General features: G+C 47.9%; 46 protein-coding genes, 2 tRNA genes and 1 pseudogene. 36 read left to right on the top strand and 13 right to left on the bottom strand.

What is annotated here, in order from left to right; genetic code table 11:
- The first annotated feature begins 141 nt into the window (after positions 1-141).
- From NUV48_11530 to NUV48_11505, 6 genes are all read left to right on the top strand, one after another.
- Positions 142-819, top strand: a complete 678-nt coding sequence (locus NUV48_11530; GenBank protein MCR4442767.1) for a copper amine oxidase N-terminal domain-containing protein — start codon at positions 142-144, stop codon at positions 817-819.
- A gap of 3 nt (positions 820-822) precedes the next feature.
- Positions 823-1,050: a hypothetical protein gene (locus NUV48_11525; protein MCR4442766.1), complete on the top strand. Its 228-nt coding sequence runs from the start codon at positions 823-825 to the stop codon at positions 1,048-1,050.
- 2 nt (positions 1,051-1,052) lie between these two features.
- Complete coding sequence (locus tag NUV48_11520) at positions 1,053-1,298, top strand: hypothetical protein (protein ID MCR4442765.1); 246 nt, start codon at positions 1,053-1,055, stop codon at positions 1,296-1,298.
- Positions 1,299-1,304: 6 nt separating this feature from the next.
- Entirely contained in the window at positions 1,305-1,871 is a 567-nt protein-coding gene (locus NUV48_11515) for a M23 family metallopeptidase (protein ID MCR4442764.1), read from the top strand.
- Positions 1,872-2,055: 184 nt separating this feature from the next.
- On the top strand, positions 2,056-2,415 hold the full coding sequence (locus NUV48_11510) for a helix-turn-helix domain-containing protein (protein MCR4442763.1): 360 nt from the start codon (positions 2,056-2,058) through the stop codon (positions 2,413-2,415).
- A 458-nt stretch (positions 2,416-2,873) separates the two neighbouring features.
- On the top strand, positions 2,874-3,086 hold the full coding sequence (locus NUV48_11505) for a hypothetical protein (protein ID MCR4442762.1): 213 nt from the start codon (positions 2,874-2,876) through the stop codon (positions 3,084-3,086).
- Between the two features lie 64 nt (positions 3,087-3,150).
- On the opposite strand, the gene NUV48_11500 is transcribed toward NUV48_11505, so the two are convergent.
- The 3 genes from NUV48_11500 to NUV48_11490 form a co-directional block, all read right to left on the bottom strand.
- Entirely contained in the window at positions 3,151-3,432 is a 282-nt protein-coding gene (locus NUV48_11500) for a hypothetical protein (GenBank protein MCR4442761.1), read from the bottom strand.
- The gene (locus NUV48_11495; protein MCR4442760.1) at positions 3,432-3,686 is read right to left on the bottom strand and encodes a hypothetical protein; all 255 of its coding nucleotides are present in this window, start codon (positions 3,684-3,686) and stop codon (positions 3,432-3,434) included. Before NUV48_11495 ends, NUV48_11500 begins: the two co-directional genes overlap by 1 nt.
- A 180-nt stretch (positions 3,687-3,866) precedes the next feature.
- Positions 3,867-4,712, bottom strand: coding sequence for a methyl-accepting chemotaxis protein (locus tag NUV48_11490; protein MCR4442759.1), 846 nt, complete (start codon positions 4,710-4,712; stop codon positions 3,867-3,869).
- Positions 4,713-4,921: 209 nt separating this feature from the next.
- Here NUV48_11490 and NUV48_11485 point away from each other — a divergent pair, with 209 nt between their 5' ends.
- The 11 genes from NUV48_11485 to NUV48_11435 all read left to right on the top strand — a co-directional run bounded on the left by NUV48_11485 (position 4,922) and on the right by NUV48_11435 (position 17,043).
- Complete coding sequence (locus NUV48_11485; GenBank protein ID MCR4442758.1) at positions 4,922-5,803, top strand: DUF6282 family protein; 882 nt, start codon at positions 4,922-4,924, stop codon at positions 5,801-5,803.
- A gap of 98 nt (positions 5,804-5,901) precedes the next feature.
- Positions 5,902-7,122, top strand: coding sequence for a hypothetical protein (locus tag NUV48_11480; protein MCR4442757.1), 1,221 nt, complete (start codon positions 5,902-5,904; stop codon positions 7,120-7,122).
- Positions 7,123-7,144: 22 nt separating this feature from the next.
- Entirely contained in the window at positions 7,145-7,831 is a 687-nt protein-coding gene (locus tag NUV48_11475) for a GntR family transcriptional regulator (protein ID MCR4442756.1), read from the top strand.
- Positions 7,832-7,986: 155 nt separating this feature from the next.
- Complete coding sequence (locus NUV48_11470) at positions 7,987-8,613, top strand: RimK-like ATPgrasp N-terminal domain-containing protein (protein ID MCR4442755.1); 627 nt, start codon at positions 7,987-7,989, stop codon at positions 8,611-8,613.
- Positions 8,601-9,479, top strand: coding sequence for an ATP-grasp domain-containing protein (locus NUV48_11465; protein ID MCR4442754.1), 879 nt, complete (start codon positions 8,601-8,603; stop codon positions 9,477-9,479). Before NUV48_11470 ends, NUV48_11465 begins: the two co-directional genes overlap by 13 nt.
- Positions 9,476-9,931, top strand: a complete 456-nt coding sequence (locus NUV48_11460; GenBank protein MCR4442753.1) for a GNAT family N-acetyltransferase — start codon at positions 9,476-9,478, stop codon at positions 9,929-9,931. The genes NUV48_11465 and NUV48_11460 overlap by 4 nt, the downstream gene beginning before the upstream one ends.
- 47 nt (positions 9,932-9,978) lie before the next feature.
- Positions 9,979-10,230 (top strand): hypothetical protein, encoded by a 252-nt coding sequence (locus NUV48_11455; protein MCR4442752.1) that lies wholly within the window; start codon positions 9,979-9,981, stop codon positions 10,228-10,230.
- Between the two features lie 139 nt (positions 10,231-10,369).
- A complete protein-coding gene (locus tag NUV48_11450; GenBank protein MCR4442751.1) occupies positions 10,370-11,743 on the top strand; it encodes a citrate/2-methylcitrate synthase in 1,374 nt (457 codons plus the stop codon).
- Positions 11,744-12,594: 851 nt separating this feature from the next.
- Positions 12,595-13,956, top strand: coding sequence for a TrpB-like pyridoxal phosphate-dependent enzyme (locus NUV48_11445; GenBank protein MCR4442750.1), 1,362 nt, complete (start codon positions 12,595-12,597; stop codon positions 13,954-13,956).
- Positions 13,957-14,150: 194 nt separating this feature from the next.
- Positions 14,151-15,746, top strand: a complete 1,596-nt coding sequence (locus NUV48_11440) for an MBL fold metallo-hydrolase (protein MCR4442749.1) — start codon at positions 14,151-14,153, stop codon at positions 15,744-15,746.
- A gap of 94 nt (positions 15,747-15,840) precedes the next feature.
- A complete protein-coding gene (locus tag NUV48_11435; GenBank protein ID MCR4442748.1) occupies positions 15,841-17,043 on the top strand; it encodes a putative glycoside hydrolase in 1,203 nt (400 codons plus the stop codon).
- A 2-nt stretch (positions 17,044-17,045) separates the two neighbouring features.
- On the opposite strand, the gene NUV48_11430 is transcribed toward NUV48_11435, so the two are convergent.
- Entirely contained in the window at positions 17,046-17,708 is a 663-nt protein-coding gene (locus NUV48_11430; protein ID MCR4442747.1) for a hypothetical protein, read from the bottom strand.
- Positions 17,709-17,917: 209 nt separating this feature from the next.
- Between NUV48_11430 and NUV48_11425 the strand changes: the two genes are divergently transcribed.
- The 4 genes from NUV48_11425 to NUV48_11410 are packed head-to-tail and all read left to right on the top strand — an operon-like array spanning position 17,918 to position 21,466.
- Positions 17,918-19,534: a DAK2 domain-containing protein gene (locus NUV48_11425; GenBank protein MCR4442746.1), complete on the top strand. Its 1,617-nt coding sequence runs from the start codon at positions 17,918-17,920 to the stop codon at positions 19,532-19,534.
- 20 nt (positions 19,535-19,554) lie between these two features.
- Positions 19,555-20,394 carry a DegV family protein gene (locus tag NUV48_11420; protein ID MCR4442745.1) on the top strand — a complete coding sequence of 280 codons (840 nt, stop codon included), beginning with the start codon at positions 19,555-19,557 and terminating at the stop codon, positions 20,392-20,394.
- Between the two features lie 32 nt (positions 20,395-20,426).
- The gene (locus tag NUV48_11415) at positions 20,427-21,191 is read left to right on the top strand and encodes a flagellar hook-length control protein FliK (protein ID MCR4442744.1); all 765 of its coding nucleotides are present in this window, start codon (positions 20,427-20,429) and stop codon (positions 21,189-21,191) included.
- An 11-nt stretch (positions 21,192-21,202) separates the two neighbouring features.
- Positions 21,203-21,466, top strand: a complete 264-nt coding sequence (locus NUV48_11410; GenBank protein ID MCR4442743.1) for an EscU/YscU/HrcU family type III secretion system export apparatus switch protein — start codon at positions 21,203-21,205, stop codon at positions 21,464-21,466.
- Between the two features lie 66 nt (positions 21,467-21,532).
- Here NUV48_11410 and NUV48_11405 read toward each other — a convergent pair whose 3' ends face one another.
- Positions 21,533-21,694 carry a hypothetical protein gene (locus NUV48_11405; protein ID MCR4442742.1) on the bottom strand — a complete coding sequence of 54 codons (162 nt, stop codon included), beginning with the start codon at positions 21,692-21,694 and terminating at the stop codon, positions 21,533-21,535.
- A gap of 148 nt (positions 21,695-21,842) precedes the next feature.
- Between NUV48_11405 and NUV48_11400 the strand changes: the two genes are divergently transcribed.
- Together NUV48_11400 and NUV48_11395 are read left to right on the top strand one after the other, a co-directional pair.
- Positions 21,843-22,523 (top strand): YkgJ family cysteine cluster protein, encoded by a 681-nt coding sequence (locus tag NUV48_11400; protein ID MCR4442741.1) that lies wholly within the window; start codon positions 21,843-21,845, stop codon positions 22,521-22,523.
- Positions 22,516-22,977, top strand: a complete 462-nt coding sequence (locus NUV48_11395; GenBank protein MCR4442740.1) for a tRNA (cytidine(34)-2'-O)-methyltransferase — start codon at positions 22,516-22,518, stop codon at positions 22,975-22,977. Before NUV48_11400 ends, NUV48_11395 begins: the two co-directional genes overlap by 8 nt.
- Positions 22,978-23,053: 76 nt before the next feature.
- Here NUV48_11395 and NUV48_11390 read toward each other — a convergent pair.
- Both NUV48_11390 and NUV48_11385 read right to left on the bottom strand, forming a co-directional pair.
- Positions 23,054-23,128, bottom strand: a tRNA-Arg gene (locus NUV48_11390).
- Between the two features lie 79 nt (positions 23,129-23,207).
- Complete coding sequence (locus tag NUV48_11385; protein MCR4442739.1) at positions 23,208-23,528, bottom strand: nucleotide pyrophosphohydrolase; 321 nt, start codon at positions 23,526-23,528, stop codon at positions 23,208-23,210.
- A gap of 164 nt (positions 23,529-23,692) precedes the next feature.
- Between NUV48_11385 and NUV48_11380 the strand changes: the two genes are divergently transcribed.
- The 5 genes from NUV48_11380 (at position 23,693) to NUV48_11360 (ending at position 29,608) form a co-directional block, all read left to right on the top strand.
- Complete coding sequence (locus NUV48_11380; protein MCR4442738.1) at positions 23,693-24,952, top strand: adenosylhomocysteinase; 1,260 nt, start codon at positions 23,693-23,695, stop codon at positions 24,950-24,952.
- 11 nt (positions 24,953-24,963) lie between these two features.
- A complete protein-coding gene (locus NUV48_11375) occupies positions 24,964-27,756 on the top strand; it encodes an exonuclease domain-containing protein (protein MCR4442737.1) in 2,793 nt (930 codons plus the stop codon).
- A 64-nt stretch (positions 27,757-27,820) separates the two neighbouring features.
- Entirely contained in the window at positions 27,821-28,477 is a 657-nt protein-coding gene (locus NUV48_11370) for a phosphatidylserine decarboxylase family protein (protein ID MCR4442736.1), read from the top strand.
- Entirely contained in the window at positions 28,470-28,973 is a 504-nt protein-coding gene (pssA, locus tag NUV48_11365) for a CDP-diacylglycerol--serine O-phosphatidyltransferase (protein MCR4442735.1), read from the top strand. Before NUV48_11370 ends, pssA begins: the two co-directional genes overlap by 8 nt.
- Before the next feature lie 59 nt (positions 28,974-29,032).
- Positions 29,033-29,608 carry a hypothetical protein gene (locus tag NUV48_11360; GenBank protein ID MCR4442734.1) on the top strand — a complete coding sequence of 192 codons (576 nt, stop codon included), beginning with the start codon at positions 29,033-29,035 and terminating at the stop codon, positions 29,606-29,608.
- Between the two features lie 114 nt (positions 29,609-29,722).
- On the opposite strand, the gene NUV48_11355 is transcribed toward NUV48_11360, so the two are convergent.
- On the bottom strand, positions 29,723-30,127 hold the full coding sequence (locus tag NUV48_11355; GenBank protein ID MCR4442733.1) for a TIGR04086 family membrane protein: 405 nt from the start codon (positions 30,125-30,127) through the stop codon (positions 29,723-29,725).
- A 180-nt stretch (positions 30,128-30,307) separates the two neighbouring features.
- Here NUV48_11355 and NUV48_11350 point away from each other — a divergent pair, with 180 nt between their 5' ends.
- Genes NUV48_11350 through surE form a run of 4 tightly spaced genes read left to right on the top strand, consistent with a single transcriptional unit; the run spans position 30,308 to position 33,096 of the window.
- Positions 30,308-31,447: a tetratricopeptide repeat protein gene (locus NUV48_11350; GenBank protein MCR4442732.1), complete on the top strand. Its 1,140-nt coding sequence runs from the start codon at positions 30,308-30,310 to the stop codon at positions 31,445-31,447.
- A gap of 52 nt (positions 31,448-31,499) precedes the next feature.
- The gene (gene folE / locus NUV48_11345) at positions 31,500-32,066 is read left to right on the top strand and encodes a GTP cyclohydrolase I FolE (protein ID MCR4442731.1); all 567 of its coding nucleotides are present in this window, start codon (positions 31,500-31,502) and stop codon (positions 32,064-32,066) included.
- Positions 32,067-32,091: 25 nt separating this feature from the next.
- Positions 32,092-32,277 carry a YpmA family protein gene (locus tag NUV48_11340; GenBank protein MCR4442730.1) on the top strand — a complete coding sequence of 62 codons (186 nt, stop codon included), beginning with the start codon at positions 32,092-32,094 and terminating at the stop codon, positions 32,275-32,277.
- Between the two features lie 33 nt (positions 32,278-32,310).
- Positions 32,311-33,096, top strand: coding sequence for a 5'/3'-nucleotidase SurE (surE, locus tag NUV48_11335; protein ID MCR4442729.1), 786 nt, complete (start codon positions 32,311-32,313; stop codon positions 33,094-33,096).
- On the opposite strand, the gene NUV48_11330 is transcribed toward surE, so the two are convergent.
- Positions 33,093-34,619 carry a polysaccharide biosynthesis protein gene (locus NUV48_11330; GenBank protein ID MCR4442728.1) on the bottom strand — a complete coding sequence of 509 codons (1,527 nt, stop codon included), beginning with the start codon at positions 34,617-34,619 and terminating at the stop codon, positions 33,093-33,095. The genes surE and NUV48_11330 overlap by 4 nt on opposite strands.
- Positions 34,620-34,848: 229 nt before the next feature.
- Between NUV48_11330 and fusA the strand changes: the two genes are divergently transcribed.
- Complete coding sequence (gene fusA, locus NUV48_11325) at positions 34,849-36,894, top strand: elongation factor G (GenBank protein ID MCR4442727.1); 2,046 nt, start codon at positions 34,849-34,851, stop codon at positions 36,892-36,894.
- 98 nt (positions 36,895-36,992) lie between these two features.
- Here fusA and NUV48_11320 read toward each other — a convergent pair whose 3' ends face one another.
- The 3 genes from NUV48_11320 to NUV48_11310 form a co-directional block, all read right to left on the bottom strand.
- Positions 36,993-37,616 (bottom strand): lysoplasmalogenase family protein, encoded by a 624-nt coding sequence (locus NUV48_11320; GenBank protein MCR4442726.1) that lies wholly within the window; start codon positions 37,614-37,616, stop codon positions 36,993-36,995.
- Positions 37,617-37,720: 104 nt separating this feature from the next.
- Positions 37,721-37,894, bottom strand: a complete 174-nt coding sequence (locus NUV48_11315) for a hypothetical protein (GenBank protein MCR4442725.1) — start codon at positions 37,892-37,894, stop codon at positions 37,721-37,723.
- A gap of 257 nt (positions 37,895-38,151) precedes the next feature.
- On the bottom strand, positions 38,152-38,355 hold the full coding sequence (locus tag NUV48_11310; protein ID MCR4442724.1) for a helix-turn-helix transcriptional regulator: 204 nt from the start codon (positions 38,353-38,355) through the stop codon (positions 38,152-38,154).
- A gap of 281 nt (positions 38,356-38,636) precedes the next feature.
- Here NUV48_11310 and NUV48_11305 point away from each other — a divergent pair, with 281 nt between their 5' ends.
- The 3 genes and pseudogenes from NUV48_11305 to NUV48_11295 all read left to right on the top strand — a co-directional run bounded on the left by NUV48_11305 (position 38,637) and on the right by NUV48_11295 (position 40,086).
- On the top strand, positions 38,637-38,813 hold the full coding sequence (locus tag NUV48_11305; protein MCR4442723.1) for a type II toxin-antitoxin system HicA family toxin: 177 nt from the start codon (positions 38,637-38,639) through the stop codon (positions 38,811-38,813).
- Between the two features lie 64 nt (positions 38,814-38,877).
- A complete protein-coding gene (locus NUV48_11300; GenBank protein MCR4442722.1) occupies positions 38,878-39,255 on the top strand; it encodes a type II toxin-antitoxin system HicB family antitoxin in 378 nt (125 codons plus the stop codon).
- Positions 39,256-39,831: 576 nt separating this feature from the next.
- A pseudogene (locus NUV48_11295) lies at positions 39,832-40,086 on the top strand (hypothetical protein).
- Positions 40,087-40,546: 460 nt separating this feature from the next.
- Here NUV48_11295 and NUV48_11290 read toward each other — a convergent pair.
- Positions 40,547-40,622: transfer RNA gene (locus NUV48_11290), tRNA-Trp, on the bottom strand.
- Between the last annotated feature and the right edge of the window lie 115 nt (positions 40,623-40,737).

The following is a 40,737-nucleotide window of genomic DNA, read 5'->3' as shown; positions in this document are numbered from 1 at the left end:
GCTTACCGGAACGGTTGTCTTAGAAACGCGAGAAGATAAAGTGCAAAATGACAAATTGATTATTGAACTGTAGGACTAAAATGCGCAGTAAGCCGCCTCATAATAGGGCGGTATTTTTATGCCCATGAAAGGAGGATAGCCATGCAACTTATCGGATCGTCAAAATACCAGGACATTTTTCGCCAGTATGCCCTGGAGCCGATGGAGCGGATCATCCCAAATATCCAGGACATCTTACAGGCCTGGACGGTATATCTGGGGTACAATCCTAACCCGGGTGTTGTCAACGGCAGTAACCCACACACTGACCCAAACCGCAAATATGTCTATATCCCCATGGTCGATGTTCTGCCGGAAAGTGACCGCGACTTGATTGCCCAGGTAGATATATGGGCTCACGAGGCCGGGCATTGCCTGCATCTTGAGCTGCTGGGCGACGACTTATCCAAGTGGCAGGAGTGGGCCCGGGAAACAGGCCATGCCCTGGACCTGGCTGGCCGGTATGGCGGCGGGGCAGGACTGGCAGCAGATACAAACTATTGGTGGATACCAAGCTATGAGGATTTTGCCTGTGATATAGCTAAGATGGTCAAATCTGCTGAGCCTCATCCATACTACATGTGCCTATGCGGCCTACAATACCAGGTGCTGGTGCCCGGCAGCTTGGAGTACAACGTCAACGGCGTACTGGTGGACAAGGATGCGGCCCCCAGGATTATCGAGGGACGCACTTACACCCCTACCCGGCATACTCATGAGGGATTTGGGGATACCGTTAATTATATCAACGGTAAGATTATTATCGTGAGGAGGGGGTAAAGATTGAACACTGAGGTTATGGTTGCTCTTTTATCATTTTGCGGTACCGGGATAGGCACTCTCGGCGGCATACTAACCGCAAATAAGCTTACAAATTACCGGATACAAGAGCTTGAGAAAAAAGTGGACAAGCATAACTCCCTCATCGAGCGCATGGTTGTGGTGGAGCAGTCTACAAAATCTGCGCATCACAGGATTGATGAGATTGCGGAAAAATTAGGAGGAATGTAGAAATGGAAAGTATCTATGGAGTGGCTGTAGTGCCTTTAATTATTGCCATTGTGGCATTAGCAAAAACAATAATCCCTGAATCGGCGCATAAGTATATGGGCCTAGTAGCTTGGTTGTTGGGCGTATTGATTGCCAGCGCATATGGCGCCCAGGAAGGCTGGGAACCTTTGCAAAGCATCATAATAGGCTCGGCTGTGGGGCTATCTGCGGCAGGATTGTACTCTACTACCAAAAACGCAAAGGAGTAAGTGGCCATGCTGCCAGTAAAAAACGGACGCATCTCTCAGGAGTACGGGCGCAAAAATTCACAATACCGCAAAGGATATCATCCTGGTATAGATGTGGTTGCTGATGGCGCGGACAAAAGTATTTATGCTGTCAGCCCGGGGGTAGTTATCCGGGCAAGATTCTCTCCTGGATCCAAGGGAGCGGACCCTACCGGCTGGGGCAATTATGTCATTGTCCGGCAGGTTGACGGCCATGATGTGCTGTACGCCCATCTTGCCCAGGTGGCTGTCACCGCTGGGCAGCTGGTTGTCGCCGGGGACAAGCTTGGCATCCAGGGTGCTACCGGCAGCGCTACAGGACCGCACCTGCATTTTGAGGTGTGGGACGGAGACTGGACTAAGCGGAACGATATCAACCCCGCTGAGTACCTGGGAATCGCCAACCAGGTGGGTCCGGTATCATTGAAAGACCCCTTTGAGGAAGACCGGCAATGGGCGGTTGAAAATGGTATCAGTGATGGGAGTGACCCGAACCGGGCTGTGTTGCGTAAAGAAGTTTGGGCGATGCTTAGGAGAATGAAGGAAGGGAGGTAATATTATTCTGCTCAGTAGGATACCACTTTAACTATATATAGTGATATAGTGAATACCATGGAAGGGGCTCCGAAAAGGGCCTCTTTTTATTTGTTTCAATAATCAACAAAAATAGTTGACTGGCTGTACATTATTTGTTATAATTAGCCAAGGAGAAATATTTAAAAATGAGAGGAGGTTAATTATGTTAACGCAATTTGGGAAGCTGTGTCGTAAGCTTAGAATAGATAATAATGAACTTTTAAAAGACATGGCAGACAAATTGAGCGTTACTCCGGCGTATTTATCTGCGGTTGAGGTAGGGAAACGCAATGTTCCTGAAGAATGGCCGGAAAAAATTGCTGAGTTATATTCATTAAATTCAGAAACATATGAAGCCTTGAAACATGCAGCAGATAAATCTCAATTACAAATCAAGATAAACTTAAGGGATTACGAGGAAAAAGATAAAGACGCCGTGCTTGCATTTGCCAGGGTGTTTAAGGAGTTGGATGAGGATGAAAAAATTAAGATTAAATCTGTTTTGTTAAAAGGAAGGATGTAATAAATGCATTCTTATGTCGCAAAGAGCACCGAGGAGTGATCCAAGGTGTTTTTTATAGGCTAATTTTAGGCTAAAAACTATAAAAAACTATGATTTTTTACGATGCAAAACGATAAGTTTAATTGTCGCCAAAACCAGTAATACCAAGGTATAAATCCTAATATGGCAAGGTTGGAAAAAATCGTTTTAAAAGATTCAGGTTCTAGTGTTCGCAAGGACGTGGGGGTTCAAGTCCCTTCAGCCGCACCAAGCCCAACATTGTCAAGGGCTTCAGCATTCTTCAAATGCCGAAGCCCTTGTTTTATTCGCACTAGATTCGTCCAAAAATCTAGCGGAGCAGTCTAGCCCCCGTTAAAAAATGATATTTTTGGATATGAGTCTGCTTAAAAAGTTCTTGATTATTAGCGGGACAAAGCCCAATGGATGTCGAAATATACATGTGAAAAAGGTATTAGAAGGTGGTATTAGTAGAAGAAAAACCAGATGAATATTTGCCAAGACCAGTCATTGTATTAAACGTTGAACCGCTAGAGGTGCTATCAGTAAAAGTGACGAAAACTGAACCGCGTGATAATGATGAGTATGATATTCCTATAGTTTATCGGCAGGAAGCAAATCTTCGTTTTAAATCTACGGGAGGTTATTTTGATTATATGACGCGCCCCTGGTAAAATATAGAAAACAGGGGCGCTAGAATTATCTTATACGCATTCTATTTGAAAGGAGGTTCGCATTTTAGAGTTTTTTGGAGAAAAAGCTGCTGGTGTTGTCGATACCTAATTCGTTTAGCATAACGTTTTTCATTTCCAGTACGTTTTTGAATTTTAGGGTATGGGCTATGGCGTTGGCCGTGCCGGCTTTAAGTATTTCACTGTCTTTATGGTAGTCAAATTTGCATGTTCGCCAGATGCCGTCTTTGCCATAACCCCAGTAGAGAGTGCTGCCGGTTCGGGAAGGTCTCATATTGAAGTGAGCAAGTAATCTCTTGATTTCTCCGTGTGAAAATCTTATCGGCACTATTGAAGTCCTAACGCTTTCCTGATTTCTTCTCTGTCGTTATTACATCTTAAGAGTTTAAGGAGATACAAATTTTTCTCTCTGGTTTCCGCTTTAGATATAAGCTCAATTTGTTTTACGTAGATGGCCAGGTATTCCTGAATACTGTCGATAAGGTCATTGACCGCTTCTTCATAGGTATTACCTTCCCCGTACAGGTCAATTTCGTTAACGGCCACCGTATATCCCCCAAGCTCTTCGTCGGGTTCAACGATGGGTTTAAATGGGAGATAACCTAATAAAGCGTCGAGCTATTCTTTTTTAATGTGGCTGACTTCTTCACTGCTGTAGGAAGGTATCCATCATCTCAAAAGTAAACTGTACGAATTCTTCGATGCTGATTCCAAATCGTTGGGAGCAGATGTCACCTGCTAATAACATCTTCCGCTGCAGGGCTATTTAGTCCCTCTGGATAAATCCTCGGACGCTTTTGTCAGTTTTTCCACCAGGATTGCCAGGTTTTCGAGGATGGGATTGATAGCGGCAAGTTTTTCCGCTTGTTCCTGGGTAACGTTTTTTACCATGCCGGCGGCTGAATTTGTGGAGTTGATTCCCTCTTTTATTTTTTCAATTATTGTTGAAATCTGGCCGGTTGATTCATTGGTTGCCCTGGCGAGAGTGCGCACCTCGTTGGCTACCACGTTAAAACCCCTTCCCGCGTCTCCGACCCTGGCCGCTTCAATGGAGGCATTAAGCCCGAGAATGTTTATCCTGTTGGCTATGTTTTTGACAAAGGAAAGAATTGTTGCAGTTTCCCCAACCCTTGCAGCGGTTTCGTCAGATATTGCTTTTAGTTCCTGGCTGGTAGCGGACAGTTCTTCGGCTTCGGCGGCGATTTCCTGCATCGAGGATTGAATTCCCTGGAGGCTTTTTTCAAGTTCCTTGGCAGTATTAAGCAGGAACTCTTTGCGTTCCGTGTTTTCCGTAACCCCAATTCCGCCGATTACTTCTCCGTTTTCGTCAAGGATGGGGAGGCCAACGCCAATATACGGCAGGCCGTACTTGGTATTCTTTGAGTCTATTTCCTGGACGACTCTTTTTTTTGTTCTCATGGCCTCGTATGTTACGGTGCCTTCAGGCACGCGCGCGCCCACCTGTACTTTCAAATCGAGGGTTCGGGCCGGGTAATAACAAAGCCATTTTTCCAGGTCGCTTACGGCTATTCCGACATCTGCCTGGGTTAGCTGGTTGACCAGGGGGGCCACTTTCAGAACGTGATCAAGCATGGTAAAATTAGCCATATAAGTTCCTCCCGTATTTTCAGTATAGTTAAAGTGTTTTGTTGAGATTTTTACTATGTTAAATTCTTTCAAAATAGGACTATTCCTGCTAATATGTAAAAAAAATTAGACAAATAATGCGCAAAAAGCAGTAAAAGATCAATAAAAATATATTGCTATATCATATATAATATATTTAAGTTAAATTATTTAGTCAAAGGAGAGAGCATATGTTTGCGGATTACAGCTTTTTAGAGGGCGCCATCGATCTACATATCCATGTTGGACCGGACTATGTCCAGCGATATGGCGATAGTATCACCCTGGCCCAGGAAGCGGCCAGGGCAGGTATGAAGGCAATAGTTATTAAAACACATCTATCTTCGACAGTAGCCTCCGCTCATGCGGCCACCAGAGTGGTTGAAGGAGTCAGGGTTTTTGGAGGTATTGCTCTAAATGAGTGCAACGGCGAGCTCAATCCCAGGAGTGTTATGGCCACAGCCAGGGCGGGAGGGAAAATGGTCTGGCTTCCGACCGTCGATGCCGGGTATGCACTGGAAAAAGCCCAAAAAGGCCATTGGATTGGCCATTATGTGAATGGTTCCACTTTCGGTTATGCGCGAAAGGGCATGCGCATCCTGGATGAGAACAATGTTCTGAAGAAAGAAATAGGGGAGATTATCAATATTTGCAAGGAATATGACGTAATTTTGGGAACCGGTCATATATCGCCGCAGGAAGCGCTTGCGCTGGCCAGGGAGAGCAAGAAAGCCGGATTTAAAAAACTGGAGGTGACTCATCCCAATGCCTGGCTGGAAGACTTTACGATAGGGGTTCTTAAAGAACTGGCGGAACTGGGAGCAACGCTTTCCTTGTCTTTTGGGGTGTGTTCGCCGCACAATGGGAGGCAGGATCCCCAGGAAATAGCCAGTGTTATCAGGGAGGTAGGGGCGGAGCACTGCTGCCTGATTACGGATTACGGCCAGACGGTTCATCCTTCGCCGACGGAAGGGTTGAGGGTTTACTGCCAGCTTTTGGCTAATCTTGGCATTAAACGACAGGAAATTGAACTTATGACCAGGGAGAATCCGGCCCGCTTGCTTTCAATATAGGTTAAAGAGACAACTGAACAGCCGGCTGTGCTCCGGATAAATATTTATAGAAACAGCCCGGATATTAGGAGTATAATAGCATAGGAGGAGACAAAAGAATGAATTACTGGAAGAACGAGAACTGGTGGATTAGCAATTACAATTTTTGTGATGAAGTAAGGCGCGGGATTGACATTAAACCGGGAATAAAGCTGCATGACGCCACTTTGCGTGATGGAGAACAGACTCCGGGTATCGTTTTAAAAAAAGATGAAAAAGTTGAGATCGCCAGAAGGATGTCCGAAGCGGGCATCCACCGCATTGAAGCTGGCATGCCCGCCGTTTCCGAAGAGGACAGGTCCGCCATCGAAGAGATAAAAAAACTGGGCTTAAAGACCCAGGTGTTTTCTTTTGCCAGAGCTATGGCCGAAGACATAAAAATGGCCGCAGACTGCGGCGCAGACGGTGTCGTGATCGAAGTTCCCATTGGCAAACCGAAACTTGAACTGCAGTTCAAGTGGGAAGTGGACAGGGTAATAGAGATGAGCCTTAAGGGAATTCAAGCGGCAAGGGAGTACTCGCTGTATACTGTCTTGTTTCCTTACGATACGACCCGGGCTGACGAAACTGACCTGGACAGGTTTCTTTCGGTCATCATGGCCGAATGTCCGCCCGATTCGATAGGACTCGTAGATACGATGGGGTCTGCTCTGCCTATGGCCATCCGCTATTTAACCCGGTATGTGAAAGAAAAAACAAAACTTCCCGTAGAAATACATACGCACAACGACTTTGGACTGTCCCTGGCCGGAAGTATTGAGGCTGTATTGTCCGGAGCCGAGGTCGTCCACTGCTGTATGAATGGGATAGGCGAAAGAACCGGCAACTGCGCCACGGAAGAGGTCGCCGCCGCTTTACAATTGCTTCTTGGTGTGGAGCTGGGGATTGAAATGCAAAAACTGGTGGAGCTGTCAGGACTGGTCGAAACCATGACGGGATTCAGGCTGGCGGCGAACAAGCCTATTGTGGGCGAAGGAAATTTTACGCGGGAATCGGGAATAGGAGCAGATACCCTGCTTAAGGCTCCCCTGGCCATGTTCGCGATAAATCCCGGGTTCTTGGGACGCGAACCTAGGCTGGTTCTTGGGAAGAAGAGCGGCTTAACGTCGATTGAAATGAAGTTGAAGGCGCTGGAAATTGAACTTGATCAGGAAAGCAAGAGCAATTTGTTGAAAGACGTAAAAAATATGGGGATTGAAAAAAAGAGGTATTTGACTGACGAAGAATTTTTAGGCTTACTTAAAAAATACAGGAAACAGGCAAAAAAATCCGGCAGTTAGGCTGTGGATTGTTGTGGAGGGGATGGCCATTAGCGAACTGAATTTTATTAACAAGGAACAGTTTATCACCACAAAGATTGAAGCTGTTTATAACGTGTTGCGGGAAAACATTGTCAACGGCAATCTTAAACCCGGCACAAGGCTGGTTCTCAAGAAAATAGCCGGCGACCTTGGGGTATCGGAAATCCCGGTGAGGGAAGCCATAAGAATGTTGGAGGCCCAGGGACTTGTCACCATAACGCCTCATACGGGAGCGCAGGTGTCCACTTTCAGCGCTGAAGACGCCGAGGAGATTTTCAATATCAGGAGTGTTCTGGAGGGTTATGCGGCCAAAACAGCTTTGCCGAATTTGACTCCCGAGGTTATGGAACGTCTCAATGGGGTAATAGCAGAAATGCGCGAGTGCATAAAAGAAGGGGATGCGGTCAGGTATGGCCTTCTTAACCGCGATTTTCACCGGCTGCTTTACCAGTGTTCGCCGTACAAACGGCTTTACAAAATGATATTTGAGATGTGGGATGGCAGTGAACGAACTAGGGCCGTTTTTGCCTTTGACCGTGAAAGGCCGGAAAATTCCCTCCGGGAGCATGAGGACATTATGCGCGCCCTGGAAGAGGGCGATGGTGAAAAGGTCGAGCAAATTGTAAGGAAACACAAGCAAAAAGCCGGCGAAGCATTTGTCAGGTATTTAAATCATCATAACACGTAACCGAACGGTGGAAAGGCCCACCGGCAACACGGCGAGCAGTTGCCGGTGGGCCTTTTTGGGCCGGTTTGCAGATTAAAAGGTGAAAATATTTAACCGATTTTTAATATACTTTTGTTTGCAGAGGAATTAAAATAAGTATAGCAGTACAGGGGGAGATGATTTGGAAAAAAATGGGAGGAGAAATTATTCTGTACAGGCTGAACAGCGATGACACTTATTTATACAACATGTTCGGCGACTATACTTACCTGACCGAAGGCTACTACAAGTCGTTGGACTGTGAACTTTCAGGGATCAACATCAGGCCGACCACGGAGGAGGCGCTTGACGCCTATGTTGTTCCTCTGGCCATGAAAAAAGCGGAGTTTTCAGGCATTAAAACACCTGTTCACGAAATCGTGACTGAAAAACTGACACCCCCTATCTTGGCTTATCCTATCAATCCTTTTACTTCCAAGTGCGAAGTAATCATCGAGAAGGAAAATATGGGAGAAGACTTAAAAAGAGTGACCATGGGTGGCAAGTATGCCACGATCTGTCAAAGGCTGCCTGCCGACTACAGGATCGATGTGGTTCGCTCACTTTTGGGGCTGACACTTCAAAAGGAATACACTGCTTTTGCCATGTCGGTTTTCAAGGCGTTTCACCTGCCGCTCATGAGGATCAGGGTGATTGTAACGGCCGATGAGTACCTGTTTTCCGCTATCGAGCCGCTGCCCTATGATGAACTTACTCTGAAGGAAAAGAAGATGCTGGAGGAGATGGGGACATGGCAAAGATAGCAATTTTTACGGAACGATACACGATCAGGAGTTCGGTGGAACTGGCCGCCCTGACGAACTACAGAATGGCTGCTTTTGAGCTGGGACACCAGTTGGATTTTCTCTTTCGCCACGAATTGAAGTACCTCCATAATTACGATGCCGTTTTTATCAGAGCCCTTACCGATCCGCTGAACACAAGTTACGTGGTGGCCAGGTTGGCCCAGATGCAGGGGCAGCGTGTTATTGACGAACCGGAAAGCATACGCATTTGCTGCGACAAGGTAAACATGTACAAGCGGCTGATCCAGCGGCAGATAACGGTGCCGGAAACAATTTTTTTGGACAATAAGGAGGTTACGAGGGAGAACGCGCGTGAGCTGTTTGAGGGGCTGGGCATTCCTCTCGTTTTAAAAGCTCCCAACAGCAGCTTTTCGCATTACGTCGAAAAGGTTAATTCTTATGACGAGTTTGTAATGGTCGGGAAAAAGTTCTTGCGAAGAGCGGACCGAATTATTGTTCAGCAGTACATCCCAAGCGAGTATGATTGGCGTGTAATTCTCCTGAACGGAAAGGTTCAGGCGGTTGTAAAGTATGTTTTCGCCCAAAACACATGGAGAACGATGGATCGCGCCGAGAATGGAGAGCTGTCCAAAGTGGTGGGGGTAAGGATTGAAGAAGCCAAGCCGGAATTGCTTAAAATCGCTGCCGATGCGGCAAAAGCGATTGGGAACAGTTTGTACGGTGTGGACATTAAAGAAGTCGATGGAGAATACTACGTAATTGAAGTGAACGACAATCCCAATATCGATGCGGGCAACGAAGATCAGGCCAGCCCGGAAATATATAAAAACATCGTTCGCTACCTCGCGGGTGAAGAGATTTGAGTGAGCTTTTGGTTCGTAAGGCATTTTGGACAGACTTGGACAAGCTGGTGGAAATGGAGAGAATATGTTTCCCGCAGGGCGATGCATTTTCAAAACGTGCCATGAGGCGGATGGTGATTAACCCGAACGGGTCGATCATTCTTGACGTGCTGGAGTATGGAGGGTGTATGGCCGGGTATGCGGCATACCTGACAAGGAAAAACAGCCGAACGATCAGGCTGTATTCTTTATGCGTGCTGCCGGATTATGAAGGGCGGGGACTGGCCAGGAAGTACCTGGAAGGAAGGTTAAAAGATTTTTCTCCGTATTTTTCCAGAATAAGCCTGGAAGTAAGAACATCCAACGGGAAGGCAGTCCGGTTGTATCAGGGTCTGGGGTTTAAACTGCAAAAGGTTTTGGAAAAATATTATGCTGATGGAGAAAAAGGGTACCGCCTGGTTAAATTGCTGTAAAGCCAACGCCACAAAAAACATGGAAATTTTGATAACCGGGGGATGTTATGACTGAAAAGTGGGCATTTTTAACTCAAATCGAAGATGACCGGGAAGCGGATGTTATTGAATCGATGTTCGGCTTTTACGGGATTCCTTTACTGAGAAAGTACAGGTGGGCCGGAGGGTTTCTTAAAGTGTTCATGGGTGTTTCTTCTTTTGGCGTTGATTTATATGTACCGGAAAGCGTGCTGAACATTTCCAGGGAAATATTGGAAGCAAAACAAGAGCAAACCAGTGAAGAGGAGTCGCGCGGGTAAAAAGCGGCAAGTGATTGTTGCGCAGTAGAAAATACAGTATTCAAAGAAAAAAAGGATTGACTATACGCGTATTATTGTATACAATGATGCTAAAATACTTGCATGAATGAATTGCAGAAATGAACGGAGGAACAAGAGGATGCATCTGGCATTCAATAACCATGCGAAAGTCAACTCAGCGAGATTTGATGCTTTGAGCAGGCTGGCGGAAAAAAACAACCGTATTGATCCTGATTTGTACCATAAATATGATGTAAAACGGGGTTTGAGGAACAACAACGGCACAGGGGTGCTGGTTGGCCTGACTGGAGTGGGAGATGTCCATGGCTACCGCATGGACAACGGCGTAAAGGTGCCGGATGAAGGCAAATTATACTACAGAGGCATCGAAATAAAGGAGATTATCGAAGGTTTTCAAAAAGACGGGAGGTACGGGTTTGAAGAAGTAAACTATCTTTTGCTTTTCGGCGTTTTGCCCAATCGTCATGAGCTGGAAGAATTTGTAAATATATTAGGGGAAAACAGGAAACTGCCGGACGGTTTTACCGAGGATATGATGTTGAAAGTTCCCAGCAGGGACATCATGAATATGCTGGCCAGGAGCGTTCTGGCCGCATATTGCTACGACCGCGATCCTGATGATTTGAGCTTAAAAAGTGTGCTCAGGCACTCAATTGAATTGATTGCCCGTTTTCCAACCATGGCCGTGTACGGTTACCAGGCAAAATCCAGGTATTATGATAACAAGAGTTTATTTATACACACGCCGCGCGAAGAATTGAGCACGGCGGAAAACATATTATACATGCTGCGCCCGACCTGCGAATACAGCAGGCTTGAGGCGGAGCTTCTCGATCTCGCGCTGGTCCTCCATGCGGAACACGGGGGAGGAAACAATTCAACATTTACCACCAGGGTGGTCACGTCGACCGGCACGGATACATATTCTGCCATTGCTGCCGCCGTGGGTTCGCTGAAAGGCGGCAAACACGGCGGAGCCAATCTTAAGGTGCTGGAAATGATGGAGAATATCAAGGCCAATGTCCGGGATTGGGATAATGAAGATAAACTGAAAGCTTATCTCCACGACATTGTTAACAAGAAGGCGAACGACGGCTCCGGCCTCATTTACGGGATGGGGCACGCGGTTTATACGTTGTCAGACCCCAGGGCGGTTCTGTTGAAGAAAAAAGCGGCCGAATTGGCCAAAGAAAAAGGAGCGGAAAAAGAATTTCATCTTTACTCGGAAGTGGAAAGACTCACCTCCGTTGTTTTCAGCGAGGTGAGAAACGAGAAGGTTACCCTGGCCGCAAATGTTGACCTTTATTCCGGGTTTGTCTACAAGGCTTTGAACATACCCCGGGAACTGTATACGCCGCTGTTTGCCATAGCTAGGATCGGCGGATGGTGTGCTCACCGCATAGAAGAACTGGCCAGCGGAGGAAAAATAATCAGGCCGGCTTATAAAAATGTGGCTGAAATAAAGAGATACGTGCCCCTATCCGAAAGGTAACAGGAAGCGAAGGCTCCCTGTTATTTTGTTCGCTGATTCGCTGATTTGTGAATGGACGGGAGCGGTTTTTTGAAAACACGAATTACAGTCAGCTAAAAATATGGTGAAAAAGGCATTTGCGCGCATCCGGGACTATAAAAGACGAACATTTTTGATGGGAATATGATTAATGAGATAATATATACGAATTTTATAAAAATTCACATAAAGCCATTGACAGAGGAGAACTTTTACTTTAGAATAAGAATCAACCAGGAAATAACCACCCGGTTGTTAACCTGGTAACCCTGAAAGTTCGATTAACTGTTCTTTGCAAATCTGCAAGGGGTTTTGCGAAGTATTCAAAGAACGACAGCCGAGATGCCGAAAGGCAAAAAGGTGTCGAGCAGGAAACTGAATTTTTATGGTAAAACCATAAAAAAGCAGTGATTCCGGTGTACTGGCGGTAAAACCAGATAACAGATGAGCCAAAGGACGGCGAATTCCCCCGCGAACCCGGAAAGCGCACCAGCTTTTCGAAAAAATAGCCGCCGCACAGGCCGCTAAGGGAAACTTACCGGGTTCCTGGGACCGGTAAGAGAGGGGTTCGAACAAGGATAAGGAAACGAGAAAGTTTCCTGGCCGTTTCAGGGAAAAAAGGAGGGCGTATTCCACTGGAGTACCATCTCGCGGGGAAAGGGTAAGCGGGTTCCGTAAGGAATCAAAGAAAGCTTACCCTTTTCCCATTTGTTTAACGTTTAACGATTGTTCGTTTTTTTGCACCAGGCCTTACTTGAATTTTTTGCGCGTTTTATGATAAACTAAAGCATATTTAAATACCAATTATCAAAAGCAGAGGAGAGAAGAGAAAGATGAGAAAAGAAGAGATGACAAAAATCATTTTGCCCGAAGAGAAAATACCCCGTTCGTGGTATAACGTGCAGGCTGATATGCCGAACAAGCTCCAGCCCGGGTTGAACCCGCAGACCAAAAAGCAATTACAGCCCCAGGACCTGGCACCCATTTTCCCCATGGCTCTAATTGAGCAGGAGGTATCCACGCAGAGGTTTATCGAAATTCCGGAAGAAGTAAGGGAGGTCTACAAAAAATGGAGACCCTCACCGCTTTACCGGGCTCGTAGCCTGGAAAAAGCGCTGGATACGCCGGCCCGTATTTACTACAAGTATGAAGGGGTAAGCCCGGTCGGCAGTCACAAATTGAACACCGCTGTGCCGCAGGCTTATTACAATAAGAAAGAAGGGATCAAACGCCTGTCTACAGAAACAGGAGCTGGCCAGTGGGGAACAGCGCTGTCTCTGGCTTGTAAGATGTTTGACCTTCAATGCACCGTTTATATGGTCAGGATCAGCTTCGAGCAGAAACCTTACAGGCGTTCATTCATGCAGGTTTATGGCGCGGAGTGTATTTCTAGCCCCAGTCCGAAAACATCTGTAGGGCGAAAAATACTGGAAGAACAGCCAAATACTCCCGGGACATTAGGCATTGCCATCAGCGAGGCGGTCGAAGATGCAGCGGGGAGGAGCGATACCAATTATTCCCTGGGAAGCGTCCTTAATCATGTTTGTCTTCACCAGTCCGTCATCGGGCAGGAAGTTAAGCTCCAGCTGGAAATGGTTGATGATTACCCGGATGTGGTTATAGGCTGCTGCGGGGGAGGAAGCAATTTTGCGGGTATCGCCTTTCCTTTTGTACCCGATAAACTGGCCGGGAAAAAGGTTCGCTTGATGGCGGTTGAACCTGCAGCCTGTCCCACGCTGACCAGGGGGAAATTTGCTTATGACTACGGGGATGTGGCCGGTATAACTCCCATGTTGATGATGTATACGCTCGGTCATTCATTTACGCCAGCCGGCATTCACGCCGGTGGGTTAAGGTATCATGGGGATGCTCCCTTGGTAAGCCAGCTTTATCATGACGGGATTGTGGAGGCCAGGGCCTATAAACAAAAAGGAGTATTCGAGGCGGCTGTACTCTTTTCCCAGACGGAAGGGATTTTGCCTGCGCCGGAGTCGGCTCACGCCGTTAAGGCTGCGGTGGATGAAGCCCTGGAAGCCAAAGAGGCCGGCGAGTCTCGCTGTATTGTTTTCAATTTGAGCGGTCACGGCCACCTGGATCTGTCGGCCTATGAGAATTATCTTTCCGGGAATCTCGAGGATGCCGAGCTTAGTGAAGAAGAATTAAAAAGGAATATAGATAAACTGCCGGAAGTTTAAAGAATGTCGGGGCTTTAGACGAGGAAGTATAGTCTTTAACAGCAAAAAGCAAATCACCGGATGCCATCCAGCATGATGGGTATCCGGTGATTTTTTTGAAAAGCGGGAGGCATTATTTATGTTAAAATAAAAATGAATGTTGAAAAAAGACGAAATAGGAAGATTATTCTTCCCCAAGAAAGGATGGAAGCAGGATGAAGATAAGATTCTGCGGTGCGGCTGGTACCGTTACCGGCTCATGTTTTTTGGTAACCGTGGGCAAAACCAGATTCCTTGTGGACTGTGGGATGTTCCAAGGTTCAAAGGAGTTAAAAGAGAGGAACTACGGGGAGTTTTTGTTTAACCCTGCCGAAATTGACTTTGTGCTGCTAACGCACGCGCATGTGGACCACTGCGGCCTGATTCCCAAGCTCTTCAAGCATGGTTTTAAAGGCCCGGTTTACACCACCAAGGCGACGGCCGAGCTGTGCAGCATTGTGCTGCCCGACAGTGCTCATATACAGGAAATGGAAGTTGAAAGAAAAAACAGGAAGAATATGCGCAGCGGCAGTAAACTGCTGGAGCCTATTTATACCGTGGATGATGCCAGGCGCTGCCAGGAAAATTTCCGGGGCTGCGGTTACGAAGAAACGCTTGAACTCGCGCCGGGCATAAAGGTCAGGTTCCAGGATGCAGGGCATATCCTGGGCTCGGCGATGATTGAATTATATGCGCAGGAAGGGGAAAAAGAACGCAAGATCGTCTTTTCCGGCGATATCGGCAATATCAATCAACCGATAGTAGATGATCCGACAAAGATATATGTCGCGGATATTGTGGTCATGGAGTCGACTTACGGGAATCGTTATCACCTGGAGGCGGAAAACAAGCTGGATCTCTTGGCAAGCGTGATCAAGTCGACCCTGAAAAAAGGAGGGAATCTCATCGTGCCTTCTTTTGCCGTGGAAAGAACGCAGGATTTAATCTTTGATTTGAAAATGCTGAGCGAGCAAGGACGAATACCGCATGTGGACGTTTATATCGACAGCCCCATGGCTGTCGAAGCGACCCAGGTGTTTATAAATAACCACGAATTTTGCACAGACGAGGCTTTCTGCCAGGTATCAGGGGAAGAGGCTCAAAAATTCTTCCAGTGGCCCAACCTGCACTATGTGATCACTGCGGAGCAATCCATGGCCTTAAACAAAATCAAAGGAGGCGCCATTATCATCTCGGCAAGCGGTATGGCCGACGCCGGAAGAATAAAACACCATTTAAAGCACAATCTCTGGCGTCCCGAGTCGACCATACTCTTTGTTGGTTACCAGGCTGAGGGCACTCTTGGCCGCCGGATCCTGGAAGGGGAAAAGAGGGTGAGAATACACGGTGAAGAAGTTGCGGTGAGAGCGGATATAGTTAAGATCGAAGGGTTTTCTTCCCATGCCGACCAGAAAGGGCTGTTGGAATGGCTCAAGGCATTTAAGAAAAAACCTGAAAAGCTCTTTTTGGTGCACGGTGAAACGGATTCCCTGGAGACACTGCAGAGAGTTATTCAAAGCGAGACTGGCCAGCATGCTGAAATTCCAGCTTACGGCGCGCAGTATGACCTGGAAACCGATGCGTTTGAAAAGGCGCCGGAACTGGCAGCACCTGCTGGAGTGAAGGAGATGCCAGAGCTGGAGCTTGCGTTCCAGGCTATCAAGCATAAAATCGAAGAACTGGCCAGGGTACCGGGTAAAGATACCCGCACGTTACAGCGGCTGCTGGCGCAGTTAAGCGAAGTGGAACGAGAAATAAAAAGAGCCGGTTGAGGTATAGCATAATTTGGCAAAAGGGAATAAGTAGGAAACTGCCAGAGATTGTCGAATATAGTTTTAGCCTGTCATAATCGGGGAGATGGAGCGAATGTTGAAAAAATACTTCTTTGCCGGAATGGTCATTGTTTTATTGTCAGTTGTGACTGTTGCTTTTTATACTTTCAGCGCCATATCCCCAGGCGGCGTGCAGGAAGCAAGGCAGAATTATGCTTACCAGCAAACCCTGCGCGACTCTTCCCGAATCATACCGCTGGAGGAGAAGGTTCATTATGCCAAACGTTTTTTTGCGGGGGACAATCGCCCCATTTCCAAAGAACCGGTTAAGGTTAAAGGCATTTACATGAGCGGCAGTGCCGTTTACAGCAGCACCCTTTTTCCGTACCTGATTGACCTTGTTGACACCACTGAGTTGAACGCGCTGGTTGTCGATATGAAAGATGACAGCGGAATCCTTGCTTTTGATTTTGACATCCCGCTGGCCCGGGAGATTAAGGCCAGGACGCACGGCACAGGCCAGGCTTTTGAAGAAAAGATGAGGGTGCTGTACACTAAAAATATTTACCCAATTGCCCGCATTGTCGTGTTTAAAGATCCAGTACTGGCCGAAAGAAAGCAGGAACTGGCGATAAAAAGGAAAGACGGAGGGTTGTGGCGCGACAGGAAAGGCTTGGCCTGGGTGGATCCTCATTGTGAAACAGTCTGGAAATATGCGGTTGATGTGGCCAAGGAGGCGGCCAAGGTGGGGTTCCGCGAGATACAGTTTGACTATGTTCGCTTTCCCACCGACGGCGATGTAAAGAACGCGGTTTATCCTTTTGCCGGAGGACAGAAAAAGGAGGACGTTATTCAGGAATTTTTAAGATACGCCCGGACTGAACTACAGCCATACAACGTTTTCCTTGCGGCGGATGTTTTCGGTTTAACTACGCTGACGCTTGATGACATGGGCATGGGGCAGAAGTTTGAGAAGGTGATTTCCCAGGTTGATTATATCTGCCCAATGGTTTACCCTTCGCATTATGGGCCCGGCAACTACGGGTTTAACAATCCTAACGGTCACCCCTACGAAGTGGTTAGGCAGGCCCTGTTTGACGGGCTCAAGAAGATTAATGAATCAGGTCACACGGGCGTCCTTCTGAGACCGTGGCTGCAAGATTTCGACCTTGGAAGCCCTGCATACGGCAGGGAAGAAGTCAGGGCCCAGATCAGGGCTGCTTATGATTCCGGACTGGAGGAATGGATGCTCTGGAACGCTGGTAACAGGTATACGAAAGAAGCCCTGCTTGAATGATCTTATTTTGGCTGGTTTAATTGATACGGGCAGCAGCCAGGGTGAAGGGGAACGTTCCAGGACCTGTTGGTGATGTATTCGAGAATTACGGCGTTTTCATGTTTGTTGATAAGTTGCCCGCATTTCAAGCAGTAAGCTTCTTTTTCCAACACGCCGGCGTAGACTCGAAAAGGCACACGCGACCATTTGCGCCAGCTTTTCCAGCCTGTTTTACATAGCCGGGACCGGTTTTCGAAATCGGCAAAGACCCACTTCAACAACCGGTGAAAACCGAAGGCGTAGCGGGCATGTTGAACAAAGCTGCGGGGCAGGCCCAGTTTTATTACATAGTCGCTGAAGGATTCTTCAACCTTGATTTGCAGCGGACCATCTATTTTGCTGCTTGTCCAGGCATAACCCTGGTTGTCAAGCCAGCGGCGAAGCGCGTCGAAAACGTAACCGCGGCAAACCTGAATGGGTTCGTCTGTTGTAACATTAAGCCTTTCAAAGGAACACCTGACAATTTTTATTACATATTGCTGGTATTTTTTTTGCGTGAAAAAAGGTTCTCGAAAAAAAACGGGGGGAATAATCCTGAAAAGGTATTCCTCTGTTTCTTTGCGCATGACACCTATCCCTGTCCCTCCGACCAGGCTCCCGCTGCCGGCGTCGTCTATTTGCACCATTGCGTCAGCACCTCGCTATTTCGGTATTATAGTATGTCTTATGTCGAAGGCAAGTATTAGTGCTCATAAAGCGCCGTTTTAGAATAAATTGACGATGTTTTATCTTAAAGCTTATAATAGTAATGTCTATACTTGTGACCAGGGCAGCGGCTGCCCAAGAAACCCAACCTGGACATGTCAGCAGTTCATCCACCGGAGGGGACAAAAGGGTGAAAAGCGGGAGCTTAGATGGCCGTTTGTGGGCCAGGCTGGTGGTTGTTTCCGGTAAGTATTTGGAAGAGAGAAAAGCTTTTATCGATTCACTCAATGTTTTTCCGGTGCCTGACGGGGATACCGGAACTAATATGAGTTTAACGATGACTTCCGCTAGCAAAGCCATTCAACAGGACGAGGACGGCAGCATTGAAAGAGCGGCGAAAACAGTCTCTCATGGAGCGCTCATGGGCGCCAGGGGCAATTCGGGAGTCATCCTCTCTCAATTGATGGCCGGCTTTGCGCGGGCAGCTGAGGGAAAAACGGAACTTGACGCAAGGGAGCTAGCCGTTGCCTTAAGGACTGCGGTGGAAACCGCTTACCAGGCAGTCATGAACCCGGTGGAAGGAACAATATTAACCGTCTCGCGGGAAGCTGCCCGTTATGCAGAGGAAGCTGCCGACCTGCCGGGCAGTACCCTGGAATCCGTTTTTGAAGCCGCCTACCGGGGAGCCTTGCTTGCCCTGAAAAAAACCCCGGATATGCTGCCCGTGCTGAAACAGGCCGGGGTGGTTGATGCCGGCGGGCAAGGCATGGTCTACATTCTGGAGGGTATGCTGAAGGTAATAAAAGGGGAGGAGTGCGCAGGCGATCCCGGACAGCACACGGCGGAAGAACCTGAAAGGTCGCCGATCCAGTATCAGAACGATGAAATCCTGGAGTACCAGTATTGCACCGAATTTATTTTGAAAAGAAAAGAAGAACCGCTCGTTCTTGAAGATATCCGGGCCTTTTTGGCGGATAAAGGCGATTGTATTCTGGTTGTGGGCAATGCGGATACTGGAAAGATACATATCCATACCAATTCTCCCGGGAAAGTGCTGGATTTCTGCACCAGCCTCGGCACACTGCACGAGATACAGATTCACAACATGAGTGAACAGAGCCAGGAGATGCAGGCGAGGGCTCGCGCCGTTAAGCGCCTGGGCTTGGTCGGCGTGGCTGTGGGCGCGGGACTTATAGAAATCTTTAAAAGCCTCGGCGTCGATGTGGTGATAGAGGGTGGACAAACCATGAATCCCAGCACGCGTGATTTTGTGGAGGCGGTTGAAAATATCTTGGCCGAAGAAGTGCTTATTCTACCGAACAACAGCAATGTGGTGCTTGCCGCTGAGCAGGCTGCGAAAGCGGTCGCCAAACCATGCCGGGTGGTAAGGACAAGAAGTATACCCCAGGGGATAGCAGCCTTGATGGCCTTTAATGCTGAAAACGGGTTGGAACAGAACAGGCAGAAGATGGAAGATGCCGGAAACCAGGTGGTAACCCTGGAAGTCACATATGCGGTACGGGATTCCAGTTTCAATGGTCATGAGATTGTAAAGGGCCAGGTAATTGGATTGTGCAACGGTGAGCTGGCCTTTACCGGCTGCGAGGCCTCGCAGGTGGTGGAAGGGCTGGTTGCTCAAAACCTGAAAGAAGGTCATGAGCTGGTTACTATCTATTACGGGGAGGATGTTCAGGAATTAGAAGCCCGTGAAATGGTGGAGAGGCTTTCCAAACTGTACCCGTGGGTTGATTTTGAACTCCATTTTGGGGGTCAGCCGCTTTATTATTACTTGATTTCTTTGGAATAGGATAAAAGGGGTGGGACCGGATGGGACGGGTAAAAATAGTTACGGATAGCACTGCCGACTTGCCTTCTTCTTTAGTGAATGAACTGGACATCAGGGTTGTGCCGTTGAAAGTCGTGTTTGGCGACATGATTTACAGGGAAGGCCTGGATATTACGGTAAAGGAATTCTATGAAAAAATGGCCGCTTCCGAGCAATTGCCGAGAACGTCACAGCCGTCGCCCGGAGAATTCAAAGACGCCTATGAGGAATTGACCTCAGACGGTTCCAATGTTGTTTCCATTCATATTTCAGCACGTATGAGCGGGACGTTCCAATCGGCGCTTATGGCCAAGAATTCTTTACCCGGCAGGGACATCAGGGTTCTCGACAGCAAGATGGTGTCAATGGCCCTGGGGCTTGTCGTCCTGGCTGCTGCGAGGGCCGCCAGGGACGGAAAATCCGTGGATGAAGTAGAAAGAACTGCGATTGAAACCATGAGCAAAGTTAAAACATATTTTGTGGTCGACACGCTGGAAAACCTGGCCAAAGGCGGCCGTATCGGGAGGGCATCGGCCCTATTGGGAACAGTCTTAAATGTCAAACCGATTTTGACTTTTGAAGACGGGTTCGTCACTCCCTTTGAGAGAGTGAGAGGAAAGGGGAAGGCCCTGGAAAGAATTTTCCAGCTTGTTAAAGAGTATTCGCAAAAAAAAGGACCGATTCGCTGCGCTCTCGTTCATGCCAATGCCCTTGACGAGGCGGTTAAGTTTCATCAGAAGCTGGTTTCGGAACTGAATTACTCGGAGCATATTATCGGCGAGGTTGGGGCGGTAGTAGGCACCCATGCCGGCGCCGGGACGATAGGGCTGCTCTTTTATTGAACAGCCAGGTCATGAAAAAGCGGTGGTAAAAAATGGGACTGGAAATAAAAAATAGTTTTTCTAACCTGGTTACAATGTTAAAAAACCCTGACGGCACCGCTTGGGAAACGGTCTTAAAACTGGCGGCAGGGCAGGAGGTTGTGGCCCTGGTTGCAGGCAAGGAAGGTGATGTCTATCTCTTGCAAGTGGGGGAGAGGAGCTTTTTGGCCAAATCAGAGATACCGCTGGAAACCGGCGAAGTGATAAAACTTATTGTTCTCGGCCCAAAAGACCAGGCCGTGCTCCTTAAAAAAATTCCGTTTTTTCCTGTGGAAAAAGAAGAAACCATCACGGGCGGCATTAAGCAGCTGCTGGCCAGGCAAGGTATAACCGGGGAAAAAGAGACCGGCAAACTGATAAGCGCCTTAAAAAGAATACCGGTGGAAGAAAAAACGGGGCTTCGTTACCTGCTTGATCCCCACCTGGTGGCGGCTGTTTTGCTTAATGCGGGTTTAAATGAAGAAAAATTACAAAGAATAGAAATAAACCGGTATAAAAGCCAGCATTCCAGCAAGGATGTTTATGAGATATGGATGGGACTTAACATGAATACGCTTGGACGGATAGAAGTGGCCATAAAAATGGTGGAGGAAAATATCTTTGCACGCATTTGGGCTGAACTGCCGGAAACCGAAAGCATATTAAGAGAAAGAAAAGATGAAATCCAGGCAGTCATTGCAGCGGTGGAAATAGTCCCGGTGATGTCAGGGCCTATTTTCCCCAGGAAACAGGACATCAGCCTGGATATAAAGGTTTAAGGTGAAACGGTATGGCGAAGAAGAAAGCCGTAGCCCTTAATTATCAGAAAGAGCAGCAGCATGGTGCGCCGCGAATAGTCGCGGTGGGGGAAGGATACGTGGCCGAAAAAATACTGGACCTGGCCCGAAATTATGGTATCCCGGTGGTTGAAGATGTAGAACTGGTGGACAGGCTGGTTAAGTTTCCTCCGGGTACAGAAATACCCCCCCAGTTGTATGAGGCTGTTGCCAGGGTCCTGGCCTTTATTTACAGGTTGGAGAATGAAAAACGATAAAAAAGAAGAAGGCTTTTTTGATGAAACAGGCCTTCTTTTTTAGCATATTCCAGGAAACAGAGCGTGTTAAATCATCCGCATGGGAGAACCGCAGCATGCGCCTTCTTTGCTTGACTGGGACTGGCAGGAGTCGCAGTAATACTTTCCTTTTTGGACCATAGACTGGCCGCAGCAGAAATCGGGAAGTCTCGACTTTTTGCCGCAAGAGGGACAGGCATATTCAACCACTAATTTTCACCTCCAACATATAAATCTGCTTGATGAGTTAGATTATTGCTGTTAAGATAATCAAGGTGCCACGCGCTGGATGCTTCGTTTATAGTATTGCCATAATGGTAAAAAATGTTATCATAAAATCTCCGGTGGGGAAGAACTTATGAGCAAGGGCAGAGTTGAGGTTGTACCTTACAGAAAGAACGGCATAAAAGGTCTTGATATCCGGGTGTGTGACGAGGGGGCTAGTGTGGACGATTACTGTGCGGCACTGGGAGATTATATCCTCACGGCCGATTTTGACCGCTTAAGAGCGAGAAAATCCAGCTGTGAAGGGTGTGATGTTTGCTGCCGGGAGAGGATGCCCCTAACAAGCGTGGATGTATTAACGATGCATAAAAAGCTGGCTCCCGCCCTGGATTTTGCTGAACTGTTGAGGCGCTTTACTTATATCGCCGTTTCAGGCCGGTCTGTAGATATTGTTTTAGCCCGCGATTATGAAGGTGACTGCATTTTTTTGGATAAGAAAAAAAAGAGGTGTCTTCATTATCAACAAAGACTTCTTGTCTGCCGGACGTATATTTGTACCGCCTGTTCTCCCAGGGCTGCAAAGCTGAGGGAAGCTGTTGTCAACACGGGGGAGGACGAACTGGTGCGTCTGTGGATTGCAGCCGGGGGAACGGAGGCGGCGATTCACGAAGCCGACGCCCCGGATGTGCAGGCTGCCGACTGGCCGGAAAACGCCTGGACAGGGAAGGCGGAGTTTAGTGATATTCTACTGGTTGACATGGTAACCCCGGAACTCTGGACAGAACTGTGCGGCAAAGGTGAGAGCGATGTTTAACATTGTGCTGGTTGAACCGGAAATCCCAGCGAATACGGGGAATGTAGCTCGAACCTGTTCCGTTACCGGCTGCAGTCTCCACCTTGTGGAACCGCTGGGATTCTCTATCGACGACCGGCAATTGAAAAGAGCCGGGCTGGACTACTGGCACCTGCTTGATGTGCACATTTACAGGAATATCGACGAATTCCTTGATAAAGCCGAGAGGTCACTGCTGTTTTTGGCCACAACCAGCGGAGGGAAACGCTATACGGATGTCTTTTATCCCCCCGGCGCATTTTTGGTTTTCGGCAAAGAGACCAGGGGTTTGCCTGATTGTTTGCTGGGGGGCTATCCTGACCGCACTGTGCGAATTCCCATGCGTTCGGGTGTTCGCTCCCTGAACCTCAGCAATTCCGTGGCTATACTGGTTTATGAAGCGTTCCGGCAGAATGGTTTTACCGGTTTGAGATGAGAAGCAGACCGGGCATTAAGCCTGGGAAGACCGAATAAAAAACTTCCGGTTTTGCCGGAAGAAACACGTATCAAAATGGTACGCCCGGTAGGAATCGAACCTACGCACCTGGCTCCGGAGGCCAGCGCTCTATCCACTGAGCTACGGGCGCACATGGACGCAATAAAGCGGCAAAAAAATTATAAAACATAAAGGGGGAAAAGTCAAAGACAAATAATGCCGGCAGAGCTTTAAGTCTTTTTTCTTGTCCAGCGATTGGCGTCCCGGTGGTAATACTTCTCCATTACCCTGAGGAAGGCTCTTTCAAGGTCAATCTCCTGGGCGTTGGCAAAACAAAGCACAATGAACAGGATGTCGCCAAGCTCCAGTTCCAGGTCGGTTTGTGCTTCTTCCGGTTTTTTTGTTTTTTCTCCGAAGAGGTGGTTGACTTCGCGGGCCAGTTCACCGACCTCCTCCACCAGGCGAAGGGTCATGCTTGCCGGCTGCCAATAACCCTCCTCGAATTGGCTGATCCAGTCGTCGACACGTGACTGCATTTCTTTGATCTCCAAATTGACATCACCTCAAACGATATTGTGGCATAACAAAAGCTGCCGCACAAGTTGAATATTGCTGGTCATAAATAAATTTAACACCCCGGGAAAATCTGGTAGAATAATAATACCGTGAACAATTCTGTCTTAAATTGAGGGAAAGTATCTGTTTACAAGGAGGAATTGAATTGTCTGAAAAATCAAGTATCCGGGACATCAGCCTGGCGCCGGCCGGCCGGGCTAAACTTGACTGGGTAAAAAATTTTATGCCGGTTTTAAACATGATAAAGGACGATTTTAGCAGGAAAAAACCCCTTGCCGGGCAGAAGATTGCTGTTTGTCTTCACTTGGAAGCAAAAACGGGTTATCTTGCCCAGGTTTTGCAGGCGGGCGGCGCGGATGTGACGGCAACTGCCTCCAACCCGCTTTCAACTCAGGACGATGTTGTTGCCGCTCTGGTGGAGGACGGGATCAGGGCTTACGCGTGGCGCGGGGCGACAGGAGAAGAATATCAACACCACCACAGGCAGGCGCTCGCCTGCGAACCAAACCTCGTCATTGACGATGGGGGTGACCTTCTTGCTCTCCTCCACAAGGAATACAGCAGCCTACTTCCCGGTATCGTTGGCGGCTGTGAAGAAACCACCACCGGTTTGTCGCGTTTAAGAGCCATGGAAAAGGCCGGGGTGCTTAAAATACCGGTTATTGCCGTAAATGACGCCTATATGAAATACCTGTTCGATAACCGTTACGGTACAGGGCAGTCTGTTTGGGAAGGCATAATGCACACCACGAATCTTGTCGTGGCCGGGAAAAATGTAGTTGTCGCCGGCTACGGTTGGTGCGGCAAAGGTGTGGCGATGCGGGCGAAAGGACTTGGCGCAAGGGTCATTATTGTGGAAGTTGATCCCATCAAAGCAAATGAGGCCCTGCTGGACGGGTTTGAAATCCTGCCAATGAAGAAAGCCGCCGCAATCGGACATGTTTTTGTGACGGTTACCGGAAACCGCGACGTTATCCGCAGAGAGCATTTTGAGGTGATGCCGGACGGTGCTCTCCTGGCAAATGCCGGCCATTTTGACGTTGAGATAAGTAAACCGGATTTGCGTGAAAGCTCCGTTTCCAGCCGCCTGATCAAGCCGGGGATCGAAGAATACGTGATGAGAGACGGGCGCAAGCTTTTTTTGCTGGCGGAAGGAAGACTGGTTAACCTTGCCTCGGGCAACGGTCACCCCGTGGAAATCATGGACCTCTCTTTTGCCCTTCAGGCACTTTCTCTGGCTTATTTGAACAGGCATAAAGGCAGCCTGAAACAGGGAGTTCAGCCTGTTCCTCATGAGATAGACAGGAAGGTGGCTCAACTGCGTCTTGAGGCACTGGGCCTGGAGATTGATGAGCTGACAAGCGCACAGAAAGAATACCTGGAAGACTGGGCTTTGTAAGCGAGGATGCCATGAAGGACATTGAGTGGGTTTTCCTTGATGTGGAAACAACGGGTATTAACCCCCGGATTGATAAAATAATTGAGATAGCCGCAGTTGTAAAAAACAAGGCAGGCACACGCGAAGTATTCAATACTCTGGTTAATCCCGGGGTTAAGATGCCGCTGTATATTACAGCCCTGACCGGGATAAATCAGTCCATGGTGCAGGAGGCCCCGTCTTTTGAGGAAATTAAGGAAGAACTGATGAGAATACTGGACGGCAGGGTGTTAGTTGCTCACAATGCCGGGTTTGATATTGGCTTTATTGAAGAAGCCTTGGGCAGGCGTCTGGAAAACCAACGGATTGACTCGGTTGAGCTTTCCAGGCTGATTTATCCCCGATCAAATTCGTACAGCCTTCGCCACCTTTCCAGGGAATTGTCTATTCCAGTGGAAATGTCGCACCGGGCCTTGCCCGATGTTCTCGCGCTGGAAAGACTTTTTTTCCACCTTTTGGAAAAGGTCAGGTCGCTTCCCCTGAATATCCTCCTGGGAACGGCGCATTTTTTTGAACAGGAGAACAACGGCTTAGCTGGACTGTTCAAAGAAATACTGAAGGAGAAAAAAGGTCATTATTATTTTGATTTATGCGTTGAGCCGGATACGGGTTCACCTGAGGCGAATGCTGCCGGTGAGCATGAACTGGAGTGGGACATTGCTGGGCTGGAAAGAATGTTTCAGCCGGGCGGCAGGATTGCCGCAGGGTTAAAAGATTACCAGGTAAGGGCGCAGCAGGTTAAGATGGTGAAAGGCGTGGCCAAGGCTTTCCAGCAGCAACGCCATCTACTTGTGGAAGCCGGCACGGGAGTCGGGAAGTCCCTGGCTTATCTCACGCCAGGTGTTGTGTGGTCTTTAACGCAGGGGGAGAAGGTTGTGGTAGCCACTCATACCATTTCCTTGCAGGAACAATTGTTTAAAAAGGAAGTCGAGTTTTTGCAAAAAAAAGTGGGGATACCATTTAAAGCCGCTGTCTTAAAAGGCCGCAACAATTATCTTTGTTTGTATAAGTGGAAGATAGCCCAAGAAAGCGCTGCATCCATGTCCTGGCCGGAAAAGTTGTTCATGGCCAGGGTCAGCCTTTGGATGAGCACTGATAAAACGGGAGACAGGGATAACATTAACTTGTGGGAACCGGAAATTGATTTGTACCAGCAGCTGTCCTCATCCAGCGAGAGTTGTTTGGGCGCTGCCTGTCCTTTCGGTGATGAATGCTTTTACCAAAAAGCCAGGCAAAAGGCGCAGGAGGCCGATGTTATCATTGTCAACCATTCCCTGCTTTTGTCTGATCTTAAAACGGGCGAAAACATCCTGCCGGACTACCAGTATCTTATCGTGGACGAGGCTCATCACCTGGAAGAGGAAGGGACCAGGCTGTTCGGAGAGGTTTTCTCCCTGCAAGATTTTCTCAAAAGGATGGCCCGGCTGCAGAATAAACGGGATATAGTGTTGAAAACGGGGCTCCTTCATTTTTGGAAACAGCATTTTTCGGCCAGGGCTAATAAGGAAAACGTTGCGGCGAAAGAGATGCTTTCGGCTATCCGTGATCTGGAAGCGTTGATTTCGCGGATTAATGAGGACGGAGAAGAGATAAAGAAGTATTTTCTTGAAAACGAGGCGATTGAGACGCTCAGGGTGCATGAACGGACCAGAACGGAACGGTGGTGGCAGGTGCTGGAAGTGATGTTTGACAACCTGCTTTTAGGCGCAGCCCGGTTTCTTGACCGCCTTCATTTTCTGCTGTCTGCCCTTGAAGACGGCGAAACCGGCGAGGGGATTTCACCCTTGCGGATGCTCAGGACTCTTCACGGCAAGTTGAAGACTGATTATGAACTCGCCAGGGTGTTTTTTTCCGGGGAACAGGCAAAAAACAAGGTCTACTGGCTCGAAAAAGACACCGCCAAAAACGACCTGCGCCTTAATGTCACGCCTCTAAAAATGGGAGAACTGTTTCATGATATGCTTTTTACCAAAAAGACTTCGGTTGTCCTGACCTCAGCCACTTTATGCGTGGAGGAAAGTTTTGATTATCTCGTTGAACAGCTGGGCATACCGGTGGAACTGGTGGATACGCTCGAGGCGCCCTCGCCGTTTTTTTACGAAGAGCAAGCCCTTTTGCTGATTGACGAGAGTCTTCCCGATCCCGCCCGAAGCGGAGAAGAAAGTTACAATATGGCTGTTGCCGGGGCCCTGCAAAAGCTCCTTTTAACAACAAGGGGCAGTACGATGGTGCTGTTTACCTCTCATAAACAAATGCGCTACATGTTTGAAAACCTGGTTGAGCCTTTAAGACAGGCCGGGTTGGAACTATATGCCGACGGCGTCAACGGGCGGAGGAACACGCTTGTCGATGAGTTGAAAAACAACCGGCAAGCAGTAGTCTTCGGGTCCGGGACTTTTTGGGAGGGGGTTGACCTGCCGGGCCAGTCGCTTACCTCGCTGGTCATTGTGAGGCTGCCGTTTTTTCCTCCCAACCATCCCCTGGCAGAGGCCAGGGTGGAGGAATTGGTCAGTGAGGGCAAGGACGGCTTTTATCACTACAGCTTGCCGCAGGCCGTGTTGAAGTTCAGGCAGGGTTACGGACGCCTGATAAGATCCGTAAATGACTGTGGGGTTGTCGTTGTGCTTGACAGCAGGCTGATCAAAAAGAAATACGGCCGGATTTTCATTAATTCCCTTCCCCATCACCAATTTTTGGCGGGTGATACCCGCTTGGTCGTTGATAAAATAGAGGAGTGGTTCGACAAGTTTGGTCTGAAGAAGTAAATCTCTTTTACCTGAATAGAAAAAGATGATAAAATTAGAACATAACAGAGAGGAAGTGGAAGGATTGAAAAGAGACAATTGGCCAGTCATGCCGGATGCTTTCCCTTTTGTTATCGCCGGGATTGTGCTGGCGGCTGCTGCCTATTTGTTGTTTGGTTACCTGGCAGCCCTATTGCCGGCCTTTTTTACTGTTTTTGTTCTTTATTTTTTTCGAAATCCGGAAAGAAACGCACAGGCAGCGCCCGGAGAGGTAATTTCCCCGGCGGATGGAGTTGTGCTTATCGTGGAAGAGGTGGAAGAACCCCGCTACTTGCAGGGACCTGCCGTAAAAGTCAGCATTTTTATGAATGTTTTTAATGTCCACGTCAACAGGAGCCCTATTCAAGGCAGGGTGGAATACGTTCATTACCAGCCGGGAAAGTTCTTGCCGGCGTTCAAAGGGCATGCCTCGCAGTTAAATGAGAGAAATTATGTGGGGATTCGGAGCGAAACGAGCGCGAGTACTGCGCTCCTGGTGGTTCAAGTGACTGGCTTCATTGCGAGGAGGGTCGTTTGTTGGGTAAAAGCAGGCGACAGGCTTGAGCAGGGCCAGCGCTTCGGCTTGATAAAGTTCGGTTCCTGCGTGGAAGTATACTTGCCCAGGGCATCGATCGTTTCAGTTGAACCCGGACAGAAAGTTAGAGGTGGAAAGACTATCATCGGGAGGGTGCAGTATGGATAAAAAATTGATTCCCAACATAATTACGCTGGTAAACCTGGTTTTCGGCATAACCTCGCTCTGGTTTACGATGGAGGGGCATTATAAAGAGGCGGCTGTCGCTATTTTGTTCGGCATGGTTCTGGATGGAATGGACGGAAGGCTGGCTCGCCGCCTGAAGGTTACTTCCGATTTCGGAAAGGAATTGGATTCGCTGGCGGACCTTGTTTCTTTCGGAGTAGCCCCGGCTTTGCTGACTTATGCCAGCATCCTGAATAATATGGGTTACTTGGGATTAATAATCTCGACTCTCTTTGCGCTTTGTGGAGCCATTAGGTTGGCGCGTTTCAATGTGCTTAACATCAAGACGTATTTTGTAGGGGTGCCGATAACCTTTGCCGGGCCGATGATGGCAATATTTGTCTTGCTGTCTAACCGTCTGCCCCTGGGATTTTACGCCGTGGCCTCGATTGTTTTGTCGTACCTGATGATAAGTAATATTAAGGTGCCGAAGTACTGATATAATCATAACCCTGCTTGTCCGGCATATAGATATAGTGGACAGGGGGGTGCCATCAGGTGTTCCTGGCAGCGTTATCTTTAGCAGCGGGTTTCTTGTTGAATGAAGAGGCTTCGTTGGACCGTCTTTGCAGGAGAATGGTTTATCCTCATCCTGGATGGATGGTCTTTAAGGACAATTTGGGGCTGCTTGTATTCATTCTGGCATGGGTCTTTGCTTTTTTGAAAGGATATGCCTGGGGGCTTTTTTTAAAAAATGGAAACAGGGAATTCCTGGCGGCTTCCGGGCTGTATGTTATCGGCAATGTCCTGGCTGTGCGGAAGGCTAAGGGACTTTTTTTTACGCCGTGGCTGGCGGTTTTAGGGTTGATGGCGGCTCAAAAAGTGCAGGTTTTCCAGGGTTCGCTTACCGTGCTGGCGGTCAGTTGGCTGGCGAGCAGGGACCTGGAGAAAGGCCTGAAGTTATGGCAGGCGTCGTTTTTATTTTTTCTTTTGTTTTTTTCCAGCTGGGCGGAGGGCTTATGGTGGGCGGGAATTTTTGCCGCCGCTGCATTAATTTCCGGCAGACAGTCACCATTTTTGAAGTCGGCAATAAAATATTTTGAAAAGAATATGAGATGGAGGGTGCCGACGTGAAGGATATTAAAGCTGTTTATTTTATCCCCCTGCCCAAATTCATGCGTAATTTTTTAAAAAGAATAGTCAAATAAAATGGGAGTATCGCGGTACTCCCATTTTCCTTTTCTTTGGCTATTTTGCCGCCAGGCCGATCCCTGTAAAACCTCCCAGTATTCCTGCCAGCACGGCAAACCCCGTTCTTTTTAACAGGCCGGCAAACGTAAATGTTTCCGGGCTCCAGATCAGTCCGGTTAGTAGGACAAGCACCAGGTATAGCGCGCTTACACAAAGGCCGTGAAGCAGCCCTTTGCTGCCTGCGGACCGGGCGCCAACGGTAGCGCCGAAAAACATGCTGATGAAAAAAATGAATGCGGAAAAGTTCTGTAAAAGGGTTTCGGAAAGAGAGGTAAACTGCAGTAACAGGCTGATAGTTATTCCCAGGAATATGGTAATGACCAGGGCCCAGCTCAGTCCTTTTACTACGCTGGTTATTTGAAACCCTTCAGGGGATGGGGTTCTTGGCGAAATCTTGCTCATGTGCAGTGTTCACCTCACATGGTTTTTATATTATCAATATGCCGGTAATTAACAAATATGATTTTTAGCAGGGCGGTAGATGATAATAAAACTGTCAAGATGGAAGGAAATGGTAAAAATGCGTTGAATATAGTTGAAGATGATTATATCCTTATCCTTTGTCTAGGGGGTTGTTGGTGGATGTTTAAAATTAAAAACAGCCTGAAACAGGGTTATTTTAAAACTATGGCCGTGCTTTTTCAGCTCGCTGGCAGCGGTAAGAAGGCCCTTTATTACCAGGGGAAGGTTATAGAAGGGGAAAGGGTCAATTATAAAGACTGGTCCACTCTTGGAGCGCTCTATGCCAGGCAGAAGCAGTGGGAAAAAGCTTACCGCGCTTTTGCGCAGGCGGCAAGAATGGGCCGTGGAGATGCCAGGAACCTGTACTGGTTGGGCAGATCAAGCGAGGAGATGGGCTGCTTATACATGGCGGAACAGTTTTATGATGAGGCCTTGAAAAACTGCGGTAATCTGTGGGAAGCGCTTTATGCCAAGGGAGAGATCAGGTTAAGAAGAGAGGATTATGAGGGAGCGTTTCAATGCTTCCGGCAGTGCCTGGAGCAAGAACCGGAAGACGCCGGAACATTGAATAACCTCGGGCTGTGCTGCCTTGGACAGAACGAGCCGGTTCAAGCTTTGTCTTACCTGGAAAGAGCGGTCAAGATTATAAAAAACGACGGGACGATACTTTATAACTGTGCCACGGTGTACATCAGGCTTGGGCGGTACAAGGAAGCGGCGGTCCTGCTGCATAAAATTAAGGGCGGTGAGGACCAGGCAGAAATAGCTGCGGCGCTGGGTTTCTGTTACGGGATGCTTAATAAGTACGAGGAAAGCCTTTGTTATTACCGGAAAGCCCTGGCCCTGGATGCGAATAATAGAGAAGCACTGCTTAACATGGCTGCCGTTTATGCAAAAAAAGGAGAGGCAGGACAAGCGCTGGAAATACTAAAAAATATAATGGCGAAGAATTCGAAAGACCCCGAGGTGTTAAATAATATTGCCTGGGTTTACGAAAGCATGGAGGACTTAAAAACGGCAGAAAAGCATTATTACCGGGGACTGGCGATTTCTGCAGGTGACCCCCAGATCGCCTATAATCTTGTTTGCTGTCTCAAAAAACAGGAGAACTACCTGGAAGCCATCGAGGCCATCGAGCACCTGAAAAATAAACAGGAATGGAAAAAAATTGCCTGGTCATCACTTGCCCAGATTTATGAAGAGCTTGGCGCAAATAAGCTGGCGGTGGATTGTTATAATAAAGCTTTTGGTTTAGAATAAAAGGGAATTGTGCTAGAATAATAGCGTATTATTACGAAAAAAAGGAGCAGTTTTGATGGACCTGGACAGGATTCAAAAGGCGGTAAGGGAAATACTGGAGGCAATCGGCGAAAACCCTGACCGGGAAGGGTTGAAATTAACGCCCTATCGCTATGCAAAAATGTGCGAGGAGGTTTTTTCCGGCCTGGGGCAGGATGCCGAACAGCACATGGAGGTCAGCTTTACCGAACAGCATGAGGAGATGGTCCTGGTAAAGGATATACCCCTTTATTCTTTTTGTGAACACCACCTGCTGCCTTTTTTCGGAAAGGCCCATGTGGCTTACATACCGCGCAACGGAAAGGTAACGGGACTGTCCAAGCTGGCCAGGGTGGTAGACGTGTACGCGCGCCGGCCGCAGCTGCAGGAGCGGCTGACCACGCAAATAGCCGATACCGTTATGAAAGGGTTGAGGCCTTACGGGGTGATCGTGGTCATTGAAGCGGAGCACATGTGTATGACCATCAGAGGTGTGAACAAACCGGGAAGCAAAACCATAACTTCAGCCGTAAGGGGCATTTTCAGGACGCAGGAAGCCACAAGGGCGGAAGCGCTGGCGCTTATTCACGGCAACCGTTAAATACAACGCAAAACAGGAGGTTCACATGGAAGGGCAGGAAGGAAAGGAGGCCAAGCTCGTTTTGCTTGCGACAAAAAGCTTTCCGTACTATGACGAAATGTACCAGGTTATTGATTTTTTAAATAAAAACATCAAGGATAAGCATATAATGCTTGGACTGACAAAGAGCAAAGAAACGAACACGATGAAAATTAATGTTTACGAGTTCTAAAAAGTTCTACTTGCTTGATGCAAAGGAGGATACATGCTGATCCTGGTAACGAATGATGACGGGATTCTGGCGCCCGGGCTTCAAATCCTGGCCCGACAAATGAAGGGGCTGGGCGAAGTGGCGGTAGTTGCTCCTGCTGAGGAAAGAAGCGCCACAGGTCATGGGATTACCGTCAGGGATCCCATACGTATCAAGAGGATGAATTTTGAAGGGGTTAATAACGCCTGGGCCGTGATGGGAACGCCCGCTGATTGCGTCAAACTGGCCGTGCAGGAATTGATCGGAAAGTGCGGGCTGGTGATTTCCGGGATAAACAGCGGCCCAAATCTGGGCACGGATGTGATTTATTCGGGGACAGTATCGGCGGCGATTGAAGGGATTGTTCTCGGAATACCTTCAATCGCTGTTTCTCTGGCCTCCGATGAGTATGGCGATTACGGCGCGGCTGCGGAAGCAGCCTTTACCCTGGCCTGCCATTTGCAAAAGAAAAAAGAGTTGCTGCCGCCGGATACGCTTCTCAATGTCAATGTGCCGCCGGTAGACAAAAAAGAGATAAGAGGTTTCAAAGTGACCCGCCTGGGCATGCGCGAGTATAAAAATGTATTCGACAGGCGGGTTGATCCCAGGGGTAATGTATATTTCTGGCTGAAAGGAGATCTTATTCCCCACGACGAGGTAGATCCGGAAATTGATGTGGTGGCGGTAGAGCAAAATTATGTTTCGGTCTCTCCCATTCACTTTGATTTGACTAATTACCGGCTCATCAACCGGATCAAATCAGCCGGTTTTGAACGGCTGGAGATAAAAACGCCGGGTTAATTTCTTTTTAATCTCAGCAGTTGGCCCAGGATAATCCTGCTGTATTTATCGCCGGACAAGATAAGGACGGTAAAAAAAACAGCCCCGCAAAGCAAGGTGAGGAGTATCAAAACAAGAACATTTTCCCCGAGCAGGGGGGTAGTTGATTTCAGCAGAAAAACGACAACAAGGCTGGCCAGGAACAAACGCATGTAGAAAACCGGTTCAAGACAGAACCCGGATTTTTGTTTTACGGCCAGCAGGTTTAAGAAGGCAATAACGACAAAACCGGTTACGTAGCTGAAAGCAATAGCAGTTAGACCATGAACCGGGTGGCTTCCAAAGAAGTAAATACCAGACAGGCGAAGCACTCCACTGGCAAGGCTTGTGAAAAAGATGGTCATAACCGACCCCATTCCCTGGAGGATGCCTGAAGATGTCTGGGCCAGGTAGAGAAAGATACTGCCCAGGGCCAGGATACGCAACAGGAAACCGGCCTGGTGAGCATTAAAAAGCAGAGAGGTCATGTGCGGTCCCCAGTAAAAGAGGATTAAGGCGCTTGGTACGCCGGCAAGCAGGGTGATCCCTAAAGCATCGGAAACCCGCTGCTGCAAAAGTTCGCTGTGTTTTTTGCTTTGCGCTTCAGAAACCGCAGGGAGTATTGAGGTGGCGAGGGAGAAGGAGAGAGTCGAGGGGATCATTAAGAGGGTAAAAGCAACCCCGGTCAGTTCCCCGTAAAAAGAAGTAGCCTGGGAGACGGAAAACCCCGCTTTCATTAGCTGGCGTGGGATTAAACCTGCTTCAACGGCGGTCATGATGGTGGAAACCGTCCTGGTGACGGTAACCGGAAGGCCAAAGGAAAACAGTTTGAAAAGCGCCGGCGGCGACGGCAGCGCAAGGAGCCTGCCCGTATGGGAATTTTTTTGGAAATGGTACCACAAATAAATAAAACCGCCGATCTCGCTGCAGAGGATGGCGAGCGATAGACCTAATGTCGCCCAGGTCAGTCCAAACGGAAAGAGGAAATGAACGAGAGCAATGCCCAAGGCAAAGCGTATTACCTGCTCGACCAGCTGCGCAGCGGCGGTTGGCCTCATATCCTGCATTCCCTGAAAAAAGCTCCTGACGGACGAAGAAAGGGCTGCCAAAACCAGCGACGGGGCCAGGATCAGAAACGAAGGGACAACACGGGTATCCGTGTATAGTGCCCTGATTAAGCGCGGGGAAAAGATAATCAAAAGAAATGCGCCGCAGGTAGCCAGCAGTAAAAGGGCTACTGCGGCCATGCCCAGGGTTTTTTCGGCAGCAGGATAGTTGGAGCGGGCAGTTTCCTCCGAGACGAACTTGGCAACGGCCAGCGGCAGGCCGGCAGTTATAATAACCAGCGCCGCGATATAAAGAGGATAGACCATGTTAAAAATGCCGATCCCTTCTGTCCCGATTAACCTGATTATTATGATTTGATATAAAAAACCCAGGGCTTTAACAATAACACTGGCCAAAACGAGAATGAAGGCGCCCTTTAAGAATGATTGTTTCCTCAAAGCCTTTCTCCCCTCAATATCTGCCTAACAATTACTATGTTGAAAGCGAGAAAAAAATCTCAAGACAATAAAGGCGATTGGTGTCAAATCCCGCTAAATTTGTCATAATTAAAAAGGAGGATTTTTTTAATTTATGAGGTATAATTAATAGATAGTTTTATAATCTTCATGCCTGCTTTTATTGAAGACAGCCGCTGCAAAAATATCTTCCTGAAGGAGGGGCTAATAATTGCGAGTTTACCCAAGCAGTAAAATAAGAAATGTGGGCATCCTGGCTCACGGCGGCGCGGGCAAAACCTCACTTGCCGAGGCCATGCTTTATAATGCCGGCCATACCACGCGCCTGGGAAAAGTTGATGACGGTACCACCACAACAGATTATCTTCCGGAGGAAATAAAAAGAAAGGTTACGGTGAGTACTGCTCTCGCTCCCGTCGAGTGGAAGGACCACAAGATCAACGTTCTGGATACCCCTGGATACGCCGATTTCATTGGTGAAGTGAGAAGCGCGCTGAGGGCCGTGGACAGCATAATCCTGGTTGTCGACGGGGTGGCCGGAGTAGAGGTCCAGACAGAAGTTCACTGGGATGCCGCGGAAGAAGCAAAGCTTCCCCGCATCATCTTTGTAAACAAACTGGACAGAGAGAATTCTAGCTACAACCGGGTGGTGGATAACCTGAAAGAACGTTTCGGCCATCACATTGCGCCGCTAATGCTGCCCATAGGAAATGAAGACAGCTTTTCCGGGGTTGTGGATATTCTTAAAAAGAAAGCTTACCAGTTTGAAGGGAACAAGATAAAGGAAATCCTAGTGCCGGAAGACATGCAGGGAGAGGTGGAAAAGTACAGGGAGGCTTTGATGGAAACAGCCGCTGAAGGTGATGATGAACTGCTTATGAAGTACCTGGAAGGGGAACCTCTCACCGACGAGGAAATGCACAGGGGTTTAAGAGCAGGCGTCATGCAGGCCAAGGTTGTTCCGGTTTTTTGCGGGTCGGCATTGAAAAATATCGGGATACAGCCACTTGTGGACGCGATTATTGAATTGATGCCCTCCCCGCTGGACGCTGTCGGAGCGGAAGGCGAGGATTTGAATTCCGAACCGCTGGCGGCCGTAGTATTTAAAACACTGGCCGATCCCTTTGTCGGCAAGCTCAGTTTTGTGCGGGTGGTCAGCGGCGTTTTGAAAAGCGATTCCACCGTGTATAATGTCAATAAGGAAAAAGATGAGCGTTTTGGTTCGTTGATGGTAATGAGAGGCAAGAACCAGGATACAGTGACCGAGGCCCAAGCCGGAGACATAGTGGCCATTGCGAAGCTTTCGGAAACCACTACAGGCGATACGCTTGGCGTAAAGGATAAGACCGGATTGCTGGAAGGGGTTAAATTCCCGGCTCCGACATATTCAGTTGCCGTGGAAGCAAAGTCGCGCAACGATGAAGATAAAGTCGGCACTGCTCTTAACAGGCTGGTGGAAGAAGACCCTACTCTTCGACTGGAAAAAAACACCGAGACGAAAGAAACCCTTCTTACGGGGATGGGAGAGCAGCACCTGGACATCACGATCGAGAGGCTGCAGCGCAAGTTCGGCGTCGAAGTGAACACCCGGACGCCGAAGGTGCCATACCGTGAAACAATCAGAGGGAGCGCCGAGTTCGAATATAAACACAAAAAACAGTCCGGCGGGCATGGCCAGTACGGCCACGTTAAGCTGCGCTTCGAGCCGCTGCCCGACCAGGAATTTCAATTTGAAGAGACGATTTTTGGCGGAGTTGTGCCCAAGAACTATCATCCGGCCGTGGAAAAAGGTGTGCGTGAAGCGATGGCCGAAGGTATACTGGCCGGCTATCCCATGACAAACATCAAGGTGACGCTTTTTGATGGTTCCTACCATGAGGTTGACTCTTCCGAAATGTCTTTTAAGATTGCCGCCCATATGTGCTTTAAAAAGGGTGTGGAAAAAGCCAAGCCCGTCCTAATGGAGCCAATTATGAACGTTGAGGTTCATGTCCCCGAACAGTTCATGGGCGACATCATCAGCGATTTGAACGGCAAGCGCGGCCGCATACTTGGAATGGAGCCGCAGGGTAAGTGGCAAGTTGTTAAAGCCCAGGTTCCTCTTGCGGAGATGTACCGGTACGCCATCGACCTGAAATCCATTACCCAGGGGCGGGGCAGTTTCACTATGGAATTTGATCACTATGAAGATGTTCCCCAGCAAATTTCAAAAGAAATAATCGAAAACGCGAAACGCGAGCAGGAAACCCAAAAGTAAAACCAGAAACGGAAAAGAAAGAATGTGAAACTATAAAAAGGGCCGGCCCATATCTTGTTATGGTCGGTCCTTTTGCTTGTGACTGGTTAACCGTTTTTTTAACGGCGGCACTGGCGGCGCAGCAGGTGTTTTTCGCAGATCAGGCACATGATGATGGCCCAGGCCGGAAGGAAGGTGCCCCAGATGATGTTTTCCAGCACTGGAGAAAAGCCTTTTGCCCCGTAAGCGAACACGGCTATTCCCACGGCAAGGTCGCTGATGAGCATAAGATGCCCCGATAAGGCCATCAGCAGGGAGGATTTCAGGCTGTAGTATCCTTCTTTGATTGTACAGGCCGATCTCCAGGCCATATAGCAGAGAACAAAAACGAATGCCAGACTCCCCCAGAATGCGGCTCCGGTAATTATGCCACCGAACTTCAGAAAAATCGAAGGGCAGGTGATGAGATAAGGGCAGAGGGCAAAAAGCTCCCAGCGGTCATAACGGGGGTTTTTTTGGAATGCTGCGATCAGGCAGAGGTAAGCGGCAAGAAAATTGGCTGTTCCAAGGATTAAAGGCAGGTTTTCAGGTGGAGAAAAAGTAAGTTTTATGGTAAAGAAGAAATCTCCGGAAACCGCAAAAAACATAGCGAGAAGAAAAGTGTATTGTTCGCGAAAAAGCTTTTCAATTACAAACGCGGCAATAAACAAAAAGAGCAAAAGAGCAAATTTAACCCAGCGCAGGACCGCAGGACCGTCACGCCCGGCAGTTTATGGTCGAGGCACAGGACAGCCATGACGAGCGGTATATATGCAATAAGGAGGAAGTTTTTCAGCCGGCTCACAACTTACGGTCGGCCAGCTAACCCAGGGCCATTTGGATCACCGTTGTAATAAAGCATCGTCAAGAATTCCAAAACTCCCCGGCGCATTTCTTCGGGGTCCATTGTTTGAACTTCCGCGATCAGTTCCAGGGTTAGGCGATAGCCTTTAAGCAAACTATATAAACGATGCTGATTCATGTAATCACCGCCTAACCGTAACCGAGCGTAGCTTGCCAAACTCGGGAACGGCTGGTGCGGCTTCTGGGGGAGGATTTTTTAAAAAATCTTCTAAGTTGTCCATATCCAGGAGGTATTTATTCCCGGCCCGGTGACAAGGTAATTTACCGCTTTTGATTATCTGTCTAATCCGCTATTCTGAGACGGAGCTGCCGGGGTCCTGCTCCTTGAGTTGCGCAACGGCTTGAGCAATTGTCCTCATGCGCGGCATAGTTACATTACACCTCCTTTTTTGTGCAGTATTCAGGGAACAGGACTTCCTCCGGTTTGCCCAGGGCGTCGGCAATTTTTCGGCGCCAGCCGGGGTAAGGAAACAGTTTCCCAGCTTCTATGCGGCTGATTTCGCTTAGCCCCACACCACTACGCCGCGATAGTTCGCCCTTACTCCAGCCTTTCTTTTCGCGTTCTTTAGTTACTCGCATTTTCGTAACTCCTCTCCTGCTTTTTTTGTGTACCATGTTACATAATAATCAACGAATACTGTGAGTAACTATACGGTAATAATTTTAAAATAAAAACAGTTACGGATGGTGTTGATATGCAGCGGGTTAAGGCTTCCAGCTATTGTATTAAAACCATTTTACAAAAAGGTTTGGGCCTCTCGGTCTTTATTTTTACTACGCAAATATTCTTCTTTGTATTTATGTTTACATTACGTAATTTACGTAATATAATAAAAAAGTAGAGAGGAGGTAAGAAAACGATGAAACGCCGGGACTTGGTAAGGATGCTCGAATCAAACGGCTTTAGAGAAATACGGGACGATGGAGACCATACAATCTACAAAGCTCCAAATAAAAGAGCCGTGCAAGTCCCAAGGCACAGAGAGATAAACGAAAACACTGCAAGACAAATCTTCAAGAACGCGGGGTTGAAATAGACTCTGCCCCACAAGGGGATCATAATATAAAAATAATAATTTACTACAGAAAGGAGATGCTCTTATGGATTACATTTATCCAGCCATCTTCGAACACAACAGCGATGGCAGTTATACAATTACCTTTCCGGATTTACCCGGTTGTATCAGCGAAGGTAAATCATTGGCTAACGCTATGTATATGGCTCAAAAAGCACTAACTCAATGGATTGAATATTTACTGGATGAAAACGAACAAATTCCAGCACCGAGTGATATTAAGAATATAATTACTGCCGACGGCCAATTTGCAAGTCTCATTCGTGCTGAGATACGCGATAATCGTGCAGTGCGTCGTACTGTTAGTATACCTAGTTGGATGGATTCCAAAGCTGCTGAAGCTGGAATTAGTCTATCTAAAGTGCTTCAGGACGCACTAAAAGAAAAACTAGGCGTCAACTAAATTCTTATAGCAGCCTTAATCGGCTGCTTATCTCTTTTATCGAGCTAAGAATCAGCAGAGAAGATGAGCAGCATTTTCAAGGGAAAAGTGGCAGAAATAAAGGCTAATTAGACGCAAATTAATTGTAGTAAGTTAAAGTTAAAATAATGGCTGAATTATATCGTAACCGGCGGCCTTCTATAAAGGGGGTTTTTGCAGACAGGACAGTAATAGCGCTGAATTACCACAATATATGATGCGGATAACCCTAATCCGTTTCTTGTGTAAAAACCATGCCGATGTAGTCTTCCTTCATATCGACAGCTTGGATTAGGACATCTGTAAATATCAGGGAATAAATTTTCCTTTCCCCGGTTAGAATATTCTTGTATCGTTATTTGGAAATGGTGCATTTTAACCATTTTCTACGAGAAGAGAAGACGCGGGGACCCAAACCACGAGCGTTTTCTCTTCTTTTCCCCCCCATAATAACAGAATATCGTGACTTTTCTCCGTCACGATATTCTATCCAGTCAGCCTTAATCATAATCATTTATTTTGACTAAAATCAGCCATCTATTACTCTTATATTTTGCTGTTTAACAACAGTGGCGGAAAATCAAAACGAGACATGATAATCTCGTAAGACTCGGAATAGATAACCGTAAAGCATGGGAATACGCCAACACAAGAAAAGGCTACTGGAGAATCTCCAATAGCCCTATCTTAAGTCGCACCTTAACCAATGAATACCTTACAAGCCTTGGTTTGGTAAGCCTGACACAAAGGTACTCGAAGTACGCTCATTCTGGCGAACCGCCGTATGCCAGGCCGGCTTGTACGGTGGTGTAGGAGGGTCGGCGGCTAAATTTCGCCCCCTATCCTAATTTTCTAAGCTTATTACCGTATTTAAGGGAAGCGGATACAAAGAGTTTGTCCGGGCGATAGATAAGTTAAAAAGGTGTTAAGTATTTTTACTTGACAGCACCGCCCCGGGCAAGTCATAATTAGAGTTAGCCAATCGTCGGAGCGAAGCCGACAATGTTGCTGGTAGGCTGAGTCAGGGAAAGTATTCTGCGTCCGAATTGGGGTCTCGGATTCGGAGAAGGCAATGGCAGGAGCCACCCTGATATTGTAAGGCATTAACGCAGTTGAGACGCTCGCGCTAGTGTCTTATTTTTTAACGTATCTTATAGTAGCTTAATGTATCATTTCGGGGCAATAGTCGGCAAATAGTCGGCAATTCCTCTAAAAGACACTTATCAAGAAAAATAAAAAAGCCTCGCAAACCTTGCAAGACTTGGTTTTCTTATGGCAGGGGCGGCAGGAATCGAACCCGCAACCAACGGATTTGGAGTCCGCTACTCTACCAATTGAGCTACACCCCTGTTTACTGCGCAAAACATATTATATGACAATATTAAGCTGCTGTCAATTGATTCTGAGGTTGAGCTTTTTGCGATGTAAGCTATTTTTATGATTTTCTAATCGCAAATCAAGCAT

This window comes from Peptococcaceae bacterium (assembly GCA_024655825.1).
Lineage (GTDB): Bacteria > Bacillota > Peptococcia > DRI-13 > PHAD01 > JANLFJ01.
This window is presented reverse-complemented; position numbering and strand designations above follow the sequence as displayed.

Excerpts from the sequence above, each read along its gene's own strand:
- surE (MCR4442729.1), top strand. The coding sequence starts at position 32,311 with ATGCTGATCCTGGTAACGAATGATGACGGGATTCTGGCGCCCGGGCTT.
- NUV48_11415 (MCR4442744.1), top strand. The coding sequence starts at position 20,427 with ATGGGACTGGAAATAAAAAATAGTTTTTCTAACCTGGTTACAATGTTA.
- NUV48_11520 (MCR4442765.1), top strand. The coding sequence starts at position 1,053 with ATGGAAAGTATCTATGGAGTGGCTGTAGTGCCTTTAATTATTGCCATT.
- NUV48_11465 (MCR4442754.1), top strand. The coding sequence starts at position 8,601 with ATGGCAAAGATAGCAATTTTTACGGAACGATACACGATCAGGAGTTCG.
- NUV48_11530 (MCR4442767.1), top strand. The coding sequence starts at position 142 with ATGCAACTTATCGGATCGTCAAAATACCAGGACATTTTTCGCCAGTAT.
- NUV48_11515 (MCR4442764.1), top strand. The coding sequence starts at position 1,305 with ATGCTGCCAGTAAAAAACGGACGCATCTCTCAGGAGTACGGGCGCAAA.
- pssA (MCR4442735.1), top strand. The coding sequence starts at position 28,470 with ATGGATAAAAAATTGATTCCCAACATAATTACGCTGGTAAACCTGGTT.
- NUV48_11430 (MCR4442747.1), bottom strand. The coding sequence starts at position 17,708 with ATGGTGCAAATAGACGACGCCGGCAGCGGGAGCCTGGTCGGAGGGACA.
- NUV48_11475 (MCR4442756.1), top strand. The coding sequence starts at position 7,145 with ATGGCCATTAGCGAACTGAATTTTATTAACAAGGAACAGTTTATCACC.
- NUV48_11300 (MCR4442722.1), top strand. The coding sequence starts at position 38,878 with ATGGATTACATTTATCCAGCCATCTTCGAACACAACAGCGATGGCAGT.
- NUV48_11305 (MCR4442723.1), top strand. The coding sequence starts at position 38,637 with ATGAAACGCCGGGACTTGGTAAGGATGCTCGAATCAAACGGCTTTAGA.
- NUV48_11315 (MCR4442725.1), bottom strand. The coding sequence starts at position 37,894 with ATGAATCAGCATCGTTTATATAGTTTGCTTAAAGGCTATCGCCTAACC.
- NUV48_11400 (MCR4442741.1), top strand. The coding sequence starts at position 21,843 with ATGAGCAAGGGCAGAGTTGAGGTTGTACCTTACAGAAAGAACGGCATA.
- NUV48_11510 (MCR4442763.1), top strand. The coding sequence starts at position 2,056 with ATGTTAACGCAATTTGGGAAGCTGTGTCGTAAGCTTAGAATAGATAAT.
- NUV48_11420 (MCR4442745.1), top strand. The coding sequence starts at position 19,555 with ATGGGACGGGTAAAAATAGTTACGGATAGCACTGCCGACTTGCCTTCT.
- NUV48_11450 (MCR4442751.1), top strand. The coding sequence starts at position 10,370 with ATGCATCTGGCATTCAATAACCATGCGAAAGTCAACTCAGCGAGATTT.
- NUV48_11340 (MCR4442730.1), top strand. The coding sequence starts at position 32,092 with ATGGAAGGGCAGGAAGGAAAGGAGGCCAAGCTCGTTTTGCTTGCGACA.
- NUV48_11455 (MCR4442752.1), top strand. The coding sequence starts at position 9,979 with ATGACTGAAAAGTGGGCATTTTTAACTCAAATCGAAGATGACCGGGAA.
- NUV48_11480 (MCR4442757.1), top strand. The coding sequence starts at position 5,902 with ATGAATTACTGGAAGAACGAGAACTGGTGGATTAGCAATTACAATTTT.
- NUV48_11410 (MCR4442743.1), top strand. The coding sequence starts at position 21,203 with ATGGCGAAGAAGAAAGCCGTAGCCCTTAATTATCAGAAAGAGCAGCAG.
- NUV48_11350 (MCR4442732.1), top strand. The coding sequence starts at position 30,308 with ATGTTTAAAATTAAAAACAGCCTGAAACAGGGTTATTTTAAAACTATG.
- NUV48_11445 (MCR4442750.1), top strand. The coding sequence starts at position 12,595 with ATGAGAAAAGAAGAGATGACAAAAATCATTTTGCCCGAAGAGAAAATA.
- NUV48_11375 (MCR4442737.1), top strand. The coding sequence starts at position 24,964 with ATGAAGGACATTGAGTGGGTTTTCCTTGATGTGGAAACAACGGGTATT.
- NUV48_11470 (MCR4442755.1), top strand. The coding sequence starts at position 7,987 with ATGATTTGGAAAAAAATGGGAGGAGAAATTATTCTGTACAGGCTGAAC.
- NUV48_11395 (MCR4442740.1), top strand. The coding sequence starts at position 22,516 with ATGTTTAACATTGTGCTGGTTGAACCGGAAATCCCAGCGAATACGGGG.
- NUV48_11490 (MCR4442759.1), bottom strand. The coding sequence starts at position 4,712 with ATGGCTAATTTTACCATGCTTGATCACGTTCTGAAAGTGGCCCCCCTG.
- NUV48_11310 (MCR4442724.1), bottom strand. The coding sequence starts at position 38,355 with ATGCGAGTAACTAAAGAACGCGAAAAGAAAGGCTGGAGTAAGGGCGAA.
- NUV48_11355 (MCR4442733.1), bottom strand. The coding sequence starts at position 30,127 with ATGAGCAAGATTTCGCCAAGAACCCCATCCCCTGAAGGGTTTCAAATA.
- NUV48_11435 (MCR4442748.1), top strand. The coding sequence starts at position 15,841 with ATGTTGAAAAAATACTTCTTTGCCGGAATGGTCATTGTTTTATTGTCA.
- NUV48_11440 (MCR4442749.1), top strand. The coding sequence starts at position 14,151 with ATGAAGATAAGATTCTGCGGTGCGGCTGGTACCGTTACCGGCTCATGT.
- NUV48_11485 (MCR4442758.1), top strand. The coding sequence starts at position 4,922 with ATGTTTGCGGATTACAGCTTTTTAGAGGGCGCCATCGATCTACATATC.